Source organism: Stenotrophomonas maltophilia group sp. SKK55, assembly GCF_057179845.1.
Genome location: NZ_JBXUHP010000003.1, coordinates 1 through 55477, shown reverse-complemented (window position 1 = coordinate 55477; position 55477 = coordinate 1). Strand labels below are relative to the sequence as shown.

The 55477-nt window shown below is 64.9% G+C and carries 52 protein-coding genes and 2 pseudogenes (1 of these 54 cut by a window edge); 26 read left to right on the top strand and 28 right to left on the bottom strand.

Annotated features, from left to right (window positions below; translation table 11 throughout):
• Nucleotides 1-1358 carry the 5' portion of a D-serine/D-alanine/glycine transporter gene (cycA, locus tag AC2A1N_RS01740; protein WP_111177677.1) on the bottom strand. Its footprint begins 16 nt before the window's first position, so 1358 of the gene's 1374 nt are visible here — the first part of the coding sequence; the start codon lies at nucleotides 1356-1358; its stop codon lies off the left edge, out of view.
• A 228-nt stretch (nucleotides 1359-1586) separates the two neighbouring features.
• Between cycA and AC2A1N_RS01735 the strand changes: the two genes are divergently transcribed.
• Nucleotides 1587-3203 (top strand): EAL domain-containing protein, encoded by a 1617-nt coding sequence (locus AC2A1N_RS01735; RefSeq protein ID WP_242889695.1) that lies wholly within the window; start codon nucleotides 1587-1589, stop codon nucleotides 3201-3203.
• A 273-nt stretch (nucleotides 3204-3476) separates the two neighbouring features.
• On the opposite strand, the gene AC2A1N_RS01730 is transcribed toward AC2A1N_RS01735, so the two are convergent.
• Both AC2A1N_RS01730 and AC2A1N_RS01725 read right to left on the bottom strand, forming a co-directional pair.
• A complete protein-coding gene (locus AC2A1N_RS01730) occupies nucleotides 3477-4661 on the bottom strand; it encodes an MFS transporter (RefSeq protein WP_154350157.1) in 1185 nt (394 codons plus the stop codon).
• A complete protein-coding gene (locus AC2A1N_RS01725; protein WP_242889698.1) occupies nucleotides 4658-5836 on the bottom strand; it encodes a serine hydrolase domain-containing protein in 1179 nt (392 codons plus the stop codon). Before AC2A1N_RS01725 ends, AC2A1N_RS01730 begins: the two co-directional genes overlap by 4 nt.
• A 227-nt stretch (nucleotides 5837-6063) precedes the next feature.
• On the opposite strand from AC2A1N_RS01725, the gene AC2A1N_RS01720 reads away from it, so the two are divergent.
• Nucleotides 6064-6963 carry a LysR family transcriptional regulator gene (locus AC2A1N_RS01720; protein WP_242889700.1) on the top strand — a complete coding sequence of 300 codons (900 nt, stop codon included), beginning with the start codon at nucleotides 6064-6066 and terminating at the stop codon, nucleotides 6961-6963.
• Between the two features lie 263 nt (nucleotides 6964-7226).
• Entirely contained in the window at nucleotides 7227-8834 is a 1608-nt protein-coding gene (locus AC2A1N_RS01715) for an ATP-binding cassette domain-containing protein (RefSeq protein ID WP_154350154.1), read from the top strand.
• Nucleotides 8835-8977: 143 nt separating this feature from the next.
• Here AC2A1N_RS01715 and AC2A1N_RS01710 read toward each other — a convergent pair whose 3' ends face one another.
• A complete protein-coding gene (locus AC2A1N_RS01710; RefSeq protein ID WP_242889702.1) occupies nucleotides 8978-10303 on the bottom strand; it encodes a GTP-binding protein in 1326 nt (441 codons plus the stop codon).
• Nucleotides 10304-10372: 69 nt separating this feature from the next.
• On the opposite strand from AC2A1N_RS01710, the gene AC2A1N_RS01705 reads away from it, so the two are divergent.
• Complete coding sequence (locus tag AC2A1N_RS01705) at nucleotides 10373-10744, top strand: MerC domain-containing protein (RefSeq protein WP_242889704.1); 372 nt, start codon at nucleotides 10373-10375, stop codon at nucleotides 10742-10744.
• Between the two features lie 56 nt (nucleotides 10745-10800).
• Here AC2A1N_RS01705 and AC2A1N_RS01700 read toward each other — a convergent pair whose 3' ends face one another.
• Entirely contained in the window at nucleotides 10801-11085 is a 285-nt protein-coding gene (locus tag AC2A1N_RS01700) for a metal-sensing transcriptional repressor (RefSeq protein WP_061478603.1), read from the bottom strand.
• A gap of 50 nt (nucleotides 11086-11135) precedes the next feature.
• Here AC2A1N_RS01700 and dmeF point away from each other — a divergent pair, with 50 nt between their 5' ends.
• Nucleotides 11136-12098, top strand: a complete 963-nt coding sequence (gene dmeF, locus AC2A1N_RS01695; protein WP_484371344.1) for a CDF family Co(II)/Ni(II) efflux transporter DmeF — start codon at nucleotides 11136-11138, stop codon at nucleotides 12096-12098.
• An 86-nt stretch (nucleotides 12099-12184) separates the two neighbouring features.
• Here dmeF and AC2A1N_RS01690 read toward each other — a convergent pair whose 3' ends face one another.
• Nucleotides 12185-12469 carry a hypothetical protein gene (locus AC2A1N_RS01690; RefSeq protein ID WP_005415073.1) on the bottom strand — a complete coding sequence of 95 codons (285 nt, stop codon included), beginning with the start codon at nucleotides 12467-12469 and terminating at the stop codon, nucleotides 12185-12187.
• Between the two features lie 90 nt (nucleotides 12470-12559).
• Here AC2A1N_RS01690 and AC2A1N_RS01685 point away from each other — a divergent pair, with 90 nt between their 5' ends.
• The 3 genes from AC2A1N_RS01685 (at nucleotide 12560) to AC2A1N_RS01675 (ending at nucleotide 14333) form a co-directional block, all read left to right on the top strand.
• Nucleotides 12560-12976, top strand: a complete 417-nt coding sequence (locus AC2A1N_RS01685; RefSeq protein WP_242889715.1) for a hypothetical protein — start codon at nucleotides 12560-12562, stop codon at nucleotides 12974-12976.
• Nucleotides 12977-13045: 69 nt separating this feature from the next.
• Complete coding sequence (locus AC2A1N_RS01680) at nucleotides 13046-13426, top strand: hypothetical protein (protein ID WP_242889717.1); 381 nt, start codon at nucleotides 13046-13048, stop codon at nucleotides 13424-13426.
• Nucleotides 13407-14333, top strand: a complete 927-nt coding sequence (locus tag AC2A1N_RS01675) for a class I SAM-dependent methyltransferase (RefSeq protein ID WP_278252361.1) — start codon at nucleotides 13407-13409, stop codon at nucleotides 14331-14333. Before AC2A1N_RS01680 ends, AC2A1N_RS01675 begins: the two co-directional genes overlap by 20 nt.
• 3 nt (nucleotides 14334-14336) lie before the next feature.
• Here AC2A1N_RS01675 and AC2A1N_RS01670 read toward each other — a convergent pair whose 3' ends face one another.
• Nucleotides 14337-15305 (bottom strand): polysaccharide deacetylase family protein, encoded by a 969-nt coding sequence (locus AC2A1N_RS01670; RefSeq protein WP_242889722.1) that lies wholly within the window; start codon nucleotides 15303-15305, stop codon nucleotides 14337-14339.
• 64 nt (nucleotides 15306-15369) lie between these two features.
• Complete coding sequence (locus AC2A1N_RS01665) at nucleotides 15370-16014, bottom strand: hypothetical protein (RefSeq protein ID WP_242889724.1); 645 nt, start codon at nucleotides 16012-16014, stop codon at nucleotides 15370-15372.
• A gap of 134 nt (nucleotides 16015-16148) precedes the next feature.
• Here AC2A1N_RS01665 and AC2A1N_RS01660 point away from each other — a divergent pair, with 134 nt between their 5' ends.
• Nucleotides 16149-16829, top strand: a complete 681-nt coding sequence (locus AC2A1N_RS01660; protein WP_242889858.1) for a hypothetical protein — start codon at nucleotides 16149-16151, stop codon at nucleotides 16827-16829.
• A gap of 293 nt (nucleotides 16830-17122) precedes the next feature.
• Here the strand turns inward: AC2A1N_RS01660 and AC2A1N_RS01655 are convergent, their stop codons facing one another.
• Nucleotides 17123-17935, bottom strand: a complete 813-nt coding sequence (locus AC2A1N_RS01655; RefSeq protein ID WP_242889732.1) for an alpha/beta fold hydrolase — start codon at nucleotides 17933-17935, stop codon at nucleotides 17123-17125.
• 227 nt (nucleotides 17936-18162) lie between these two features.
• Between AC2A1N_RS01655 and AC2A1N_RS01650 the strand changes: the two genes are divergently transcribed.
• A complete protein-coding gene (locus AC2A1N_RS01650; protein WP_242889739.1) occupies nucleotides 18163-18642 on the top strand; it encodes a nuclear transport factor 2 family protein in 480 nt (159 codons plus the stop codon).
• 75 nt (nucleotides 18643-18717) lie between these two features.
• Nucleotides 18718-19134 carry an XVIPCD domain-containing protein gene (locus AC2A1N_RS01645; protein WP_154350147.1) on the top strand — a complete coding sequence of 139 codons (417 nt, stop codon included), beginning with the start codon at nucleotides 18718-18720 and terminating at the stop codon, nucleotides 19132-19134.
• Nucleotides 19135-19197: 63 nt separating this feature from the next.
• Here the strand turns inward: AC2A1N_RS01645 and AC2A1N_RS01640 are convergent, their stop codons facing one another.
• From AC2A1N_RS01640 to AC2A1N_RS01610, 7 genes are all read right to left on the bottom strand, one after another.
• Nucleotides 19198-20262, bottom strand: coding sequence for an XVIPCD domain-containing protein (locus AC2A1N_RS01640; RefSeq protein ID WP_242889741.1), 1065 nt, complete (start codon nucleotides 20260-20262; stop codon nucleotides 19198-19200).
• A 40-nt stretch (nucleotides 20263-20302) separates the two neighbouring features.
• The gene (locus AC2A1N_RS01635; RefSeq protein WP_134709790.1) at nucleotides 20303-20878 is read right to left on the bottom strand and encodes a hypothetical protein; all 576 of its coding nucleotides are present in this window, start codon (nucleotides 20876-20878) and stop codon (nucleotides 20303-20305) included.
• A gap of 76 nt (nucleotides 20879-20954) precedes the next feature.
• The gene (locus AC2A1N_RS01630) at nucleotides 20955-21530 is read right to left on the bottom strand and encodes a hypothetical protein (protein WP_484371338.1); all 576 of its coding nucleotides are present in this window, start codon (nucleotides 21528-21530) and stop codon (nucleotides 20955-20957) included.
• 144 nt (nucleotides 21531-21674) lie between these two features.
• The gene (locus tag AC2A1N_RS01625) at nucleotides 21675-22820 is read right to left on the bottom strand and encodes a YncE family protein (RefSeq protein ID WP_242889753.1); all 1146 of its coding nucleotides are present in this window, start codon (nucleotides 22818-22820) and stop codon (nucleotides 21675-21677) included.
• A gap of 185 nt (nucleotides 22821-23005) precedes the next feature.
• On the bottom strand, nucleotides 23006-23839 hold the full coding sequence (locus AC2A1N_RS01620) for an XVIPCD domain-containing protein (protein WP_242889755.1): 834 nt from the start codon (nucleotides 23837-23839) through the stop codon (nucleotides 23006-23008).
• A gap of 180 nt (nucleotides 23840-24019) precedes the next feature.
• Nucleotides 24020-24655, bottom strand: coding sequence for a hypothetical protein (locus tag AC2A1N_RS01615; protein WP_242889757.1), 636 nt, complete (start codon nucleotides 24653-24655; stop codon nucleotides 24020-24022).
• A complete protein-coding gene (locus AC2A1N_RS01610; protein ID WP_242889759.1) occupies nucleotides 24652-25578 on the bottom strand; it encodes an XVIPCD domain-containing protein in 927 nt (308 codons plus the stop codon). Before AC2A1N_RS01610 ends, AC2A1N_RS01615 begins: the two co-directional genes overlap by 4 nt.
• Nucleotides 25579-25823: 245 nt before the next feature.
• Between AC2A1N_RS01610 and AC2A1N_RS01605 the strand changes: the two genes are divergently transcribed.
• From AC2A1N_RS01605 to AC2A1N_RS01595, 3 genes are all read left to right on the top strand, one after another.
• Nucleotides 25824-26324, top strand: a complete 501-nt coding sequence (locus AC2A1N_RS01605; protein ID WP_134968234.1) for a hypothetical protein — start codon at nucleotides 25824-25826, stop codon at nucleotides 26322-26324.
• Nucleotides 26325-26334: 10 nt separating this feature from the next.
• Nucleotides 26335-30159: an XVIPCD domain-containing protein gene (locus tag AC2A1N_RS01600; protein WP_242889761.1), complete on the top strand. Its 3825-nt coding sequence runs from the start codon at nucleotides 26335-26337 to the stop codon at nucleotides 30157-30159.
• Nucleotides 30160-30331: 172 nt separating this feature from the next.
• Nucleotides 30332-31090 (top strand): hypothetical protein, encoded by a 759-nt coding sequence (locus AC2A1N_RS01595; protein WP_242889763.1) that lies wholly within the window; start codon nucleotides 30332-30334, stop codon nucleotides 31088-31090.
• Nucleotides 31091-31326: 236 nt separating this feature from the next.
• Here the strand turns inward: AC2A1N_RS01595 and AC2A1N_RS01590 are convergent, their stop codons facing one another.
• The 4 genes from AC2A1N_RS01590 to AC2A1N_RS01575 all read right to left on the bottom strand — a co-directional run bounded on the left by AC2A1N_RS01590 (nucleotide 31327) and on the right by AC2A1N_RS01575 (nucleotide 36601).
• Nucleotides 31327-31965 carry a hypothetical protein gene (locus AC2A1N_RS01590; RefSeq protein ID WP_242889765.1) on the bottom strand — a complete coding sequence of 213 codons (639 nt, stop codon included), beginning with the start codon at nucleotides 31963-31965 and terminating at the stop codon, nucleotides 31327-31329.
• 43 nt (nucleotides 31966-32008) lie between these two features.
• A complete protein-coding gene (locus AC2A1N_RS01585; RefSeq protein ID WP_242889767.1) occupies nucleotides 32009-35356 on the bottom strand; it encodes an XVIPCD domain-containing protein in 3348 nt (1115 codons plus the stop codon).
• A 34-nt stretch (nucleotides 35357-35390) separates the two neighbouring features.
• Complete coding sequence (locus tag AC2A1N_RS01580) at nucleotides 35391-36035, bottom strand: DUF1629 domain-containing protein (protein ID WP_242889866.1); 645 nt, start codon at nucleotides 36033-36035, stop codon at nucleotides 35391-35393.
• A gap of 188 nt (nucleotides 36036-36223) precedes the next feature.
• A complete protein-coding gene (locus tag AC2A1N_RS01575; protein WP_242889769.1) occupies nucleotides 36224-36601 on the bottom strand; it encodes a hypothetical protein in 378 nt (125 codons plus the stop codon).
• A 167-nt stretch (nucleotides 36602-36768) separates the two neighbouring features.
• Between AC2A1N_RS01575 and AC2A1N_RS01570 the strand changes: the two genes are divergently transcribed.
• The gene (locus AC2A1N_RS01570) at nucleotides 36769-36984 is read left to right on the top strand and encodes a hypothetical protein (RefSeq protein WP_242889771.1); all 216 of its coding nucleotides are present in this window, start codon (nucleotides 36769-36771) and stop codon (nucleotides 36982-36984) included.
• 486 nt (nucleotides 36985-37470) lie between these two features.
• Nucleotides 37471-37839 carry a hypothetical protein gene (locus tag AC2A1N_RS01565; protein ID WP_014645738.1) on the top strand — a complete coding sequence of 123 codons (369 nt, stop codon included), beginning with the start codon at nucleotides 37471-37473 and terminating at the stop codon, nucleotides 37837-37839.
• Nucleotides 37840-38456: 617 nt separating this feature from the next.
• Here AC2A1N_RS01565 and AC2A1N_RS01560 read toward each other — a convergent pair.
• Nucleotides 38457-39599, bottom strand: coding sequence for a 5-methylcytosine restriction system specificity protein McrC (locus AC2A1N_RS01560; protein WP_242889868.1), 1143 nt, complete (start codon nucleotides 39597-39599; stop codon nucleotides 38457-38459).
• 82 nt (nucleotides 39600-39681) lie between these two features.
• Nucleotides 39682-41712 (bottom strand): MrcB family domain-containing protein, encoded by a 2031-nt coding sequence (locus AC2A1N_RS01555; RefSeq protein ID WP_484371332.1) that lies wholly within the window; start codon nucleotides 41710-41712, stop codon nucleotides 39682-39684.
• A gap of 174 nt (nucleotides 41713-41886) precedes the next feature.
• Here AC2A1N_RS01555 and AC2A1N_RS01550 point away from each other — a divergent pair.
• A pseudogene (locus AC2A1N_RS01550) lies at nucleotides 41887-42036 on the top strand (transposase); the annotation flags it as partial.
• 487 nt (nucleotides 42037-42523) lie between these two features.
• Here the strand turns inward: AC2A1N_RS01550 and AC2A1N_RS01545 are convergent.
• The 3 genes from AC2A1N_RS01545 to aceE form a co-directional block, all read right to left on the bottom strand.
• Nucleotides 42524-43132 carry a 3'-5' exonuclease gene (locus AC2A1N_RS01545; RefSeq protein WP_242889775.1) on the bottom strand — a complete coding sequence of 203 codons (609 nt, stop codon included), beginning with the start codon at nucleotides 43130-43132 and terminating at the stop codon, nucleotides 42524-42526.
• Between the two features lies 1 nt (nucleotide 43133).
• Nucleotides 43134-43892, bottom strand: a complete 759-nt coding sequence (locus AC2A1N_RS01540) for a hypothetical protein (protein WP_242889777.1) — start codon at nucleotides 43890-43892, stop codon at nucleotides 43134-43136.
• A gap of 94 nt (nucleotides 43893-43986) precedes the next feature.
• Nucleotides 43987-46674 (bottom strand): pyruvate dehydrogenase (acetyl-transferring), homodimeric type, encoded by a 2688-nt coding sequence (gene aceE, locus AC2A1N_RS01535; protein WP_242889779.1) that lies wholly within the window; start codon nucleotides 46672-46674, stop codon nucleotides 43987-43989.
• A gap of 547 nt (nucleotides 46675-47221) precedes the next feature.
• Here aceE and AC2A1N_RS01530 point away from each other — a divergent pair.
• Nucleotides 47222-47782 carry a PadR family transcriptional regulator gene (locus AC2A1N_RS01530; RefSeq protein ID WP_032953866.1) on the top strand — a complete coding sequence of 187 codons (561 nt, stop codon included), beginning with the start codon at nucleotides 47222-47224 and terminating at the stop codon, nucleotides 47780-47782.
• A 61-nt stretch (nucleotides 47783-47843) separates the two neighbouring features.
• A complete protein-coding gene (locus tag AC2A1N_RS01525; RefSeq protein WP_242889781.1) occupies nucleotides 47844-48641 on the top strand; it encodes a siderophore-interacting protein in 798 nt (265 codons plus the stop codon).
• A gap of 159 nt (nucleotides 48642-48800) precedes the next feature.
• Here the strand turns inward: AC2A1N_RS01525 and AC2A1N_RS01520 are convergent.
• A pseudogene (locus tag AC2A1N_RS01520) lies at nucleotides 48801-49127 on the bottom strand (hypothetical protein); the annotation flags it as partial.
• Nucleotides 49128-49324: 197 nt separating this feature from the next.
• Here AC2A1N_RS01520 and AC2A1N_RS01515 point away from each other — a divergent pair.
• Nucleotides 49325-49726 carry a hypothetical protein gene (locus AC2A1N_RS01515; protein ID WP_242889783.1) on the top strand — a complete coding sequence of 134 codons (402 nt, stop codon included), beginning with the start codon at nucleotides 49325-49327 and terminating at the stop codon, nucleotides 49724-49726.
• A gap of 175 nt (nucleotides 49727-49901) precedes the next feature.
• Here AC2A1N_RS01515 and AC2A1N_RS01510 read toward each other — a convergent pair whose 3' ends face one another.
• A complete protein-coding gene (locus AC2A1N_RS01510; RefSeq protein WP_005415047.1) occupies nucleotides 49902-50609 on the bottom strand; it encodes a YceI family protein in 708 nt (235 codons plus the stop codon).
• An 86-nt stretch (nucleotides 50610-50695) separates the two neighbouring features.
• On the bottom strand, nucleotides 50696-51286 hold the full coding sequence (locus AC2A1N_RS01505) for a malonic semialdehyde reductase (RefSeq protein WP_005415046.1): 591 nt from the start codon (nucleotides 51284-51286) through the stop codon (nucleotides 50696-50698).
• A gap of 126 nt (nucleotides 51287-51412) precedes the next feature.
• On the opposite strand from AC2A1N_RS01505, the gene AC2A1N_RS01500 reads away from it, so the two are divergent.
• From AC2A1N_RS01500 to AC2A1N_RS01475, 6 genes are all read left to right on the top strand, one after another.
• The gene (locus AC2A1N_RS01500) at nucleotides 51413-52372 is read left to right on the top strand and encodes a mitochondrial fission ELM1 family protein (RefSeq protein ID WP_242889785.1); all 960 of its coding nucleotides are present in this window, start codon (nucleotides 51413-51415) and stop codon (nucleotides 52370-52372) included.
• Between the two features lie 154 nt (nucleotides 52373-52526).
• Nucleotides 52527-52757 carry a hypothetical protein gene (locus tag AC2A1N_RS01495; protein ID WP_005415044.1) on the top strand — a complete coding sequence of 77 codons (231 nt, stop codon included), beginning with the start codon at nucleotides 52527-52529 and terminating at the stop codon, nucleotides 52755-52757.
• Nucleotides 52758-52805: 48 nt separating this feature from the next.
• Nucleotides 52806-53657 carry a DUF2145 domain-containing protein gene (locus AC2A1N_RS01490; RefSeq protein WP_061478570.1) on the top strand — a complete coding sequence of 284 codons (852 nt, stop codon included), beginning with the start codon at nucleotides 52806-52808 and terminating at the stop codon, nucleotides 53655-53657.
• 19 nt (nucleotides 53658-53676) lie between these two features.
• On the top strand, nucleotides 53677-54180 hold the full coding sequence (locus tag AC2A1N_RS01485; protein WP_061478569.1) for a hypothetical protein: 504 nt from the start codon (nucleotides 53677-53679) through the stop codon (nucleotides 54178-54180).
• Between the two features lie 32 nt (nucleotides 54181-54212).
• The gene (locus AC2A1N_RS01480) at nucleotides 54213-54725 is read left to right on the top strand and encodes a hypothetical protein (protein ID WP_065186629.1); all 513 of its coding nucleotides are present in this window, start codon (nucleotides 54213-54215) and stop codon (nucleotides 54723-54725) included.
• Between the two features lie 76 nt (nucleotides 54726-54801).
• On the top strand, nucleotides 54802-55362 hold the full coding sequence (locus AC2A1N_RS01475; protein ID WP_005415040.1) for a queuosine precursor transporter: 561 nt from the start codon (nucleotides 54802-54804) through the stop codon (nucleotides 55360-55362).
• The last annotated feature ends 115 nt before the right edge of the window (nucleotides 55363-55477 follow it).

Sequence of the window (55477 nt, the reverse complement as noted above, 5' to 3'; positions counted from 1 at the left end):
CGGCGCACCCAATACCCCGCGCCCAGCAGCACGAACCACACCGGGCTGGCGATCAGCGCCTGGCGGGTGTCGCCCTGCAGGCTCAGCAGCACCAGCACGGCGGCGAAGAACACCAGGCAGGCCCAGCACATGGCAACGCCGCCGGGCATCTTGAAGATCGAGGCAGCGTGGCGCTCCGGGTAGCGACGGCGATAGGCCATGTAGGCCACCAGGATCAGCGACCAGACGAAGATGAACAGCACCGTAGCCAGCGTCGTCACCAGGGTGAAGGCGGTTACCAGGTTGGGAATCAGGTAGATCAGCAGCGTGCCGCCCAGCAGGCACAGGCACGAGAACAGCAGGCCACGGGCCGGCACCGCAGCGCGCGACAGTTTCGACAGCCCGCGCGGAGCGTGGCCCTCTTCGGCCAGGCCGTACAGCATGCGGCTGGTGGAGAAGATGCCACTGTTGGCCGAGGACGTGGCCGAGGTCAGCACCACGAAATTGATCAGGCTGGCGGCGGCGGGAATGCCGGCCAGCACGAACAGCTGCACGAACGGGCTCTTGTCCGGCACCACCTGGCGCCACGGGGTGACCGCCATGATCGCGATCAGCGCCAGCACATAGAAGATGATGATGCGCACCGGGATCGAGTTGATTGCCTTGGGCAGGTTGCGCTCGGGGTCGGCGGTTTCGGCGGCGGTGGTGCCGACCAGCTCGATGCCGACGAAGGCGAACACCGCAATCTGGAATCCAGCGAAAAAACCGACCAGGCCCATCGGGAACATGCCGCCGTCATTCCACAGGTTCGACAGCGACGCGGTGTGGCCGCTCGGCGAGGTGAAGCCCCACGCCACCAGACCGGCGCCGGTGATGATCAGCGCACAGATCGCCACGATCTTGATCAGCGCGAACCAGAATTCCATTTCACCGAACAGCTTCACCGTCACCAGGTTCAACGCCAGCAGCAGCATCACGCAGGCCAGCGCCGGTTTCCAGGCTTCAAGCCCCGGGAACCAGAACTGTGCGTAGGCGGCAATCGCGATCACGTCGGCAATGGCGGTGACGATCCAGCAGAACCAGTAGGTCCATCCACAGAAGAACCCGGCCCAGGGGCCGAGCAGGTCGGTGGAGAAGTCGATGAAGGATTTGTACTGCAGGTTGGACAGCAGCAGCTCGCCCATCGCGCGCATCACGAAGAACAGCATCGCGCCGATGATCAGGTAGACGAAGACGATGGACGGGCCAGCCAGGCTGATGGTCTTGCCCGAGCCCATGAACAGACCGGTGCCGATGGCACCGCCGATGGCGATCAGTTGCAGGTGGCGGTTGGACAGGCTGCGGCGCAGGTGCTCGGGGGGCGTGGCGGGCTCGGTCATGGGCGCGGGAAGGGGCGGGCGAAGCGTTCGACGGTAGTCCTCCGCGGCGCCGAGCGCCAGCGCCAGACGGCCCCATTGCGTCAAAGCAGGCCGCTTTCACCACAATGTGACCGAATACCGTATTGATCCCATTCCGCCCGGCCCGGTGCCATGCTGAGATAGCCGCATCTGCCCAAGGACCGGCCCGACCATGCGCCCTGCCCCGCCCGCCCCGCTGGAGCCCCGGCCATGAGCCGCCTGCGCGTCATCATCGGCGGTACCGCACTGGCCCTGCTGGCCGCTGCGGTGCCGATCGCGGTCATGGCCTACGCCACCTGGGACCGCGCGGTCAGCGTCGAACAGCAGCGCCTGCGCGACATCGCCGATCGCACCCTGCGCCGCTCCGACCTGTCCTACCAGGAGGCGCTGGCGGCGCTGAAATCCGCCGAAGCCGGTGCCTACGTGTCCTGCAGCCCCGAGCACATCCGGCGCATGCAGACCCTGGTGATGACCACCCCATCGATTGACCAGATGGGCTACTTCGAAGGAGGCAAGCTGCGCTGCACCTCCTGGGGGCCGTTCCTGTCGGATGTGGATCAGCCCAGGCCGGACCACGTCACCAGCGACGGCGCCGGCATCGCAGTGGACGTGCGCCCGGAAATCAGCGGGCGACGCCAGGTGCTGGCGATCCTGTATGGGTCCTACGACGCTCTGGTGGACCCACGCCGCTTCGTCGATGTCATCGCCGACCCGAATGTGCGGCTGGCACTGGCCAGCCCCGATGGACGCCTGCTGGCCAAACAGCCCGGCCTGGATCCGGACCTGCTGCAGGCACTGCTGCGCGACCCGGGCGAAGGCCTGGACCACACCACGCTGTTCGCTACCGCGCGCAATGAGGAATGGCTGGCCGTCGCCACTACACCGCGCACCGCGCTTGCCGCGGCCTTCCGCCAACAGGCCTGGCTGTACGTGCCGGTGGGCCTGCTGCTGGCCGCCGCCGGAGCCGGGCTGGTGATCTGGCTGTCGCGGCGCCGCCTTTCCCTGCGCGGCGAACTGGCTACCGCCATCCGCCGCCGCGAGCTGTACCTGCATTACCAGCCGATCATCGAACTGGACACCGGCATCTGCGTCGGCGCCGAGGCGCTGGTGCGCTGGCAACGCCCGGATGGCACCCAGGTGCGCCCTGACCTGTTCATTCCGCTGGCCGAAGAGGCCGGCATGATCGCCGACGTCACCGACCTGGTGATCGAGAACGTGGTGCGCGACATGCGCGAGCTGCTGGTCGCCGACCGCAGCGCGCACATCGCGATCAACCTCGCCGCCGAAGACATCAGCAGCGGTCGCGCCCTGAAGATGATCTCCCGGCACATGGCCGGCAGCGGCATCCTGCCGCAGCAGATCTGGATGGAGGCCACCGAACGTGGCTTCCTCGATCTGGACCGCGCGCGCACCATGCTCGCCGCCGCCCGCCGCACCGGCCACAGCGTGGCCATCGATGATTTCGGCGTCGGCTTCTCCAGCCTGCAATACCTGCAGCAGCTGCCACTGGATGCGCTGAAGATCGACAAATCATTCATCGATGCGATCGGCACCGAAAGCGCCACCAGCCCGGTCACGCCGCACATCATCGACATGGCCAAGGAGCTGGGCCTGTGGGTGGTGGCCGAGGGCGTGGAAACCGAAGCGCAGCTGGCCTACCTGCACAGCCGGCATGTGGAATTCGGACAGGGCTGGTTGTTCTCGCGGCCGCTGCCGCGCGATGAGTTCGTCGCCTTCCATCAGAAGCGGCAGCAGCAGTACGGCGCTGCACGCGAACACATGCAGAACCCGCGCAGCGTGCCGATCGAGCGTGAGGGAGTGGAGTAGGACGGCGAACGGCGGAGCCCCTCGTGGCGGATCGCGCCCGGTGGATCCATCAGGTGGGGCGGGTGGGCAAGACCGGGGTTGGGCGTCCCGCCCAACCCACCCACCCGGCCAGGGGCGCATTGCGGCGGCGTCCCGCCACGGAATCAACGGAAGAAAGCGAAAGCAAAGGCAAACGCGGGTCGCTGCGCTCGGTAGATCCACGCCATGCGTGGATGGCGCGGACCACGGTAGTGCCGGCCGCTCGCCGCCCCCTCCGTAACGTTTGGCCTGCGCCTACGCCCAGGTCTTCGGCCGTGCCAGCAGCCACGCGGCGGTCACCGCCAGCAGCAGCAACGGCAGCCATCCCAGCTGGCGTGGGCCGCTGGCCTGCAGCAGCACGCCGCCTGCCACGCCGCCGGCCGCAATGGCCAGGTTCCAGCCGGTCACCAGCATCGACTGCGCCAGGTCCGCAGCGGCCCCGGCGCGCCGTGCCAAGGCGGTCTGGAACAGGGTCGGCACGGCGCCGAACGCCACGCCCCACAGGATCGTCGCCAGCAGCAGTGCGCTCGCCACGCCAGGCCACACCAGCAAAGCCAGCACCGGCACGATGAAGCCGATCACCGCCGCCCACACCAGCGCATGCAGGTGACGATCCACGCCCCAGCCGGCAATCGCGATGCCGGCAATCGCCGCCATGCCGAACGCCAGCAGCAGCCGGTCCAGCCAAGCACCGGCACCCGCGTCGACCGCCAGCGGCTCGATATAGGTGTACAGCACGTTGTGCGCCAGCACGTACAGCGCCATCACCAGCAGCGCACTGCGTACACCGGGCAGGCGCCACACGGTCGCCAGCGAAGTGCGTTGCCCGGCCCCAGCGGCCGGCAGCGCAGGCAACGCCCAGCGCGCGTAGGCCAGCAGCAGCAGACCCAGCACGCTCATCAGCGCGAACGCCCAGCGCCAGCCGATCTGCTGGCCCAGCAGCGTCCCTGCCGGCACCCCCAGCGACAGCGCCAGCGGCGAACCGACCATCGCGACCGCGATGGCCCGTCCCTGCAGCGACGGCACCACCATGCGCGCGGCGTAGCCGGCCACCAGCGACCACAGCAGGCCACCGCTCACACCGGCCAGGAAGCGCGCAGCCAGGATCAGCGCGTAACTGCTGCTCAACGCGGTCAGCGTATTGACCACCACGAAGCCAGCGATGGCCGCCAGCAGCAGCGGACGCCGTGGCAGGCGCTGGGTCAGCGCGGTCATCGGCAGTGCAGCCATCACCGAACCCAGCGCATACACGCTCACCAGCTGGCCGACCGCCGCATCACTCACGCCCAGGCTTTCGCCCATCGGCCGCAGCACACCCGCCGGGAGGGTCTCGGTCAACAGGGTGATGAAGCCGCCACCGGCCAAGGCAAGCAGGCCCGCCCACGGCAGGCGCGTGGCCTCGCCGGCCGGACTGGCGGCATCGATGGCATGGCCGCTCATCGCGTTGCCCCCAGGTCGGCATAAATCGCATCGCGCAGGTCATCGACGAATACGCCATCCATCCCTTCGTACAGGGTGTTGGTCAGCGCCACCACGCTCAGCCCACGCGACGGGTCGACGAACCAGCTGTGCCCGTAGGCACCGCCCCAGCGCCAGGTGCCTTCGCGCTGTGGCGTGCCGCTGGCGGCGGCGTCGCGCAGTACCGCAAAGCCCAGCCCGAAGCCCCAGCCGGCCGGTTCCGGCGGCCCCTGTTCGCCCACCTGCCCGGTGGCCATCTCCTCCGCCAGCGCGGGTGGCAACAGGCCAGAGCGCTGTACGTCGCGCAAGGCCTCGAGCACCGCCATCACCTCATCGGCGGTACCGACCAGGCCGGCGCCGGCCGAAGCGAACCGGCTGGCGTCGGTGGCACGCGCAAGGCTGTACTCGATGCCGACCGTGCCCTCGAACGGCGCGACCGTCTCGCCTTCCTGCAGGCGATGCGGCTGCGGCGTGTCGCTCACATACGGCGTGGCCAGCCGCTCTGCATCGCGCGTGGCGAACGCGGTGTCGCGCAGGCGCAACGGGGCAGCCAGCAGACGCTGGAACAGCGCCTGCAGCGTTTCACCGGTCGCGGCTTCGGCCACCGCACCGGCCACGTCCACGCCCAACGAGTAAAGCCACTGGCTGCCCGGCTCGAACAGCAGCGGCGCCTGCGCGATCCGGCGTACGTTCTCGGCCAGGGAAAGCGGGTTGGCGTCCATGCCATCGCTGACCCCAGCGCGCGCGTAGGGCCCCACCGCATCCGCCTCCAGGAAGCGATAGCCCAGCCCGCTGCTGTGGCTGAGCAGCTGGCGCAGGCTGATCGGCGGCGTGCGGCCATCGGCCAGCGCCGGGCGGAAGTCCGGCAGCCAGCGCTGTACCGGTGTGTCGAGGTCGAGCACGCCTTCGGCCACCAGGCGCAGGATCACCGTGGCCAGCAACGGCTTGCTGACCGATGCCAGCCGGAACAGCTGATCGCGCTGCATCGGCCTGGCCGACTCGCGATCGGCCAGCCCGGTCGCGCTGGCATGGCGCAGCACGCCGTGCTCGCGCACCAGCACCACCGCACCGACCAGGCGCAGCGGGTGGACCTGCTGCAGCAGCCGCTGCACCGAAGGCAGCGTCGGTGCAGGTTCAAGGGAAAGAGCGGCATTCATCGCGGTGATCCGTGGGGATAGGCCCGCCACGTTAGGCAGCACGACGCGGCGCAAAAAGCCGGTTGCCGCTCCGGGCATCATGGACCGTGCAGTCCGCAATCGGCATGATGCCCGGAACTGGAACGCCGCAAGGGCTGCCCGAGGCCCCGCACCACAGTGTTGCGACGGCCGCGCCGCGTGCCGCGATCACCCGCCCCTACCCTGCCGTTTTCATTGCCGGTACGCCCATGTCAGTCCTGGACAACCTCGCCAACCTGCAGACCTTCGTCCACGCCGCCGACACCCGCAGCTTCGTCGAGACCGGGCGCCTGCAGGGCATCTCGGCATCGGCCGCAGGCAAATGCGTTGCGCGGCTGGAGCACGCACTGGGCGTGCGCCTGTTCCACCGCAGCACGCGCAGCATCACCCTCACCGCCGAGGGCCAGCTGTTCCTGGTGCGCTGCCGGCGCATCCTCGACGAACGCGATGCCGCGCGCACCGAACTGGCGCAACCGCACGCTGCACCGAGCGGCACGCTGCGGATCAGCCTGCCACTGGTAGGCGACCTCACCCTGCCGTTGATGGCCGAATTCATGGCCGCGTATCCGGACATCCGCCTCGACCTGGATTTCAGCGACCGGCTGGTCGATGTCATCGAGGAAGGTTTCGATGCGGTGCTGCGCGTTGGCGAACCCAGCGACTCGCGGATGAACGCGCGCCGGCTGGGGGTGTTCCCGCGGCGTGTCGTCGCCTCGCCGGGCTACCTGCAGCGTCGCGGCGTTCCACGCACGCCGGCCGACCTGCTGCAGCACACGTTGCTGCACTATCGCTTCCCCAGCACCGGCAAGCTGGAGCCGTGGCCGATCCACTGGCCCGACCACGAAACACCGCAGGAGCTGCCGGTGCACATGGTGGCCAACACCATCGAGGCGCGGGTGGCGCTGGCGCTGCGCGATGTCGGCCTGGCCTTCGTGCCGGTGCACTCGGTGCGCGATGCGCTGGCCGGCGGCCGCCTGGTCACTGTGCTGGAGGATCATGTGCACTCCTGCGGCACCTTCCACCTGCTGTGGCCGTCGGGCCGACACGTATTGCCGAAGCTGCGGGTGTTCATCGACTTCGTCGGCGCCCGCCTGGACACCGTGCCGTAGATCCACGCCATGCGTGGATGCGTCTCGCGGCGAGAGGAAGCCGAGCATCGGCTCGGCTCTACAGAACCGCCCGACCATCGGTAGCGCCGGGCCATGCCCGGCGGCCGCACACCTGACCATTCAGCCACTGCCGCTATACTGCCCGCTCATTCCTCCCAGAGGCTCGCGACCAATGCGCCATTGATGCCGCCGTCTTCCCAACAGACGGCCTGACTCTTCCCGCCCCTGCGCGCAGGGGAGAACCCGGCATCCATGGAGGTCGCATGACCACACATTCCCTCACGCTCGATCGCGTGTCGTATCGGCTGGCCGACGGCCGCCCGCTGTTTTCCGATCTGTCGTTTTCCTTCGATCCGGTCGCCACCGGCCTGGTCGGTGCCAATGGCACCGGCAAGAGCGTGCTCGCACGCCTGCTGGCCGGTCGGGTGCGACCAGAGAACGGGCAGGTGCGCAGCAGCGGCCGCGTGTTCCTGTTGCCGACGCCCGGCTATCCACCCGCCGGCACGGTCGGTGAACTGGCCGGCGTCGGCGCGGAACTGGCCGCACTGCAACGCATCGAAGCCGGCAGCGTGGATGAGGCCGACTTCGCCTGCGTCGGCGACCATTGGGATCTGCGCGAGCGCCTGCAGCAGCAATGGCAGGCGCTCCGCCTGCCCGACGATCTCGATCCCGCCCAACCCGCCGCGCGTCTCAGTGGCGGCCAGGCCATGCAGGTGGCGCTGTCCGGCGCCTGGGCCAGCGGCGCCGATTGGCTGATCCTGGACGAACCCAGCAACCACCTCGATGGCCGCCATCGCCAACAGTTGTACGAACGGTTGCAGCAGTGGCGCGGCGGCCTGCTGGTGATCAGCCATGATCGCGAGCTGCTGGCGCAGATGCAGCAGATCGTCGAGCTCGACGCGCGCGGGCTGCATCGCTATGGCGGCCCGTGGCAGCACTACGCCGACGCGCGGGCCGCCGAACGCGAAGCGGCCGCCGCACAGCTCGACCACGCCCGCGCCCAGCACCGGCAGCAACAGCGCAGCGCGCGCGAGCAGCACGAACGCCAGCTGCAGCGCCAGGCACGTGGCAATCGCGATGCGAAGCAGGCCAACCAGGCACCGATCCTGCTTGGCCGGCAGAAACAGCGTGCAGAGGCCAGCCGCGGGCGCGCGCAACAGGTACAGGCCGATCGTCTGCAGGCCAGCGCCGACCAGCTGCGCGCAGCGGCTTCGGCAGTTCACGCCGCGCCGGAGCTGGCGCTGTTCGCCGGTGACGGTGAACGCGGCAACGCACGTCTGCTGCAGGCGGAGTCGCTGGTGCTGCCGCAGGGTTGCAGTGCACCGTTGCAATTGGAGATCCGCCGCGGCCAGCGCATCGCCGTGGTCGGGGACAACGGCAGTGGCAAGTCCACGCTCCTGCGCGTGCTGGCCGGCCAGCTGCCTGCACGCAGCGGCATCGTGCAGCGCCATGCACCTCTGGCGCTGCTCGACCAGCAGCTGCTGGGGTTGTCCGGCCAGTGCAGCATCCTTGACACCGTGCAGGCCGCCAACCCGCGTGCCGACCCCAGCGAACTGCGAACACGACTGGCCCTGCTCGGGCTGGACGCACAGCGCATCCAGCGCGCAGCCCACAGCCTCAGCGATGGTGAACGGGTGAAAGGCGCGCTGGCCAGCGTGCTGTATGCCGATCCCGCACCGCAGCTGTTGCTGCTGGACGAGCCGGGCAACGCGCTGGATCTGAGCGCGTTGCAGGCACTGGAAGAACTGCTGGCGGCATGGCCGGGCGCGCTGCTGATGGTCAGCCACGACCGGCACCTGCTGCAGGCATTGCGGCCGACCCACGTGCTGCAGGTGGGCACCGGGGGGTGGCAGTGGCGTGACGCCTTGTAGATCCACGCCATGCGTGGACCTGCTGCAGCAGCCGAGCATGGGCTCGGCTCTACAGGATAGGCCATGCGTGGATGCATGCATGGCCTATCGACCAGGGGTAGTGCCGGCCGCTGGCCGGCAACCCATGGATCCTCAGTGCACCGTCACCGCTTCCACACCGGGAACGCCTGCGGCAGCTGTTGCCACAGCAGCGGCCCCGCACGCAGTTCCTGGTCGTTGAGCAGGCACGCGTCCAGCTCCGCACGCACCGCGCGCTCATCCATGTGCACGCCAATCACCACCAGCTCCTGGCGGCGGTCGCCCCACAGCGGGTGCCACAGCCGCTGCATCGCCGAATGCGCGGCCGCATCCGGGAAGTCTTCCAGACCCGGCAACGGTGCGCTCCAGCAGTCGGCCTGCTGCCGCGCCCAGCCCAGGTCGCTGTACGGCAGCGGCGTGGGCGGCAGCAGTGGCGCGGTGTCCTCCAGCCCAGCCCGCACGCGATCACGCGCGGCGTACCAGAACCCCGCCGCCTGCGTCCGCGTCGCGGCACCCACGGTGTTCAGCTCACCCACCCAGTCCATCCGGTTGGCCAGCCAGAACCAGCCCTTGCTGCGGATCACGCCGGGCATCCCCGACTGCAGCGCGCGGGCGAAGCGCGCGGGATGGAACGGTCGCCGCGAGCGGTAGACGAAACTGGCGATGCCGTACTCTTCGGTCTCCGGCGTATGCTCGCCACGCAGTTCCTTCACCCAGCCCGGCGCACGTTGCGCACGCTCGTAGTCGAAGCGGCCGGTGTCCAGCAGCTCGGCCAGTGGCACGTCACCGAAGCGGGACAGCAGCAGCTTCGCGTCGCGGTTCAGGCCGCGCAGCACGGCCAGCGTGTCCTGCAGCACTTCGTCATCCACCTGGTCGACCTTGCTGACCACGATCACGTCGGCGAACTCGACCTGCTCGCGCAGCAGGTCGACCACGCCGCGGTCGTCATCCGGCCCGGCCTGCTGGCCGCGCTCGGCCAGGCGCAACGTCGAGCCGAAGTCGGCGAGAAACGCGCTGCCATCCACCACCGTCACCATCGTGTCCAGGCGCGCGATGTCACTCAGGCTGAAGCCCTGCTCGTCGCGCACCGCGAACGTGGCCGCCACCGGCATCGGCTCACCGATGCCGGTCGACTCGATCAACAGGTAGTCATAGCGACCGGCGTCGGCCAGGCGCCGCACTTCCTGCAGCAGGTCATCGCGCAGCGTGCAGCAGATGCAGCCATTGCTGAACTCCACCAGCGTCTCTTCGGTGCGGCGCAGTTCGGCGCCGCCGGCGCGCACCAGCTGCGCGTCGATGTTGACCTCGCTCATGTCGTTGACGATGACCGCCACACGCAGGCCGGCGCGGTTGCGCAGGATCTGGTTGAGCAGGGTGGTCTTGCCGGCCCCGAGGAAGCCGGACAGCACGGTGACCGGGAGGCGACGGTCGGCACGGGAAACAGTGTTCATGTCGGAGCGGGTTGGCTGCGGAACGGAAATGTTACTGTATAACAATATCTGCGCAAGGAGCGTCCCCCGATGAAGTCGCCGTCTGCCGCCCTGCTCGATGTCGGCGCGGTCGCCCTGTCCAGCCTGTGCCTGCTGCACTGCCTGGCGCTGCCCCTGCTTGCCGCCGCGCTGCCGCTGTTCGGCAGCTGGGCCGAAACGGAATGGGTCCACCTGCTGTTCGTGGCCATCGCCCTGCCGTTGACCGGCTACGCGCTGTGGCGTGCCGAGCGCCGCCATCCATTGCCGGTGCTGGCCTGGGCCACCGCCGGCGCGGGGCTCGGCCTGCTGCTGGCCGGCGCGTTGGCGCTGCCCTCGCACGACTGGGAGACACCGATGACGGTCATCGGCAGCCTGCTGCTGGCCGCCACGCATATCTGGAACGCGCGGCACCGGCACGGGTAGTGCCGGCCGCTGGCCGGCAACCCCATGAACACCGCGGACGGCCGGCACTACCCTTGCTATTTGCCGTAGCGGCGCAGCAGTTCGACCAGCACTTCGGCCTCGGCCGCCCGCTGCTGCGGGTCGTCGGCGCCGACCACATGTTCCTGCAGGTGCTCGTGCAGCAACTCCATCAGCAGGCTGTGGGCGGCGCCGCGCACCGCAGCAACCTGCACCAGCACGTCCGCACAGTCGCCGACCTCACCTTCCGGCCTGTCCAGCGCCTGCTCCAACGCCGCCACCTGGCCGCCGATCCGGCGTACCCGGGTCAGCAGCTGCTTTCGATTCGTGTGTACATGGGCCATGGGCGCATCGTATACCCTATGGGGGTATCCTTCCACCCTCTGGTCTTCCCATGCACCTGGATGCCCTCGCCGCCGCCCGTCGCCACGAACACCGCTTCGACGACGGCAACCCACTAGCCGAACGCAATACCCGCCGCGCCCTGTGGCTCACCGTCAGCATGATGCTGGTGGAAATTGTCGGCGGCTGGTGGTTCAACTCCATGGCCGTGCTCGCCGACGGCTGGCACATGAGTTCGCACGCACTCGCGCTGGGCCTGGCAGTGTTCGCCTACCGCTGCGCGCGCCGCTACGCGCACGACCCGCGCTTCGCCTTCGGCACCTGGAAGATCGAGATCCTGGCCGGCTATACCAGCGCCATCGCCCTGCTTGGCGTCGCCGCGCTGATGGCGGTGCAATCGCTGGAGCGGCTGTGGGTACCGGCGCCGATCCACTACAACGAAGCCATCGCCATCGCTGCGGTCGGGCTGGGCGTGAACCTGCTGTGCGCCTGGTGGCTGCACGACAGCCCGGGCCACGCGCATCACCACCACGGCCACGACCACGACCACGACCACGACCACGACCACGATCACACCCATGCGCACGGTCACGACCTCAACATGCGCTCGGCCTACGTCCACGTGCTGGCCGACGCCGCCACCTCGGTGCTGGCCATCATCGCCCTGCTCGGCGGCAAGCTGCTGGGCCTGACCTGGCTGGACCCGGTGATGGGCCTGGTCGGCGCCGTGCTGGTCACGGTGTGGGCGATCGGCCTGCTGCGCGACAGCGGCCGCATCCTGCTCGACGCGCAGATGGACGCGCCGGTGGTGGCCGAAGTACGCGAAGTGATCGAACAGGGCCCGTGGCCGGCGCGCCTGGCCGACCTGCACGTCTGGCAGGTGGGTCGCGGCAAGTACGCGGTCAGCGCCAGCGTGGTCACCAGTGACGCCACGCTGGATGCCGATACCGTGCGCAACGCGCTGGCGATCCATGAAGAGCTGGTGCACGTAACGGTGGAGATCCACCGTAGCTGATCCTGCGCGACTGCGGTCGAATCTGTAGAGCCGAGCCATGCTCGGCTGTCGCAGGCCATCAGCCGAGCACGGGCTCGGCTCTACAGTCAGAGCTTCAGCATCATCCGCAGCAGGTACATCAGCAGCGGCAGCGCACTCAGCACTGCACCGCCGATGCCGATCCATGGCCAGCGCTCACCGCGCACGCGCGAGGCTACGGCCAGGCCGCCACCCACCAGCGCCGCACCCAGCACGCCCACGCCCAGCCCTGCGGCCATGCCATTGCCACCCGCAGCGACCGCCGCCTGTGCCGCCACGGTGCCTGCCCCCCACCCCACTGCAATGCCCAGCCAACTGGCCACGCCGCACCACGGTGCCTTGCCCTGCGCCATCCGAAAACCCCTGTGTCCTTGCCGAATTTCTGTACGGGCCACGCCCGCATGCCGCCTACACTAGCCGCACCTGCCCTGTAGGGACATCCCATGCGCACGCTCCGCCTGCTGCTGCCCGGTGCCCTCCTCCTGCTCACCGCCTGCAGTGGTGACGCCGGGCTTCCTTTCAGCGCCGACCCGTTGCAGGGCTGCTTCGCCACCGGCGCGCGCAAGCCGGCCGCCTTCCGCATCGACAAGGAAGGCGGCCAGTACTTCGTCTCCTTCAGCCGCGGCGACCAGTGGCAGCGCGAGCCCAATGCGCTGCACAAGGCCACCCGCAGCGAGATCAGCCGCTACTTCCGCGATGACGCCGAGCAGATCGACAGCGCGTTGATCCGCATGGCCGGTGGCTTCGGCATCTTCCACTTCAACAAGGGCGCGACGCTGAAGGGCAAGGCCAGCGACAGCGACTACATGGCGTTGATGCTGATCGGGGCCGGGCCGGTGTATGCGGTGAAGTGCCCGTAATCCGCAACGATTCTGATAGCTGCCTGGAGCGGAGTGGGAACATCCTGTCTTCTTTGAGGATCGATGCGGATGCTGCTGTTCCTGCTGCTTGCGGTGAGCGCCCTGAAGACCCAGGGTGCCTATGACGAAGTCCGGGAACTGCCCGATGGCCAGATCCTGATAATGCGCACTCTGGATTGGGACCTCGGCGATGGCACGAAAGAGCGCGTCACCGTGCACTGGCTGCTGCAGGAGGACGGCCGCATGCGCTACGACTTCGATCGGCAGCCACCGCAAACCCAGGAGGTCCATCGTCGATCGTGCGCGCGGCAGGGCATGCAACCTTCACGCGGGATCGGCATGATTGCCGGAGAAGGGGCCACGCACGGCTATAGCTGTACCAGCGGTAGCGTCGGGCCCACGCTCGACGCCTCGCCACCTGCATCCACGCATGGCGTGGATCTACTTTGACATCGGCTTGGCTCTACAACAGCTGCGGTACCATGCCCTCCCCCGAACCGCCCCGGTACCCACCGTGCCCCATTACACCGGCCCCCTGCTGACCCGCGACAGCGCCGACACCCTGCGCCGTGCCCATGACAAGGGCGCCGCCGACTGGCAGGGCTCGCTCGACCTCGGCCGCAGCCAGGACAGCGTGGCGCTGGATGCGGACAGCTTCCACTTCCGGGGCCAGCCCTACCCGTGGCCGGGCAAGCTGAAGGACCGCACGCTGTACTACTGGGATGGCGAGGAATTCGCGCCGATCTCGCGCTACAGCGGCTCGCTGATCAAGCTGGTGCCGACCGAATGGGGCGCACCGACCTTCGAGATCGACGGCATCAAGATGCTGCCGACCTCCAAGCTGTCGCCGTTCGAGGATGCGCGCCGCAAGGTGGAGCTGGTCGCCCCGGCCGGCAAGGTCATCCTCGATACCTGCGGTGGCCTCGGTTACTTCGCCGCCTGCGCGCTGGAGGCCGGTGTCGGCCAGATCCGTTCGTTCGAGAAGAACGCCGATGTGATGTGGCTGCGCACGCTCAACCCGTGGTCGCCGGATCCAGACTCTGCTGCCGCCGGTGGCCGCCTGCAGTTCAGCCACGGTGACGTCTCGCAGCAGATCGAACAGGTGGCCAGCAACAGTGTCGACGCGATCCTGCACGACCCGCCGCGCTTTGGCATCGCCGGCGAGCTGTACTCCCAGGTGTTCTATGACCACCTCGCCCGCGTCATCCGCAAGGGCGGTCGCCTGTTCCATTACACCGGCGCGCCGAACAAGCTGACCAGCGGCCGCGACGTGCCGCGTGAAGTGGCCAAGCGCCTGGAAAAGGCCGGTTTCAAGGCCGAACTGGCGCTGGACGGCGTGCTGGCCGTCAAGCGCTGAGCCTCACTCCGAGTCGACCTTGGCCAGCTTCATCACCCACGCCGGCACCTCGGGTTCGCCGGCGTAGAAGTCCTTCGGCTTGTTCTCCGCCATCGCCCAGCGATGCAGCCAGCTCGGGCCATAGCGGCCGTTGTAGCCTTCGGCACCCCGCGCATACGCCGGGTCACGCATCGCTTCGTCCAGTGAAATGAAGCGATAGCCGCGGCGCTTCGTGGCCGCCACCAGTTCGGCAAAGGTCGCCGCGTTGAGCTCATTGGCGTGCATCAGCCACACCTGCGGCAGCGCGTACCCCAGCAGCGCCTGCGACTGCTTCTCGTAGTAGTCCAGCTTGTTCAGCATGTACGGCACGTAGCCCTTGCGCAGCTGCGCCAGCGTCGCTTCGCGTGCAGGCGAATCCGCCTGCTCGTTCATCACGTTGGCATAGGCGAACGCCCACACCCATTCCCCGTTGTCCACCGTCACCGGCGCCACGCGGTAGCCATGCTGCTGGAAGAACGCATCCATCTGCATGCGCTCATCCGTAGTGCGCCCGGCGCGCAGGTAGGGGTGGCGCATCCACTGTGGCGCCTGTCCCTTCTCGGCCAGCAGCGGTCGCAGCACCGTCTCGCCGCGCAGGAAATCCTGTTGGAACGCCGCCACGCCCTTCGCATTCAGATCCATGTGCGAGTACGTGTGGTTGCCCAGCACATAGCCCGCATCGCGCCAGTCGCGCAGCATCTGCACCCGCGCCGGCTGCACCTGTCCATTCACCTCAAGCTTGTTCTCGTTGACGAAGCCCACCACCGGCACGCCGGCCTCGCGCAGCTGGGCCATCAATGCTTCGTGCCGGGCCTGCAGATCCGGCGGCACGATCTGGTCCAGCCGTGCCCATGGCAGATCATCGATGGTCACCGCGATACGACGGTCCACCTCGGCGGCGTGTACGGCCAGCGAACACAGCAACAACGGCAACGCACGCAGCAACAAGCGCATCGGGTCTTCCCTGGAGTGGCGAGGCGTCGACTGTAGCGCGATTGCCGCGCGCCGCCGAGCGTGCTCAGCCCTCCCGGGCCCACGCGATCGCGCGCCACAGGGCAACGCCGCCGGCCATCGCGGCCAACAACAGCACCGTCAACACCAGCGCCAGATCATCCGGATTGCGCAGCAGTGGCGCGTTCACGCGCGTCAGGATGTGGAACACCACGCGCTGCGCCTGCTCCAGCGGTACATCACCCTCCGACACCAGCTCCACCAGGCACGCCGTGGGTGACAGCCGCGCCACATTGCTCCACGCATTCTCGTACAGGTGCAGGACCCATCCGGCCAAAGCCAGTGCACCACCGTGCAGCACCATAAGCGCCACGTTCGCCGTGCGCAGCCGATCGCGCAGCCACAGCGCACGGCTTGCGCACACCGCCATGGCCCCCAGCAACGCCAGCACCACGCCTGCCCATGGAATCCAGCCCAGGGGTTGCCAGTCATCCAGTGCGCCCGCACGCGCCATCACCTGTTCGGCAACCTTCAATCGCGCGTGCGCGTCCGGGCCGCCACAGGCCACCGTCACCGGCTCCAGCAACAGCTCCACACGGTAATGGAAGAAGCCGGCAGCCAGTACCACAGACAGCAGCGCGACCCACTGCAGCATCAACAGGATCGGCCCCTGCCCACAGATGCGGCGGATTTGGGAGGTGGCGGCGCTCATCGGTTCATCCATGACAGCAAAGAGCCATCCTAACCAAGCGCTTCGCACGTGTCGGCTGGCGGATGCGACACACACCATGCAGCGCCGTTACGATGGCACGGCTGTTTGAATGCGAATTTTCCTTGGTGTTCCCGATGGTGATGCTGTACCTGATCGTACGAACGCTGCTGCCCCTGCTGGCATTCGTGCTCGCGTGGTGGCTGCTCGCGCGCCTGATCGACGCGCGCGTCGCCCGGCTGCCACGCGTCCCGTTGCACCTGCCAGCGAACAGCAGCAGCCCGCGCAGGAAGGATCGGCGCATCTACGCGCGCAAGCTGCGGCGCAAGCCGCGGCTGCGCACGGCGACCCGCGCCGCCGCCGCGCCGCGCAGTTGGCGCCTCGCCGCAGCTGTCCTGTCGCTAGGCGTGCTGGCCGCCACTGTGGTCGCCACCCCCGATGGCGCACGCTTCCAGGTGATGGTGGGCAATGTCATGGGCTACCCGGGAACGATCATCGAGGTGCGGGTTCCCGCAGCAGCACAGCCTGTCGTGCTGCAGGCATGGCGCCCCGTACTGGCACACCTGGGAAGGCCCGTAGCGATGCGCTATCCGATCGCTCGCACCGGCGGCGAGCATGAAGCCCATGCGGTCGTACCCGTGCAGGTACGGCTGCAGGGTGATCGCCTGCAGGTGGCCATCGCGCGACCGGTAGATGCTGAAATGCTGCGCGCAGAATTGGCACGGCTGGCCGGGTTGCCAATCGAGGCCATTGACGTACAGCAACGCGACGTTGCGCCGTGGAGGGAGTCGGGCTGGCGGCCACTGCCCGGCCCTTAGAGGAGAGCCCATGCTCCGCTGCCCTTTGCCCCTTCCCCGGATGGCACGCGCTGCGCGCGCCAGCCGAGCATCGGCTCGGCTCTACATCAAGCCCACACCCAGGTTGTGAATCACGACCCACGCGGCAGCTTCGCCGCCCACATGTTGTCCACCAGGTTCGGATACCGCCGCCCGTTCTCCTCGGCACGTTGCCGTGCCGCCGCCTTCTGCGCATCCGACAGCGGTTGCGACGTCTGCCCTTTGGGCCTGGGCTTTTTCCACGGGGGTGTCTTTGGCTCGCGCATCGCCGCAGCTTACCGCTTCAGGAAGTTCAGCAGCGCCAGATTGAAGCGGTCGGCGTGGCTGGTGTTGCAGCCGTGCGGCGCCCCCTCCAGGATCACCACTTCGCTGCCCTTGATGGCCTTGTGGGTACGCTGGCCAGAGCCCTCGAACGGCACGATGGCGTCACTGTCGCCGTGCAGGATCAAGGTCGGCACCGTGATCTTCTTCAGGTCATCCCGGAAATCGGTCGTGGCGAACGCCTTCATGCAGCCCAGCGCCGCCGCCTGGTCGGATTGATGGCACAGCGCGATCGCCGCCTGGCGCGTCTCCTCGGTGACCATCAGCTGGCCGTTGGCGCTGAAGAAGTCGCGGGTGAAGCCATCGAAGAACGCTTCGCGGTCCTTCTCCAATCCGCTGCGCATTTCATCGGCCTTGGCCTGGGTCAGTGGACCTTCCGGATTGTCGTCACTGCGCAGCAGGAACGGCGGCACGGCCGCAGCGAACACCACACTGTGCAGTCGATTCTGGCCATGGTTGGCCACGTAGCGCGCCACCTCGCCGCCGCCCATCGAGAAACCGACCAGGGTGACGTCGCGCAGGTCATGCTCCTCGATCAGCCCCGCCAGGTCCGCCGCCAGCGTGTCGTAGTCATAACCTTCGGCCGGCTTGTCAGAGCGGCCAAAGCCACGCCGGTCGTAGCTGATCACCCGATACTGGGCGTCGCGCAGGATCGCCACCTGCGTCTTCCAGGCATCGGCGGACAGCGGCCAGCCGTGGATCAGGATGACCGGGCGGCCATCGCCACCCGTGTCTTCAACGTGCAGGCGGATGCGGGAAGCAGGCATGGGCGCTCCTGTGGAAGGGAAGGATTTCAGGCTAGTGGTCGTCACCTGTGGCGGCTGTGAGGGAATCCCGGTCGCTCATGACATCCCCTGCACAGGCAACGGCCTCTAGGCTGGAACCGGGCCGCCAATATGGGCATTCATTCCGTGGCAGGGCCGTTTCGTCGGAAGCCGGCTGCAGTGGCCCAAACGCCATGCGAGCCTGCGTGAACCCTCCCTGGAGCCTCGCCATGCTGCTGCCCACCCTGCCCCTGCTGGCCGCCGGCCTCGTTGTCGCGCCAGCGCCCGCCGACACCCTGCGCGTGCAGATCCGCCAGGCCGATACCCAGCTGTTCGCTGCGGCCTTCGAGGCCTGCGATGCCGACAAGGCCGCGGCGATGACGACCGACGACATGGAGTTCTTCCATGACAAGGATGGCAAGTCGGCCAGCAGCCGCGAGGATTTCCGCCACAGCGTGGCCAACCTGTGCAGCAGCGCGCGCGAGGGTGGCTGGCAGCTGCGCCGCGAGCTCGTGGAATCTTCGCTGCAGGTGTTTCCGCTGCACGATGAGCGGGCGCTCGAAATCGGCGACCACCGCTTTTACGAGCGCGGCAAGGACGGCGTGGAACGCTGGACCGGCCAGGCCCGCTTCATCCAGGTCTGGCGCCGCGTGGACGGGCACTGGCTGGCCGAACGGGTGATCAGCTATGACCATCGGCCGGCGGACTGACCTTTCCGGCGCCCTTCACCGGCCGGATCTATACTGGCGGGGTTCACCCCGACCCACCGCTACCGTTCGATCGCCATGGCAGAGATCACCCCCAACCACCCCGACTACGGCCTCAACCAGCAGGTCCGCCAGGGCGTGGCCGCACTGGACGCCCAGCATGGACGTCCGTTCGACCAGACCAGCGAACGCCTGACCGCCAGCCTGACCGTGCTCGCCCGCGAACAGGGCCTGCAGCAGGTCGACCACGTGCTGGTCAGCAACGCCACGGCCCAGCACCCGGCCGGACACAACATCTTCGTGGTGCAGGGCGACCCGGCCAATCCGGCGCACCTGCGCGCGATGATGCCGACCGCAGTGGCGGCGCAGACGCCGGTGGAGCAGTCGATGCAGAAGTTGGGGTTGGGTGTGCAGCAGCAGGCCGTTGGAGTGGTGCCCGAACAGCAGGCCCGTGAGCAGGAGCAGCAGCAGAACCCGGCACACCGTCTGGGCTGAGCCGCCGCCACTGTTGTTGGCGGCCCAGCGCGTGGACGCCGGCTCGCCGTGGTACTTGCCACCTTAGACCATGCGCGGCCCGGACTGCTCCTGCACCTGGCGCTGCTGCAACGCGTCCTGCGTGCGCACCTGCGCAGACTGGGACAACTGCTCGGCGCGCTCGAACGATGTTTCCGACGGTGTCTGCGCGGCCACCGCCGTAGGCATGCCGGCGCGCAGCTGTGCCGGGTCGTTGCGCTCGCCCTGCACGATGAAGATGTTCTGCGCAGCGTCGGCCTGCGCAGTACGATCGCTCAACAGCACGTGGTCGACCCGGGTCAGTCCGTTTGACTTGGCCAGGGCGTACAGGCTGGCGCTGATGTTCTCGCTGGTGGCATCGAAGCTGCGGCCCCGCTCTGCATCAAGCCGGGCCACGCCCCGGTGGATCTGCGAGAGCAGCGGATCGTTACCGTGCCGGGCCAGACGATCACCGCTTCGTTCGCCCATGCCTTCAGCGTCACTCAGCATGTGTTGCTTGAAACTGCGCTCCGGCATGGGGTTGGTTTGCCGCTGATTGAGCTCGCTGTCCGGGTACGGCGGATCAATGCTGTCCACGCCATGGATGTTGCGCAGTGGCCTGAACGCATCCTTGCCTGCACCCTTGATATCAAGAGGAATGCGAACATCCGGAAGAAGCTGCCCGGCGGGACCTCCCAACGCGTTCACGTCGATGCTGCTTTTCCGCTGGATGCCTGCGTGGTTCAAGGCTTCCCAGGTGAAGTCCACGCAGTTGTTGCGCACGTCCTTGTATTGAAGATCGAAGCCGTACTTATCCGGGTGCGCACCGAACGCCTCAAGCTTTCTGTACTGTTGATCGCTGATCTCGAGCGTGCGGCTGTAATGCGGGTTCCTGTACTCGGCCGCATCGGTCTTCATGACCTCGCCCGGCCCGTTCATGCTTCCATGCTCGGTAGGCGCGAAGCCGAAACTCCGCGTGGTCTTGTCCGGCCCATGGAGCACGTAGAACATGTGCCCGGGCCCGGATGTCTGCGGAACCCCGTCCACAACTTTCTGTACACCTCTCTCGTCCACCAACGGCGTACCAGGTGCGGCAATGACGATTTCTACGGTGTAGCGCGGCTTATCCATAAGAAAAATCCTTCAGTTCCTTCCAGCAGTGGGATGACGTCTATTTTCCAGAGAGTGGGTCGGCATGAACCCGCAGCTGCGCCGGGTGATGCTGGAGCGCAGCGGTGGGCTGCACCGTGCGCACATCCAGGCGGTAGCGGGCACCCGTTTCCATCGGCAGCGTGACGATGCTCAACCTGTATCGACTGGCGTCCATCGATACCTGCTGCGCGTAGCGCCAGTCTGCCGACTCATGCCATTCGGGGAGCGGCTCACCCAGATTGCGCGCCCTTGCCTGATAGACATCAGACGTTGCAACGTCCTGCCAGGCACCTGCGACCCAGCGCTGCAGGGACAGCTGGAAGGGAACATGAACATTGTCCATGTCTGGCTCACTGTCGGGCCCGGGTCCATGTCGCTGCACCTCAAGATCCAGCACATAGGGACGACCCGGATAGAAGTTGCGGGCATTCGTCTCGAACTCGAACCGCACCGCTTGGCCGGACCCGGCCACGTCGATCGGCTTGACCAGATCCAGCGGCTCCGGCGCATCCGGTACGCGGCTGCTACAGGCGCCGAGTGCGCCCGCCAGCGTGAAGACCAGGCCGGCGCGCAGCCAGCGGTGGATACCCAGCATGATTCAGATCCTTTGGCTCCCTGCCATAGGCTTCAACCCTAGCGGGTGACCAACGGCGTCGCAACCAGGCGATTGATTACTTTCCAGCGGGTCGGGCGGCATGGATCCGAAAACGGGCCGAGTAGCCCTGCAGTGCCTCTGTCCTCTGCACCGTACGCACGTCCACACGGTAGCGGGAGTCAATCTCCACTGGCAGAGCAATCAGGCTCAGCGTGTACTGGCCGTCACTGCCCATGTGCGGCGACGTATACCGCCATTCGCTGGACGCATGCCATTCCGGAAGCGGCTCTCCCGCGTTGAGTGCCCCCGCCTGGTAGCTGTCGTAGGTGGGAACATCTTTCCAGGCATCAGCGCCCCATTGCTGCAGGGTTACCTCGAACGGGATCCTCATTGTGCCCACGTCAGGCTCGTCGGGCTTGCGCGCCTCTTGGCGCTGCAATTCCAGCTCCACGGCGTAGGTGCGATGTAGGATGTAATTTCGCGCGTTCATCTCGAACTCGAAACTCACCCCTTGACCTGGCTGATCCACGGCGATCGGCTTGGCCAGGTCCAGTGGCTCGGGTGGGACAGGATCACGGCCGGAGCAGGCGCCCAGCACAGCGCTCAACATGATCAACAGGCCGGCCCGCAACCGGCGGTGATTACCCAGCATGATTCAGATCCTTTGGCTCCCTGCCATGGGCTTCAACCCTAGCGGGTTGGCGCTGGGCACTGCAACCAGGCAAAGAAAAAGGCAGGGCCTGCACCCCGCCTTCTTCACGCGGAAAACCACCGGGCGTAGCCCGGCGTCTTCGCCTTACAGCTGGATGCGCGCCACGCTCTCGTCAGCGCCCTTGTCATCCTTATCGCCGTTCTTGATGCTCACGAACAGCACGTTGTTCTTCGCATCCAGCGCCAGGCTGTTCGGGTGGGTCGGCACGGTGTAGGTGGCCACCTTCTGGTAGCTGTCACTGTTGTAGGCGGTCACGGTACCGGCTTCGCGGTTGGTCACGTACAGGCGCTTGCGCGGTGCATCCAGCAGGATGCCCAGCGGGCCGGCATCGGTCGGGATGCTGGCCAGTTCCTTGCCGGTGCCGCGGTCGAGCACCAGCACGCGCTGGCCCGGGTGCTTGCTGACCAGGCCGCTGCTCTTGGCCTGATAGCCACGCAGGAATTCCGAGCCCTGATCGGTCACGAACAGGCGCTTGCCGGCCGGGTCCAGTGCGATGTTCATCGGCTGCTCGGCCGCGATCCTGTGCTGCGCCACCACCTTGTTCGAATCGGTGTCCACCACCACCAGCCCGGCCAGCAGGTTGCTGGTGTAGACGCGCTTGTTGGCCGCATCCAGCGCCAGGCCCGGTGCCTTGGCATTGCCCAGGCCATCAATGGTGTTGATCACCTTCAGCGTGGTGGTATCGATCACGAACAGCACGCTGCTCACGTCCGGCTGGCTGCTGTGGCCGGTCACGTACAGGCGGTTGGCCGCGCTGTCGACCACCAGCTCGCGCAGATCGTGGGTGTAGGCGGCCTTGCCGTCCTTGCCGGTCTTCTTCTCCATCAGCTGGATGGTGCCGACGGCCCTGTTCTGCGCGGTGTCGACCACGGTCACCGACAGGTCCACGGTGTTGCCCACGTACAGGCGGTCGTGGGCGTCATCCAGCACCACGCCGAACGCCTTGCGCTCCAGCGGGATGCGGTTTTCCACGGCCAGCGTGGCCGGGTTCAGGCGCAGCACCTGGGCCGGGCCGGCGTCATCGCCGAAACCGCCGGACGAGGCCACGAACACGGCGTTCTGCTTCGGGCTGTAGGCCAGCTCGTACAGGCCCTTGGCCACGGCCTGGCGCTGCACGGCGGTGGTGGCACTGGCGGCGGGCGCGTTGTCGGCGAACGCGGAGGGCACGCCGAGGCTGAGCGAAACGGCAACGGCCAGGGCGGCCGAGCGGAAGAGAGGAGTACGGAACATGCGAGCGTCCTTGAATGGGCACGGGAAGGTGTCCTGGCTCGCTGGGCCGTACTTCGACGGCCCGCCCCGCATCTGTCTGCGCGGGGTGGGCTGGCTGGGGTTGCGGGGGAATGGTAGCAGGTGGGGGGCGTGGCGTGCGCCGGCGCGCGTATGGCCAACGCTCGACCTCGATGCTGCGCCTGCCGCTATGCCATCCGTGGACCGTGGCTCTGCTGAAGCTGCTGCTCCTCCTGCAGGCGCTGCGCGTCTCGCTGCGGCTCGTTCTGCTGCAACTGCGCGACGCGATCGAACGAGGCCTCCACAGGTGCCTGCGCAGCCACCTCCGCCGGCATGCTGGCGCGCTGGTGTGCCGGGTCACTGCGGTCCCCCTGCACGATGAACAGCTGCGGTGCGGTATCACCGCGCTGCTCGCCCAGCACCACCTCGTCCACGCGCGAGAACTGCTGCTCCTTCGACAACGCGAGCAGGCTGGCACTGACATTGCCGTTGCGCGCCCCGAAAGCGCCGAGGTCGGCCACCTGCTGGTGGATCTGGTTGAGGCGGGCATGATCGTCGTGCGCCGGGTCTGCGGGCGTGCCGCTTGCCGCGAGGGTGCTGTTGCCGCGCCACTGCTCGCCGTTCTCGGTGAACATCCACTCGCGGAAGGTCTGCTTCGGCATCGGGTTCCACTGCACCTTGTCCAGTTCGCTGCCCTTCACCTGCTGCGGAATGGCGTTGACCGCGCGGATGTTGTCCAGGACCCTGGTAGCGCCCTCGTAGTTGGTGATCTCCCCGGCCAGCCCGACCGGGCGCAGCCCAGCGTGGTTCAGGGCACCCCATGCGAAATCGGTGCACGCGTTGGAGAAGAAGTCGTAGTTCATGTCGAAGCCGTGCTTCTTCGGGTCCGCGGAGAACTCGAGGATGCGGTCGTACTGCGCCTTGCTGATCTCGATCGTGCGCTCGAAGCGGGGCTTGTCGTAGACCCGCAGATCCGTGTCATCGACTTTGCCCAGCGAGGGATTCGCACGGTCGCTCCCCATCGTGAATCCCCTGCTCACGGGTACCGGGTCATTTGATCGCGCCAGCGAAAGAAACATGTGCCCGGCAAATGACGGATCCAACAATCTCTTCTGGCCCGCGTCGCCCACATCGACTCTCGGCGTGCCCGGTGCGGCGAGATGAATCGTGACCGTATAGCGCTCTGCTTCCTTGCTCATGTCTTACTTCCCTAGCGATTGATATCCAACAATAAGTTCGGCTTGGAGTCCTTCCAGCTGCGGGCGGTCCTCCATCAGGTCGACTGTCAACCGATACCGGCCCGGCTCCAGCCAACCGACCTGCGCGAACTGAAGCACCTGATACAGCATCTCATCCGAGTGCAAACCGGCCTCAATCAGTGCGTTGTCATCCAAGCTTGTATCAGCCAGATATCGCACAACCTCATCTTCTGGAATTCTCTGTGAGTCGCGCCCGTCAGGAGTGCTCTGCCATAGCTGTACAGGACCAAGTGCGCCGCCATCAATCCGCTCCAGGCGCAATCGCGTGGGTGGCTTTCCCAGCCTGATCTTCTCCCACGCGTCCAGCAACGAGCGCCCATCGGTATCCTGCAGCCGCAACCCGATGTTCAGGATCGGAATGGCCGGCTTCTGGGGCGCCGGCAAATCAAACGTGACCTCGGCAATCCGGCCGGCCTTCTGCAACTGCACGGCCCGCGTGAGCGGCACAACCGTGCGCGCCTCGGCCTGAGCGCGCGTCAGCAGGGGCGGCGCAACCTCTGGCGCTGGTGACGCACGGCATGCCGCCAGCGCGGCCAGCACCGCCAGTACCACCAGCCCCCGCCGAACTGGACGCGTCATTGCTCCTTCAACCGCAGCGAATCGGCCACATCGGTCTTGGCCGCCACCTCGGTGGCGATGCTGGCGCGGCGGTGCCCCGGATCGTTGCGGTCGCCCTGCACGATGAAGATGCTCTCGGCGGCATGGCTGTTCTGGGTCGGCTGGCTGAGCAGCACATGGTCCACGCGCGAGAGATTGTTCTGCTTGGCCAGCACCAGCAGGCTGGCGCTGATGCGCTGGCTGGCCGCATCGAACGGGCGGCCGTGCGCCGCGTCCAGCTCGGCCACTTTCTGGATCAGCTGCGAGAACAGGCGATGGTCCGGATGCGAAGGGTCCAACAGCGTGCCGGCCACTTCAATCGGCGTCGGCGGCGGCTCATCGCTGGCGCGGTCGCCCTGGCGATGATGCTCGGCCTCGCGCTCGGGCATCGCGTGGTGGGTTTCGGCATTCAGGTCGCTGCCCGGGAACGGCGCCGCAATGCACTGGATCTCCGGCAGGTTGAACAGCACCGCGAACTCGCCCAGGTTGCTGCTGCCATCCAGCGGCGCCGGCAGCGGATGCAGCCCGGCGTAGTGCAGGGCCGCCCAAACGAAGTCGCTGCAGCGGTTGATGGTGGCCGGGCGATCCACATCGAATTCGAACTCGGCGGGTTCCTCGGCGAAATCACGCAGGCAGCCGTAGTGCTCCTCGGTGATTTCCAGGGTGCGGCTGTAGTACGGGTCCAGATGCTCGTCGGCATCGTCGTGGCGCACCTGTGCGTACTGCACGCCGGTGCGGGTTTCGCCTGGTGCCAGGTGCGGTGGTGCGAAGCCATAGCTGTGCGTCTCGTCGCCCGCAGCGACCTGCAGGTACATATGGCCCCGCGGCGAGATGCCCCCACTTTTCAGCGGGGTGCCGGGCGCGGCCAGATAAAGGGTTACGGTGTAGCGTGTTGCCTGCTCCATGCCTGTTCAGCCTTGATAGGTACTGCGGTCCTGGCTGGATGATGGCATAGGTGGGATGGGCGGCAGGTGGAGGTGGCCTAAGTGACGGGATCAGCTTGCTGAATGTGTGAACGACGCAACAATACGGAAGAATTGGGATTGGGTCGCATAGAGCAGCTACATCGAGGGTCGTATAGTCCACTCAGGGATGCAATGGAATCTCCGGAGCCCATCGCTCGAGACCAGTAATCATTGAAGGATCAATCATGCCGCTAGCATTCGAGCGTCAACCTGGCTCTGCAGTCGATCGTCAACGTGGCGTTACCATCACCGCGCCACGGGTCCTGCCTGCGAGCCCCCCAGAAGATCCGAGCCATACGGAGTATCAGTATCTGCTCTATCTCAATGGCCAGAGGGTCGATGGACTCGGGCTATTTGGGACCGAGCAGTTGATTGAAACTCAGAATGGCCCCGAACGCGTTTTCACTCTCGACCTTGGCCGCGACTGGGTCCTGAAGTCCATCCTTGGCTTCAAGCGGAAGTTGAACAACTCAGATGACGACCTCGCCTTCCTGCACTCCCTCTCGCGGGGTTTGGTGCTGGCGAACATGGATCACAGCAGCACGAGATATGCCGTGCGATACGTGGCCGTCACAACAAATGAGGCACTTGCCCGCAACGGTATCGTCACGAAGGACTTGCCCCCCCCCCATGGCGATGTGCGCGTTGTTCTAGCCGACGCGTTCAATCCAGTTCGTGCGGAATGAGGAAGTCGTCATGTCCAAATTTGTATTTGACGACTTCGCCCTCGCTACCTTAGGCGGTGCCAAGAACACTTCCGATGGCAGCCCACTATCGGCACAGCAGAAGCAGGAGATCATTGCGTATCTGAAATCCTCCGAATCCGGGCCGGACGGAGTTACGAGCTACGCTGAGTACATCAGATCAAGGATGCAGACGTTTCCTCCTGAGCTGAATCCTGGGGTGGACTATCTTGGCTTTTCCGCAACTGATCGCAACGGCGTGTCCAACTTCGAGAACGCCGTCAATTATGCGAAGGACATCAATTCGGGGGCCGGTATCATTGGCGATACGCCGTGGGGAACCTTCATCGAGGAGGTCAGAACGGCACCCCTGAAACACCCTGATTTCCAGATCATGGAGCGAGGGCTGGAACGCTTCATGAACGCTCAAGGCACAGAGCCTTGGAGTGGAAATTACAGGGCTGCTCTGCAGGACATGATGTGGAATGCGGGCAGTCCCAAGTTCTTCGAGAACGCCATCGCCACAGGCAAGCCCTTGGTGGCATTTGTCGAGAATGCCCAGCCCGGGCGTGGTTTTGACAAATTTGAACTAGGCACCGCCCTCGACCACCCCACCGTCCGCATCAACGGCTACCCCATAAGCGCCTTCGGCCCAGAACCGCTGGCCTTCGCAAGCCAGTCCGCCGCCGAGTACCAGGCGCTTGAGCGCAGCCTCGCGCAGCATGCCACCACCAACAGCGCGCATCCCGTCGACGTCGCGCAGGTGCGCCTGCATCTCAAGCCCATCGACGGCTATGACGCCGTCAGCAAGACGCTCTTCGAACGACCGCTGCACGATTACAGCACGTTGAACCTGAGCGAGATGTCGACCACGCGCGCGAACTGGGTCGCCGCGCATGCAAGCCTGGGCACAGGACCGCGCCTGTTCGCTGACCTTCCCGAACCACCATCGCACGCGCCCCTGCAGCCAGGAGCTCCACGCGGCCCTCCCCATGCGGCGACGGTTTCCGAAGCAGTGGCCGACGTTGCACCGCATGGCATGCACGCCGGAATCAACCCCGCCATCAAGGTTGCCGGCGTTGCGGGCGTCGCACTGCTTGCGCACGACTTCGCCACCTCCGGGCACAAGTGGATTGAGCTCAACTCGCAAGGCAATGCCGCAGGCGCAGATTCCACCGCTGCACACTTCGTCGGCCGCAACGTCGGTGGCGCACTGGGCGGCTTTCTTGGCGGCGCCGGTGTCGGCCTCGCTTCGGGCTCGTGGACGGGACCCGGCGCCATTGCGACGGGTATCGGTGGCGGCGTCCTGGGTGCGTACCTCGGCGAACGCTGGGCCGAGCAGAAAGACATCGAACGCGTCTACTCCCAGGTTGACCCGATGGGGCGCACCTGGACACGCGACCCGGCCGACCCCAATGGGCGATGGCTGCGAGCCGGTGAACAGCAGCAGGTCCAGAGCAGCGACCTGGGCACCGGCGTCGAAGTCCGCCCGGTGCAGACGGCACAGGGTGACGACGTCACCTTCCGCACCAGCTACGTTGCCACCGGCACATTGGAGCGCCAGTTGAACTGGCAGGCGGCTCGGGCCTCTTATGAGTTGGGTCTGTCGAATCCGCCACCACCACAGAATCCCTACCGGCTGAACGCCAATGGCTTGGCCGAGCCGGCACGAGGCGCCTTCGAGACCGATCGCGCCTTTGTACGCGATGCCAGCTCAGGGCAATGGGAGCTGGAAATCAAGGAAATGGTGGATGGGCGGGTGCCCAACAGCCGCCACCTGCCGGTTTCTGCAGAGCAGGCACAGGCGCTGGATGAACAGTCACGCACGGTCATCGCCCAGAACGCATCAAACACCAAAGCCGCGATGGCTGCGCGCTACATGGTTGCCCACGAGCAGGGGCGATGGAGCGACTTCGGCGACGCGAACAATCCATCCGTTCCCCATGCCGTTCAGGACGCGCAGGCCAGTGCCGACACGTTGAAGGCGAGTGATGGCAATGCCTATACACGGCAGGCGGACGGCCAATGGGTCAGCAAGGGCGTGATCTTTGACAACACCGCCAACCGGAACCTGAGCGACGAGCTGGAGATCACCTGGCAAAGCCAGAATGACGGTATCGCCGGGCTGCACGACATCGCCAGGCAGCTCAAGGACACCGCGCAGATTGCACCCGAAGGTATTCGCGGCCAGGTGGATGCGCTCTACGCGCGCCATGGCATCGAGCGCACCGAGCAGCAGCTTGCAGCTACGGCCGTCGCGGTGGAGAAGACGCTGAACTTGCAAGGCAGAACAGGCGACGTGGTTCTGGAACTGATGCCAGACCCCCGTACCCACGCGCCCAGCGCAGAAAGTGCCATCGCCACGTTCGGTGACGCGGGCGGAAACCGGATGGTGCTCACCGGCACCACCACCATTGAAGACATTGAGCGTGCTCAATCGCAGCTTCAGCCCAAAACATCACTGGCTGCACAAGACGCTGCCCCTGCAGATCAGGCAACAACGCCCGACATACCCGAGCTGCGTATTACTGCGTTGACCGCCAACGAGCAGGACGCACACCGACAGGCGCTGCAGGAGGCCAACCGCCAAGGCAGCGCGGCGGTGGATGCGCAGCATGCAACGTTTGCGGCCGTGCTGGAGGCGCGAGGGTTGCAGGTCGACCCGGTTGAGACACTGAAGGTCGACAATGACCTGCAGCGAGGTACAGCACCCAGCACTGCCGTTGCACCCGCTCGCGAGCCCGCTCCGGCGCCCACTCCTGTCATCGCGGCGCCCTCCGTTAAGATTGTTGAGCCAGAGCAGACGCGTCCCTCGCGTGAGAGTGGGCAGCGAGTCGAGAGTCGCTCTGAACGGCAAGCCGATTCGGCGCAGCGCGCAGAGGATGCCGCCCAGCAAGACACTCGGAAGGACGAATCAGTATCGACCTCGCCGACGGTGAATCCTCACAGTGCTTCGCAGCAAGGACCGAATGTAGAGCACGCGCGACCGACCCAGAATGCCTCGCGGGCAGATGCTGCGACCATTGCGGCCTCAACCCAGCCAGTTCAGATGCAAGAGCCCAAGATTGAGCCCCCCGTGCATCTCGGCAGTGTTGAGCCACAGCAACTTACCGGCCCATTGCCTGCGCAGCCCACCGCCGCTGCGAATCAAGGCGAAGCGGAGAAGCCGCTGCCGCGTTCCAATGAGAGCGAGCACGCACCAAGTGGTGCGCAGGAAGTCCTGTTGGATCTCCCAGCCTCACCACCACTGCCCCGGGACAGTTCGGAGCAGGAAGCCGCAGGCCCCAGAGCCGCTGAGGTTGGCGGAGACGCTCCCCATCAGGCAGCGCCCCATTCTTCGCGCTCAAGCGAGGATCGCGACCTCGTCGAACATGTAAAGCCCGAGCTCGCCACTCTGGCAGAACGCAATCCAATGCAGCCCAGCCATCCCGATCACGCGCTCTATCTGCAGATCCGCGAGGGCGTGGAGGAGCTGGACGCCAAGCATGGCCGCAGTTTCGATGAGGCAAGCGAGAGAATGACCGCAAGCCTGCTGGTACTGGCAAAGGACAATGATCTATCCCGCGTTGATCATGTGCTCGTAAGCAACGCCACCGCAACCCATCCCGCCGGCCATACCCTTTTCGTGGTGCAGGGCGAAGCGAGCGACCCCGCCCATCTGCGCGCCTCCATGCCCACTGCGGAGGCCGCGCAGACGCCGGTGGAGGAATCACTGCTGCAGTTCGATTCGGTCAGCAGGGAGGCGCAGCAGCGCGCATTGGCCAATCAGCAGGAGCAGCTATTGCAGGATGAGCGAGCGCAGCAGGATATCCAGATACGTGCGGCAAGCATGGGATGAGAGCGACGTTCGGATTGCACTGCGACTCCTTAGTCGTTCCGATCATTCAAGGGAATCGCCCATGAGCAGAGCACCGGCTTGCCGGCTTGCCTACTTCGCCCTGGTGACCGTGCTCAGCACCAGCGCCTGCGCGAAAGCCCCATCCACGGAAACGGGCCCGAACGGAACCCCCATGTCCGAAGCCGCAACCGGCCCACGCACGGTGGGCGGACAGACCTACACGACGCAGCCGGTAGAGGCTCGGCTTGGCCCGCGCCGCTTCATGTTCCCGGCCAACCTCTACTACAACCAGACGGGCCCCCTGGCCGACGGGGGCGTCATGCTCACGGTGTTCTGGCCGGATTTCGATGCAGCGCCCCCCGGTGATCGCCCGGTGCGCAGCACGCAGGACAGCCGGCGGCAGGTGCTGGTCGAGCTTAGATACATCGATCGCGTTCCCATCCAGAACTATCTGGCACGTCGGTCCAGCAGTGAGGCCACCAGCGCGCCGGGATCGCTGGAGCGAAGGGACCCGGTAGAGAATCTTACGCTGCGCGTTGCACAACCCGAGCGCTGGGGTCTGACGCCGTATGCGATTGACCCATCTTTGATGTCAGCTTATGCAAAGGAGTCAGAGGCTGCGCTGGGCAGGCCTTACGTGCACAACCCAGGAATGGAACCAGACTGGTATGTGGCCCGCTCGACGGCGGGCCAACCGACAACGTTCATCAGCTGCGACCCGGCAGACCGCATTCCTGACGGACTTGTAGTTCAGGGAAAGACACTTGAACGCGCCGGCGAAGGCCAGATCGCAATGTGCCGCCATTCCATCGTGGACGCGGGCGACAGCATCGCCATCGAGATGAACTATGCACGCGTCATGCTGAGCGACTGGCAGCGCCTGGAAACCAGCGTTCGTGATCTTCTGGAACGATATCGCGTTCAGCCGTGAACGATGGAGGTCCGGGCGCTCTTCATTCGGGTCGTACAGTGGCTTCAACCCGGACAGGGACCCACCGAGGGTCATCACAGCCAAAGACGCTTCTGCGCAGCTCTCCTCCATCATGAGCCTGCGTCTACGCAGTCCAGTTCGGAGAGGGAGACCGATGAATACGATCCCCGTCTATCGGCAGAATGGCGAGCTGACTTACCCGTGACACTCAGCGTACCGGCGGTGGCGAGGCTGCCTTATTTAGGCCTGCGCAAGTAAGCAACCAGCAGTTCCGGCTGGTACGGCTCAAGCTGTGGCAGAGGGGAGTGCAGTTGCACTTCAACCCGGTATCGGCCCGGCGACGGATTGCGTGCCCATGCGAAGGCCAGCTGTGCATAGTTATCATCGGGTCGTTCCAGCCCAGCATTCTGCAGCGCCAGCACGTCAACATCGTCCAGCCACGCATTTGTCACTCGACCATCGGCGGGGATGGGAATCGCCCTGGCAGGCTCCCCAATGATCGATTCCAACCGGAGCAACGGCACGTCCTTCCATCCACTCGATTCCAGGCGCTGCATGGAAACCTTCGCCTGGAACCCGGACGCCCGAACATCGGCCAGTGCCCAAAACGCCGCGGTGTTATCCGTGCGGTCAACGCGAATGCCGATCATGAGCGTTGGAGAGGAATTTTTGCTGGGAGCAGCCACATCGAACTCGACCGTCAATGGTGCATCCATTGACGAGGTGGGCATGGCTCGCACAAGCGGCACCAGATCCGGACGATGGGCCTCTGCTATCGAGCCTTCGTCGCGAGCCGCATCGGGCCGGCACGCGGTAGCCAGAAGAACGAGTAGTGCTGCGAGCATGCATATCCGGCGCATTCCATGTTGCGTCATCTTCAGTCATCCGTCCAGATCGCCAGTGCAGTGCATGCCCTACTCATCCCCCGCTCGCCGCACGAATCTGTATGTCGTGCTGCACCCGCTGGTCTTCCAGCTGCTGGTCCATCTGATTCACAAGCGCACGCTGATGCGCTTCACGGCTGACCGCATCGAACTGCTGCAGTGATTCCTCCACCGATGTCTGCGCCGCCAGCTCAGTCGGCATCGCAGCGCGCTGATGCGCCGGATTGCTGGGCTCGCCCTGCACCACGAACAGCGTGTGCCCAGCCGGGTGTTCACGCGTGGCGTTGCTCACTAGAACATGGTCCACCCGGTCCAGGTCGTTGTCCTTGGCCAGTACCAGAAGGCTGGCGGTCATGCGTTCGCTGACTTCGTCGAAGCTGCGGCCGTGCTTGGCGTCCAGCGCTTCCACGCCCTCGCGGATCTGCTGATACAGCGCATGATCGGGATGGCCGGGCTGGGTGGGGTCCTGCACCACCCGGCTCGGGGCCGATGCCTCATCCGGTGCAGGTTCGGCTGGCTCAGGGCTTGGCGCAATCGTGGGCGCGGCAGGAACAGTGACAGCCGCAGTGACGGGCTGGAGGTCATCCAATGGAGTCGGTTCGGGCTCTGGCACGGTTTGTGCCGCTTCCTGCTCCAAAGGCCATGAATCGCGCGCAGGCTCAGCAGGCAGCGGCTCCTTGAAGGGCACCGGTTCCACCTCCTGCACTGCCATGTCCTGCTTTGGAGTGGGAGCAACCGCAGGCACCGGGGCGATCCGCTCCGGCTCCGATGCCTGCTCTGTGCGTTGCGCGGGCATCATCTGCGTTGCCGCATCCAGTGGCGCGGCGACATGTGGCGTCGCGCGCTCAGGTGCGGCCGGGTGCGCCTGCATCGGCCCAGCGGGCTCTGGCGTCTGTGAGGCGGTACGGTTTTCGGTGGGCGCCTCGCTGTTTGGATGGGGCTGAGGTTGGGGCTCCGCCTCACGCCGCGGCGGATCGCGCTGCTCGGCGTGCCGTTGAGGCGCGGGCTTGTCCTGTGGGGCGGGCGTAGGCGGTGGCGTGACCCCTATCGCGGGCGGCGCTGCCGCAACCGCCGCAGGCGCGATGGGTTGCGCAGTCGCCGGCTCTTCAGGCCGCACTTCCACGCTCCCATCCTGCTCGGATGGCTTGTCGCCATGTGCCACCTGCGCGGCTACTCGTGCAGCCTGCCCTGCATCCACCTGCGCAGCACCCAGCCGATTGGCTTCCTGCAGTGCCTGCCGGTACGCCTCCTGCTCACCCGCCGACAGCGCAGCAATGCGCAGCTCGGGCGAGTCGGGCAACGGCGCCTGCTCATTGGCACGCGCGCGCACCTCATTCCATGCGGCCTGCAGCTCCTGCGTGCTGGTGGTCGCGACGGCACGCGCCACGCCATCCTGACCCACCTGGTAATGGGTGATGGGCCGGGGCGCGCCCGCGTTGCCCTCGGCTACAGGCCTCAGTTCCTGCAGCGTGGGACCCGTAATGCCGTGCTGCTCGCGCGTGCGTGCCGTGGCCAGGGCAATGGCCTGCTCCCACGCCGGGGTCAGCGCAACGCCCGCAACGTAGTAGCTGTGGCGCAGCTCGTTCTGGTTCACTTCCGCCGCAGATGGCAACGGTCGCGCGTCCAATGCGGCAATCGTCTGATTGAACTGATCGAGCGACGGCTGCTGGATGGTGCGGGTCAGCTCCAATTCCAGCGCCATGTTCCCCTGCGCGATCTGGCCAGCGTGGTGCCATTGCCCTGCTTCATCGCGCTGGTAGAGCTGGTTGTCCGAGCCCTGGATGGCGTCGGGCCTGGCACGGGCCTGCTCCACCGCTTCCGGCACCAGCGGCACGAAATCACTGGCTCGTGTGGCAGCACGGGTCTCTAAATAGCTGGCGGCAATGGCGGCCTTGCCGTTGGCGATGTTGTTCTCGATGCGCTGCACCGCCTCGCGATTCAACTCGTTGGCGCGTTCGGGGCTGGCGATCTGCGTCTCGTACACACCCCGGTCGTTGGCACCGGACACGCCAATCTTGACCTGCCGCGTCCACTGTTCGGTCTGCGCATCGCGGTGCCAGTTGGGATTGTCCAGACGGCCCTCGCCGTCCTTCGCCGGAATACTGAAAGGATCCTGCGGCGGCGGTGCCTTGCCCAGCGCCAGCTCTACCGCTTTTACATGGGCGTATGCGCCCAGCTCGCGGGCCTTCTCGTAACTGGCGCCCACACTGCGCTCAGTCGGATTGCCCAGGCCATCGCCCGCGCTGTCCATGACCGCCTGGCGCTGCCAGTTGCGGCCATCGAACTGCCATGTGACATCGGCTTTGTCGGTCTGCCGGTAGATGGCGCGATTGTCGAGCAGATCGGCACCCTTGTCGAACGCCTTGCTCATCAGCAGCGCATCGCCCGCGACGATGGCCGCAGGGACGAAACTGGAGGTGCCAATCACCGACGCCGTGGCCATGCCACCGATCCAGCCACCGCCGTTGCGTGCCAGAGCGTGGGTGAGCTCGGACTGAGCGGCGGTGCCGTTGCCCTCTTCCAGCAGCTGCGAGGTGCGACGGGCGGTAATGACAGCGTCGGCGCCGGATGCGAGCAGGCCGCCGGAGCGAATAAGTTGGCTGGTGGAGGCTTCACCGAGGAGGAGGTCCATGGTGATGCCGCCTTGCTGCAAGCGAGGCGCACGAATGCGATAGGCAGCCTCCTCACCTAGCACTCGCTCCACTTTCAGGATGCCCGGCTCCGACATGACAATCCGACCAGATTGTTGCGCATCGGAGATTGCCGCCGACAAGCTGTTCCTCTGAAGCTCAAGATCACTTCCTTTAGTCAGCTTGGTGCCGAACTGATCATGGACATCCAGCAAGGCCACAATGCGCGATTCAGTTCTGGTCACTAGAAGATGCATTCGCTCGTCTGGACGCATGCCAGTCAACGCGCCGTACTGCGAAGAGTGGACCTGCGCGTAGCGATCGACATTTCCGAAGAATGCCTGCGTCCGCGGCCTGATGGCATCTGAATCCATGCCAAGAGGAGCGTTCGTGTAAAGATCACCGTTGACTAGGCCAATCGTCATCGTGTCGCGAAGGCCGTTGACCTGAGCTGCCACGCGCTGCATCGCAGCCACGTCACCGCGAAGCGCAGCTTGGCCGTCTGGTGATGCCTCGATCATCTCCAGAGAAAAGGTGATTCCGTTCTGATAGTCCTTGATCGGCCCCCCACCATGAGGGGAAACACCCATGGCAGCAGCGAGGCTCTTGTCTGCCGGCATGTAGAGCAGGTTCTCGAACACGTCCTTCTCAACGAGCTCTGCGTCCACCAATGCCTGCAGAAAATCGTTGTTATTGAAGGTTTGTTGCTCAAGCACATGGTGCTTCTGAAGAATCGGACTGTTGCGCGGCATAGAGCGACCTCTTCCTTGAGTTCAATCAGCGGACTCAGATATCAGCTGCGTCCGTAAACGATAGTCCTCGCGACTCGCCCCTACCGCCGATGCCGGCGGCCAGAACCGCATCGCGCAAAGCGCTGTCACAGAAAACCAGGTTCCCTGAGTAAGGCGTTCTGAATATGTGCGCCTGGCTGATGACATCCTTTCGGAACGCCAAGGAACTCCCACCCCTGAGGTCGTAAAACTTGCCTCCGGGATAGCCCTCGTCGCGAACAACGCGGAGCTTTGACGCAGCTTCATCGACCGCATCGATCACTCGGGTCACATCGCAGAGGAAGTAGCGCGGCCCTTCAGATCCATTGGCGAGGCGGTATTCGCTCTCCGCAAACTCGAATCCGTTCGGATCGACTGAGACGAACGCGTTGCGCAGGCGCTCCGAGACGAGCCAGTAACCGCTCATCCCTCCTTCAAGATCTTCAGGAAGCCCCCCCTTCTTGGGTGAGTGAACCAACAGTGGTTTCTCTGCCAAAGGTGGAAATCCCCCCCCTTCAGGACGTAGGATCAGCCGTGGAGGCGTGCGAAGTTTCTTCACATTCTCGAACACTACCCCGTGACCCTTTCCCCCTCGAGTGGTGTCCGGCATCAAGAGGAAGAATTCTCCGCGTCTGGGCTGAGTTGACTCCATTTGCTCCATGATATTCATCCCTTATAAAGTCCTAATTGCTAGCCTAGGGCCAGCCTGAAAGAGAGGGAGGCGACCTCCTTTCATTTACGTGAAAGCTGGCGCCACGCCTACCGCACTTTACCCCGGCGTGACTTGGCGGTCGTACATTCCCAACGCACCGAAGCTCCAAGCGCTGGCACTCCCCAACTTCAGCTCCGCTAGGCCAACACCAGATCCCCATTGATCAGCGCCACCTTCACCGTGTCCTGCAGCATCCTCACGGCCTCCAGTGCCCGAACGGTAGAGCCTAGGTCGCCTTCAAGCGCCCCCTGCCCGTCTGGCGATGCCTCGATGGCAGCCAACTGCTGCAACATGCCCCGTGTGTAGGCATCAATCGGCTCCTGCACATAGCGCGCGCATCCCAGCTCATCTGCGAACGCTTGCCCAATGGGCAGGTACAGCCAATTGGGTGCAGAGTTGATGTCGAACTCGCCCGCCACCTGCAGATGGCGAAGTAGGTTGCTTCCCGCAACGATCGTGGGACCGATGATCAACTGAGAATCGAACAGCGCGTCATTGTCTTCGATGGCAGCCATGGGTCTCCTTTCCTATGGATGTTGCGATGGGTAACTACGGTACTCTTTTACTCTGGCATGCATTGGTACGCAATCGGACCACAATGAAATTGTGGGGACGGCCGACGGCGCGTCCTGCCGTGTGAGACTCATCGCAGCCACGCTCCTCTTCTCACTGGAGGATACCCATGATCAGAATCGACCCCACCTGGCTTGAAGCCTTCGACAAGGAGCTCCTCCACCTGTTCGCCATCGACCATCGCGACGCTGGCATGGATGAGTACCTGCTGGGTTGCTACGCAGACCTTCCGCCACGCGAGGCGGCGCTGGCGTTCGGCAGCGACTACGACCTGGAGCGCGACGATGCGCTGTGGGCTCGGCCGGGTATGGCGCTGCAAAGTTAAGTTGTGTCGCAATCGGCACGCTGCGCGAATGGGCGCTGTGGGCTACGTGTCGCTTTTGGGATCCCGAACAGCAGCAAACCGTGCTTTTCAATGCGCATTCGGGCGGTAACTTAACACCGACCGAAACCACTGCACCGCAAGGGTTCTACAGCGCGCGCCCCATGCAACAATGCCGTAAGCGTCAGCATTTACGGCCTCTGCGGCCTACGGTTTCTTGGCATCTCGCAACCATGCGAGTACACCTTGGCATGCCACCTCACACAGGGTGGCACGGGCGTCGAAAACCCGGTCAACAACCATGTGTTTGCGCTTGCCAGCCGGCGTCACGTTCGTGTGACGCCGGCTGGCAATCCGTTCGCGGTCCATGGCGGGCGGTGCGTGGGGGTCTTCGGACCCGCCGGATTGGTTGTTGACCGGTTTTCGAGCCTCGCATCGTCCGCCACTTTTATCGGTGGCGCTGCTGTCTGTCCTGTACAGAGCATTGCCATGAACACATCGGACTTCCGTTCCCTGCACGCGCAGTACGATCCGGACAACGCCGAACCCGAGCGCGAACCGTCCGTCGATCCCAACGCCTTCGTCGCCACGCTGCACCGCATCGGAACCGGTGCGGCTGCGGATGGCCAACCCTGGCCGGAGCGGCATCAACTACCTGGGCGGTGCCTTCAGTTGGCGGATGCGGATTGCGCGCTGGCCGGACTGCGCGTGGTGGCGGAGCTGATGCTGGCTGCGGAGCGGACTCGGCAGAACGGTGCGCCCGAGGAATACCTCGGGGATCGAGTTATGGAAGGGTTGAAGATGGCGTGTGTGGCGTTGACTGCGCAGGCTATTGAGCGGTTGCAGGTTCGGGAGTAGAGCCGAGGGCTTGAGCCCCATGTACTAGTCCGCGGGCTGCCGTCGCGGCCCATTCTCTGTTCGCCTTCGATCTGCAGGACTTCCGATGAAGTCTCTGACGTACGCCGTTGTCTACGTGGCAGTGCTTTTGGGTACTGCGCTGACCCACCGCTATCTGCCCAAAGGCGAGCTGGAGCTGAGGACCTACCCAAGGTCTCTGCCACTGAGTTCGCAGTGATGCGCGAGGACGTTTTGCGTCTAGCCGCAGGAAGTGCGGAGTTGGATGTGGGACTTTCTGGGAACAGCTACTTCGAGCTCAACTGTCGTAGGGAGCCCACTCTATTGGTGGATAACTCCTCGTCGCAGTTGCTCATTATTGGCCTCAGAAGTCGGGCCCACGAGACACTTTGCGCTCAGACCCTTCTCCTCCGCTGGAGCGGCCGCCTCGTGCCAGACCAGTGCGTCGGTGCAAGCGGAAGAAAGTGCTGACCGGCGCAGCGTCAACCGCTACTTCGGCCGGAATCAACCAATTAGCTCTGGTCCTGGTTTCTGATTAGGACTACGACTTGAATCGGATGGCCCCATTCCGGTCCCTGTGGCGCCAGACATAAAAACTTGGCGCGGTTCAACTCATAGGCTTACATGCCGATCCAAGTTCGGATCTCTTCAGCGATCGCGCTTTCGCTCAGCAAAGGATCTATCCCAGGTGACGCCACCCACGCAAACTTCCTGACCCGAATTTTTCCGATTGCAGCCGGCAAGGGTACCAAGCCATCCTCCCTGTGCCTGAAGCCCACGATGAATCCTCTCTCTGCTTCAAAGCCAGATGCGAATGCCACGATCTGATTGAAGCTTGCACGGTCCCAGTCACCCCCGAAGTATTTGTACTTGACGTCTCCCACGATGCGACCTCCATCCACGACGAGGTCGGGATTGAGCGTGATTCCACCCTCCGTTAGGCGGAGCCCACGCTTCCTCACGTCAATTGGCGAAAGCGCATTTGCGAGGATATTGCGTAAAGCGCTCTCCACTATGCCTGGCGTTGGGACCAGAAAGCAGGTCCCCACGACATTGCCCGCTTCCATGGAGGCTCCTCGCGACGCCAGAACCAGCTTGGCAAGCGGCAGTACCCTTGAATAGCGCGCATGTAGACGTGTGGCTTGGAATCGCCAATCGGATTCACGCAGTACACCCACAGGTCCCATCGCCCAAACGAGACGGCGTGCGCGCCGCCTCTGGTTCGCGTCGATAGTCGAGTCCGAAGCAAGCGCAGTACAGCTCGCCTTCATTAGCCGATTGATCGCCGCATCTTCGTCCAGCTCTGAATAGCTGCAATGAACCGCGACTCGACCAGAGAGGTTCGCCAGAACCGTGGGGACTGGCTGTACGGAGCCTCTCACCTCAGATAGCTCCTCCTCGTACTCGCTGTAGTCCCTATGCAGCCCAAGCCGCACCACTCGCTCAGCTTCCGCCAGCAGCCATCCACAGACCAGTTCACGCAAATCTCGCGAGCTGCCAACGCAGGTTGGGGAATCATCCACTCTCGGCGCCACCTCTGACCTCCCCATGAGGTGGCAGAAGTGACTCAGCGGGATCTTCGGAACAACCTGGAGCTGTAGGTCGCCCAGGCGAACCACACCCACCACGTTTCTAAATTTCAGTAGGTGCGTGCCGTTCGGCCGATACCCGACGCTAACCACTGATGCTTGTTCATCCGGGCTACCGCTACCGTTGGTATTCGTTTTTGACTTTGAGCCCCACCAGTTTAGGCGCCCTGCCATCCGACGACCAATTCCCTCTAACGCCTGAACTTGCTGATCTGATAAGCGAACGGACGATTCTCTATTTTCTTCGAGAATAACTTCAGTCAGCATAATCAGGCCATAGCTGGTTAACGCTCAGGGCACCCATGCCGTCCGGCTGATCGTAGTAATACTCCTCAATGAGGGGCAACAACTTTCGCGTCCAGACTTCCCGAAGAACTTTTGGGGACATGTCATTGCGCATGAAGAAGGAATGGCCGATGGTGTGGTGTCGGTCCAGGTCCCTAGTGAGATGTTCATTGAGCCTGGACAGACCTTCAATGACGACTTCTGACGGAAGAGCTATGGAACTGAAGTAGCGCTCCAACACATCAGTATCGGGTGCAAGCTCGAAAATTTCGAAGCGGCGCCGCATCGCCGCGTCTATGGAACGAATGCTGCGATCGGCGGTGTTCATCGTGGCGATGAACATCAGGTTGGAAGGCAGCTTGAACTCCTTGGAGAGCTGCAGACTGATTGCCTGGTCCCGATACTCAAGAAGATACAAAAGCTCCCCCATAACCCTTGGGAGATTCGCCCGATTTGCCTCATCCATGATGATGACGTAGGGGTGGTCTGGATCGTTGAGATGCCCGGCCTTGCGCATATCACGCACTACTTGCAGCACTACGCCGGCCGTCACATCAAACGAAACGCCTGAAGGACCTGCCACTGGGCGCAAACCTTCGATGAAGGCTTCATACGTGTAGCTAGGATGGAACTGGACCAGTCGCACCGCCCCCTTACGACCGCTGGTTAGGTAGGTTGCTAGCTTCTGGGCTACCCAGGTTTTACTGGTGCCGGGTGGACCGGCCAGAATCAGCTGCGGCTGGCTCCCGCGCAGACAATCGATCATGCTGCCAAGCGCTTCTTCGGCGAGGAGCGTCTCAGCCACCAACCAAGACATGTCTAGATCTAGATCTAGATCGAGCTCGGTTGAGCTACTTGCCCCGTCCACGCCAGCAGCATCCTGGCTTTCACTGTCTCTGAGCCATGAGTCTCTGAGGCGCTCGTACACGTAACCAAATGCGTTCTGATTCACCACGCTGTTAGAGGTGGAGAGCCCGTCTACCAATTCCAACTCTGCTACCGGGAATGGGTCAATAAACTCGATGGCCTCGAGCTTGAACCACGTTTTATAGGCGCCATTGGCGCTATCGTTGAGTCGGTTTCCTTCATCGTAGGTCCCTGATAGCGAGGGCCATGGATTGACCATCCCGTCCGCAGACGGCGCGCAGCGGAGCGCCCCCACGCGAGCCTTCGCGACGATCTGCCGCCTGCCGCCATTTATGTAGAGCGTGAAGCCGCTTGACAGCTCGTCACGGACACCTTCTCGGAGCCTGAATGTCCAGCCGCTAGCCCATCCTCCATTGCTATCTATGCCTTCTCGCACAGAGCCATAGTCCCGAGAGATTGTCTGCCATGTCCCCACGAGGGCAATGCGGCGATCAAATCGTGGCGCCACCCGATCTTTGTGAGCATCGACGACTGCGCCGTAAGCCTGCAGGGCTGTTTCGAGATCGGCGATCAGCGATTCGTCGGACGGGAGTTCGTCCACACCGTAGTACTTGGACGCGATCGTGGATGCTTCATACATGCGCGCCTTGCTGCCTTTGGAGCGGAGATCTATGCCTGCGGAAAAGTCGAAGCCCGCTTCGGCGAGGCTGGGGATGAGAGCCCTTACCCCTTCTGCACGGTCATTGAGCTTTCGAACGGCCTCCTTCCGGTGAAGTGACTCGAGCTCAGTGATCCCTTGGGCGAGAGTGAGGTAGACCCCGTCTCCTGCCTCGCTGAAGAGATAGACCACGTAGACCCCACGCTGAGTGGTGGTGGTTTCCCGTCGATCAAGAATTGATAGCCAGGGGATTGTTGCCCAGTTGCCCTTGCCGTAGCTCGCGACCACTTTTAGATGCTCGTTGCCGGCAACGGTCGGAAGGCGCTCGACTGCCTCCTTTAGCTCCCGAAAGACTTCTGCGACTTCATTCTCTCCGCCAAAGCTGACTTCAGACCGCGCCTGCTGGTATGTACGGAGGATCCTGCCAAGCATACCCCGTAGGTCCTGGGCTTCTTGGCCGGGCAATTGATCTGTCATATGAAGTTCCTAGCCGCTGTCTGGTGGCCATTTGGAGAACGGGCCAATTGCGACAACAGTATCGGAACGACATAGTATTCATCAATGATATCTTGGGTCCTGGCGACGTCCCCCGATATTGAGTAGGGGTGGGGTTTGGAGTCCAATTCTCAAGGACTAGGAGATCGGACGTGAAGAAGCTTTTTCGAAGAACAGATCATCGGCTTTGGGCGCGAAGCTGAGGCCGGTATGCCGATCAATGACCGCTGTCGCCGGCATGGCTTCAGCACGGCCTCGAACTATCTGTGGCGCAGCCAGTTCGGTGGCATGGGCCTACCCGAAGCCAGCGGCTGAAGAACTTTTAACGCGGTGGTGACCGCACGGGCGCGCAAGCTGCTGGTGCGAAGCATGGTCGAGAAAGGGCTACGCGAGCGGCGTGCACTCGCTGCTGCTCGCTTGGACGTCAGTGCGTTTCGCTACGAGCACAAGCGCCACCACAGTTCGTGCCGGCCCAGGGACAAATCCGCTTGGAGGCACTAACGGCTCCCTAACAACCACAATTTCTCGAAATGCACCGCAACAGATGGTCGCGGGACGCGGGCGGGTCATCAACCCAGCATTGCGCATGATCTGCCCACACCATTCCCAACTGGCTGGGCTAGCTTGGTACTGCTTCGCATAGCATCTTCGCCAGGCGGCCCAATATTAAACGCTTCCGCCAAATTTATTAATAGAGACCCGTGATTTTTCGCAAACTCCAAGAATGCATAGCGACCCAACTGAAAAAATCACTAACTATCAAAAATCGCCAAAGACTGTAAGCGCAGTAGAATCAGCCAAGTTTGGGACCATTCATTGAAGGCACCACTGAAGAGCAATCAAAATTCTCAATAATCAAGCTAAAGAGACGCCTAGTCGCTATTGCATCGCCAATTGCCGTATGCCTTTTGGAACTTGGCGGACTTATCCCAAAGTACTTAAAAGCTCCCGAAGAACTAGTCGCTGACTCGGGTATGAGCCCCATGATACTCAAACTCATCAACAGAGAATGGGTGTCGATAGACCGATGAGACAATCCGGCTATTCGCGAACGCCCTGCCTCAAAGGCCATTCTCTCCAGGAAGTATCGATCGAACGCGACGTTGTGACCGACCAGCATCATGTCTTCACCAGGCGATAATTCGCTAAGATAAGCCTCGATTGCGTTCAGCGCAGCGGATGCTGATCTTTTTTTTACCGACCACTCATCTTTCGTTTCCCGAAAATATGATTCCGCAAATTCAGACCAAGGCTGGCCAGAGAAGTCGTCGACATACCCTTCCAATATATCGTCACACGTCATTGGTACAAAAGCATAGCTGAGTATGCTATTGGTAAAAACATTAGCACCAGTCGTCTCAGTATCTACGACTATGAGCTTTTTGAGCAGGCTCGCCTTCACGCTAGCGCATCCTTTTATATGTGTATACTTCTGTGATCAATGAATTTCCGAATAGCTTCCAGTTGTACTGATAGCTATCTGAGAATCCGTAAACTATTAAGACAGCAAAAGCAGGTGAAAGCGTCAGCGGAAACCACTTCGGCCCTAAATCCGGCATGTAGTGTACGCGAATAGCCGAAGCGATTAGAAACAAGACACTCATCCAGAACCAGACGACGGCTGCGGCGGTCAATGAGCGATGTAGCGTGTATTTATTCTGGTAGGTTGCCACTAGCGAAGACTGCAAGTTGGCAGCAAGGAACGCCTTCGCCACCGGGTAGTATTGCTGCCAAGTCGAATCTCTAGGCATTTTCAGAAAGTCTTTGCATTCCATAATCTGATCTTCAAGGAACGGATCATAGGAAACTGTAGACTTCGGAATGGAAAATTTCAGGCACTGCCAGATCCTTGCACTCGTACTATATTTGACGGCTTCACCTTTGGGTGAACGGCCGACCCAATGCAGAAGATGGCCTGAAAAGTATGCCGCGACGGTCAAGCCAGCCAACACGCCAAACTTAACTTCTTCATTAAGCAAACCAATAAAACCCGTCACACTCTTCACTTCTGCCGGCGCCAAAAAGCCAAAAGTTACGGCGCCAGCAATTGGACCAGCGCACCACCATGTAAATAAAGAAAATAGTAAGAATACTGATCCTGGAATGAAGATTCCCCAGATCTCATAACCCAGGTTAGTGAGCTTTGCTAGCAATTGGTCCATACTGAAATCCCTATCAGTGCACAATGTCGTTTGCGAAATCATTAAAAAACTAGAGCGCCATCAGGCGCCCTAGCTTTTAGCATGGAATTACCAATCAAACCCCAACAGGATTAGCCTTCTCCGGATCAATCTTGTACTGCTTGATCGCCCGGGCCACATCCTTCGCGGTCATCTTCCCGTCCTTCGCCAGCGCCGCAATCGCGGCATGCGCGATGTAGTACCGGTCAACCTCAAAGAACCGGCGCAGGTTCGCACGCGTATCCGAACGGCCAAACCCATCCGTACCCAGCACCGTGTAGCTCATCGGCACGAACGCACGGATCTGGTCCGCATACGCACGCACGTAGTCGGTGGCGGCAATCGCCGGGCCCTGGCGGCCTTCCAGCAGCTCGGTCACGTAGGCCTTGCGCTGCTCGCCTTCCGGATGCAGGCGGTTGGCACGTTCCACGTCGAAACCATCGCGACGCAGTTCGTTGAAGCTCGGGCAGCTCCAGATGTCGGCGGTCACGCCGAAGTCCTTGTCCAGCAGCTCGGCGGCGGCAATGGCTTCGCGCAGGATGGTGCCCGAACCCAGCAGCTGCACGCGCAGCTCGCCCTTCTTCGGCTTGCCGGCGTCGGTCAGCAGGTACATGCCCTTGACGATGCCTTCGGCCGCGCCTTCCGGCATTTCTGGGTGGGTGTAGTTCTCGTTCATCAGGGTGACGTAGTAGTACTCGTCCACCTGGTCTTCCATCATGCGCTTGGTGCCGTGCTGCAGGATCACCGTCACTTCGTAGCCGAAGGTCGGGTCGTAGCTGCGCACGTTCGGGATGCCACCGGCCACCAGGTGGCTGAAGCCATCTTCGTGCTGCAGACCCTCGCCGTTCAGCGTCGTGCGGCCGGCGGTGCCGCCCAGCAGGAAGCCGCGGGTACGCATGTCCGCCGCCTGCCAGGCCAGGTCGCCCACGCGCTGGAAGCCGAACATCGAGTAGTAGATGTAGAACGGCAGCATCGGCACGTTGCTGACCGAGTAGCTGGTACCGGCGGCCATCCACGAGGCGATGGCGCCCGGCTCGCTGATCCCCTGCTGCAGCACCTGGCCGCTCTGGTCTTCGCGGTAGAACATCAGCTGGTCGGCGTCGACCGGCTTGTACTTCTGGCCGAACGGCGCGTAGATGCCGATCTGGCGGAACAGGCCTTCCATGCCGAAGGTGCGGGCTTCGTCAGCCACGATCGGCACGATGTGCGGGCCCAGTTCCTTGTCACGCAGGGTGATGTTCAGGCTCTGCACGAACGCCATGGTGGTGGAGTAGCTGCGCTCGCCGCTGCTCTTCAGCAGGCGCTCGTAGGCTTCCAGCTTCGGCGCCACGAAGGTCTTGTCGGCCTTGCGGCGGCGCTGCGGCAGGTAACCGCCCAGCGCGGCACGGCGTTCCTGCAGGTACTGCACTTCCGGCGAATCCGGGCCCGGGTGGTAGAACGGCACCTGGCCGTCGGCCAGCTGCGCGTCGGTCACCGGAATGTTGAAGCGGTCGCGGAAGTGGCGCACCGCTTCGTCGTCCAGCTTCTTGGTCTGGTGGGTCGGGTTCAGCGCTTCACCGGCGCTGCCCATGCCGTAACCCTTCACGGTCTTGGCCAGGATGACGGTCGGCATGCCCTTGGTGTTCACGGCCTGGTGGTAGGCGGCGTACACCTTGTGCGGGTCGTGGCCACCACGGTTCAGGCGCCAGATGTCGTCGTCGCTCAGGCCGGCGACCATCGCGGCGGTTTCCGGGTACTTGCCGAAGAAATGCTCGCGGGTATACGCGCCGCCGAAGGCCTTGCAGTTCTGGTATTCGCCGTCGACGGTTTCCATCATCAGCTTCTTCAGGACGCCGTTGGTGTCCTTGGCCAGCAGGGCATCCCAGTAACCGCCCCACAGCAGCTTGATCACGTTCCAGCCGCCGCCACGGAACACACCTTCCAGTTCCTGGATGATCTTGCCGTTGCCGCGCACCGGGCCGTCCAGGCGCTGCAGGTTGCAGTTCACCACGAAGATCAGGTTGTCCAGGCCTTCACGGCCGGCCAGGGCGATGGCACCCAGGGTTTCCGGTTCATCGCTCTCGCCGTCGCCGATGAAGCACCACACCTTGCGGTCGGACTTCTCGATTAGGCCACGGTTTTCCAGGTAGCGCATGAACTGCGCCTGGTAGATGGCGGCCAGCGGGCCCAGGCCCATCGACACGGTCGGGGTCTGCCAGTAGTCCGGCATCAGCCACGGGTGCGGGTACGAGGACAGGCCACCGCCGTCCACTTCCATGCGGAACTTGTCCAGCTGCTCTTCGCTGATGCGGCCTTCCAGGAAGGAGCGCGCGTAGATGCCCGGGGCGCTGTGGCCCTGGATGAACAGCAGGTCGCCCGGGTGATTCTCGCTCGGGGCGCGCCAGAAGTGGTTGAAGCCCACGTCGTACAGGGTGGCACCGGAGGCGAACGAGGCGATGTGGCCGCCCAGGTCACCCGGCTTGCGGTTGGCGCGCACCACGGTGGCCATCGCGTTCCAGCGGATGATCGAACGGATGCGCCATTCCAGCTCGGCGTTGCCCGGGCTCTTGGCCTCGAACTGCGGTTCGATGGTATTGACGTATTCGGTGGTGGGAGAGAACGGCAGGTAGGCGCCCGAACGACGGGTCAGTTCCACCATGCCTTCCAGCAGCTGATGCGCGCGCTCGGAGCCCTCGACATCAATAACGGCCTTCAACGACTCGATCCACTCCTGGGTTTCCACAGGATTCGGGTCGTTGTTCAGCACCTCGTTCAACCAGTTCATTAGCGCTCCCATAACCGCACGCACGCGCGCGACTGTTGTATAGATTTCTAGACCGCAAAGTGTAGCGCACCAAGGGCTTTCGTCACTTGGCTACGCAGGCGTATGGATGCAACCGGCCAGTGTCCGCAAGGGGCTTGCCGGGCCCGCTGATGGCCCTGCGGCGGGCCTTGGCAGCGGCGCGGGCTGTCGCTTGCGGGCCGCTGCGCCCATGTGCAGGACGCAGTGTTACTGCTGCCGATGACGGTTGTAGGGCAACTCCGGCACCGCCGTAGGTGGGCGCCGGGCAGCGGTTCTGAACCGGCGACAACATGTCGCACCTGCCTCTGGATCGCTGCCAGCCACGGGCCCAGGGTGGGTCGCGAGTGATGGGCCCGATGGCCCTGCTCCCTTCCACAGCATCGCCGGGGCGCCTCACAGGGGGCGCCCCTTTTGCTGTGCGCACGCGGCCGGCCGTGGCCCAAATCGCACCTGCTTGTGGCCGGATCGGATGTTGTCGCTTTCGACGTATCGATATATCGTTTGCGCACTCGTTTACCGATATATCGAAATGAGCCGTGCCTCCTCTCCCAGAACCCGTTCCACCGATTCGGCGGTGCCCCGCCGCAACGGCCAGCCACGGGTGCTCAGCCGCGGCGACCTGCGCCTGCTGGTGCTGGCCCTGATCGGCGAGCAGCCACGCCATGGCTACGAGCTGATGCAGCTGATCAGCAACCAGTTCATGCAGGCCTACACACCCAGCGCCGGCACCATGTACCCGCTACTGGCCAGCTTCGAGCAGGCCGGCTGGATCGAGGCCGAGGAAGTGGATGGCAAGCGGATCTTCCGCATCACCGCCGCTGGCGAGTTCGAGCTGAAGGTGCAGCGCACCCAGGTGCGCCTGGCGCAGCGGCGTGCCTTCGACCGTGCCCGCGAGATCACCAAGGCCTCGCTGCCGCCGCCGCTGGCCGCGGCCCTGCGCGAGTTCAAGCGGGCGCTGGTGCATCACCACGGCCGCTGGGCCGAGGGTGAGGCGGACGAAGTGGCGGCGCTGCTGACGCGGGCCTCGGCCCTGCTCAACGGCACGGCCGGTAGCGAGCAACCACCGATTTCAACGACCCAGCCAGACTGAATCCAGCCAGGTCGCCCCTACGCCGCGCGCCCCCGCGCGACACCTTTACAGGTAAACCCCCATGACCGAACACAACAACACGCGCCTGCGCCTGGATGTGCGCTTCCGTGAACTGACCGTGCTGCGCACTGAAGAGGTCACCCCGCACATGCGCCGCATCGTGCTGGGTGGCGACGACCTGGCCGGCTTCGATTCGCCCGGCGCCGACGACCACATCAAGCTGTTCTTCCCCAACGCTGCGGGCGAGATGGTGCTGCCGGTGCTGACCGCCGAAGGCCGCAGCTACCCGGCCGGCAAGCAGCCCTCGCCGGCCCGTGACTACACCCCGCGCTGGTGGGACCACGAGCGCGGCGAGCTGGCCATCGACTTCGTGCTGCACGACCAAGGCGTGGCCGGGCCGTGGGCCGAGCGCGCACAGCCCGGCGACACGCTGGTGATCGGCGGTCCGCGCGGCTCGTTCGTGGTGGCCGACACCTACGAGGCCTACGTGCTGATCGGCGATGAGACCGCGCTGCCGGCCATCGCCCGCTGGCTGGACGTGCTGCCCGACGGTGCCGAAGTGCAGGCCTTCATTGAAGTGCGCGACGAGGCCGAGCGCCAGGACCTGCCGCAGTACGAGAACGTGCGCATCCACTGGCTGGAGCGCAACGGCTTCCCGGCGGCCAGCAGTACGCTGCTGGAAGACATGCTGACCGATTTCGAGGCCCCGGACGGCGATGTCTTCTACTGGATCGCCACCGAATCGCGCCGCGCGCGGATGATGCGCAAGTTCATCGAAGGCCACCTGGGCGTGCCGCGCGATTGGATTCGTTCGACCGGCTACTGGAAGGCCCACCCGGACGAAACCGACGGCGATTGACCGGGCAACCGGTGGGTGCGGACCCTGCTTGGTGGGTGCGGACCGTTGGTCCGCACGCCTTTGACGCACCTTCCTGGGTGGGTGCGGACCGTTGGTCCGCACGCCCTTGACCATGTAGAGCCGAGCCCAAGCTCGGCTGCTTTTCGATCCACCCTCGCGCTACGCGCGATGAGCCGAGCGTGGGCTCGGCTCTACAGGAGCACTGGGCGCCCCCTGCCGCGTCCACCCGAACCGCTTCGCGGCCCATATCTCCAGCGCCACCAGCAGGGCGATGATCAGCACCGGCAGCAGCAGCCCGACGTACACGCCGGGCATCATGCCGTTGATCTGCGCCTTCACCAGCCGCAGCACGCCACGGGTATGCAGCAGCTCATCCACGTGCATGGTCAGCGCCTCGCGCACCACCTTGGGCTCCAGGCCGAGGGTGCCCGCCTTGTCCACCAGCGTGTCTTCCACCATGCCGCGGAGCAGGCCTTCGCGCACTTCCGTGGGTGATACAGCGGGCCATTGTAGAGCCGAGCCCACGCTCGGCTGCTCTTCGTTCCGCCATCGGAAAACCCTCGCGCTACGCGCGATGAGCCGAGCGTGGGCTCGGCTCTACAGGTATTCCGCCGCCCGGTTCAACGCATCCGCCGGCAAGCAATGCGACAATCGCGCTCCTTTCCTGCAGCAACGAGGCCCACATGGCCAAACTGACCCTGGCCAGCGTGGACGCGCTGCGTACCCGCTTCGCTGATGACGCTGCCTGCGACGCGGCCTTGGCCGCCTTCGCCGATACCGCTGCACTGCGCGCGCCGCTGCGTGAGCTGGTGGAGGCACAGCACCGCTACCTGCAGGCCGAATTCGAAGTGGCGCAGGTGGTCGACGTGCTGCGCCGCGACCAGAAGTACGCGCCGGTGGGCCAGCCTTCGGTGCATATCGTGCAGCTACGCAAGCAGCAGGCTGCCACCAAGCAGGCGGCGTTGATCGCCCGCCAGGTGGTGGCGCAGGCCGCGCAGACGTTCGTGCGGGTGAGCGGGCTGGCGGTGAAGGCCAAGCAGAGCCCGAGCGAAGCGTGCGTGGCATGGTTGGGTACGTTGCGCTGAGGGATCGTGCGGACCAACGGTCCGCACCCACCAGATGCCGGTTGGCACCTACCGGGTAGTGCCGGCCGCTGGCCGGCAACCCCATCGGCATCGGGTGCCTCGCATGCAGAACCCAAAAAGAAGGCCCGCTTTTCAGCGGGCCTTCTGCCTTCTCACGACGAGTGAGTGGGGTGCATCAAGCCGCCGGCTTTTCGCCGGTGGCTTCGGTGGTGATGCGGATCTTCACTTCATCGCTGACGTTCGGGGCATAGGCGCCGACGCCGAAATCGCTGCGCTTCAGGGTGGTGGTGGCATCGAAGCCGGCGGCCGGAACCTTGGCCATCGGGTGCTCGCCGCCGCCGTTGACGGTGACGTCCAGGGTGACCGGCTTGGTGATGCCCTTGATGGTCAGGTCGCCGGTGACGGTCAGCTTGTTGGTGCCGGCCGCTTCCACCTTGGTGCTCTTGAAGGTGGCATCGGCGAACTTGGCGGCGTCGAAGAAGTCGGCGCTCTTCAGGTGCTCGTCGAACTTGGCGGTGAAGCTGTTCAGGCCGCTCAGCGGCAGCTTCACTTCCACGGTGGACTTGGTCACGTCTTCGGCGTTGTACACCAGGGTGCCTTCGACGTTGCCGAAGTGCGCGCTGGGGTTGGAGAAGCCGAAGTGGCTCCACTGGGCCAGCACGTCGGTGTGGCTCGGGTCCAGCTTGTAGGTGCCCGAGGCGATCTTGATCGCTTCGGCGGCCGGCGCGGCAGCAGCGGCATCAGCGGCTGGGGTGGCGGCCTGCTCGGTGGTGGCCGGGGCGGCGGCATCGGCCGCCGGGGCAGCGGTATCGGCCGGCTTGGAGCAGGCGGCGATGGCCAGGGTCAGGGCCAGCGGCAGCAGCAGTTTACGGGTGGCGCTCATCTGAGGAACTCTCCGGATCGTAGGGTGGGTACACGGTGCAGCAATGGCCCGCCGCGGAACAGCGGGCCCGAAACCGATACAGCGACTTACGCGATGCGCGCCGCTTCGTCGAACGACAGGCGCGGCAGGCGCGGGAACAGGCCCGCCGGATCACCGTAACCCAGGTTGACCAGGAAATTCGACTTGATGGAGGTGCCGGCGAAGAAGGCTTCGTCGACCTTGGCCGGGTCGAAGCCGGACATCGGGCCGGCATCCAGGCCCAGCGCGCGCGCAGCCAGGATCAGGTAGGCGCCCTGCAGGCTGCCGTTGCGGATGGCGGCTTCGTGGCGGCCTTCCTGCGGGCCATCGAACCAGGCCTTGGCATCGGTGTGCGGGAACAGGTACGGCAGCTTCTCGTGGAAGTCCAGGTCGAAACCGATGATGACGGTGACCGGCGCAGCCATGGTCTTGGCCAGGTTGCCTTCGGACAGCGCCGGGGCCAGCTTGTCCTTGGCCTCCTTCGAGGTGACGAAGACGAAGCGCGCCGGCGTGGTGTTGGCCGCAGTGGGGCCCCACTTCACCAGATCGTACAGTTCCTTCAGCAGGCTCTCGGGGACCGGCTTGTCGAGGAAGGCGTTCTGGGTGCGGGCCGTACGGAACAGCTGATCAAGGGCGGCGGCGTCGAGCGCGTGGGACATCGGTGGATCTCCAGGGCGGCGAAAGGAAGTCAGTGCCCGCGGGCGGCGCGGGGCGAAACGACGAGCCGCAGTGTAGAGTGTCGCGACTGTTGCAACACCCAGCAGGGCTGAAACGAATTAATGCCAATGGTGAAACGATCGAGCGCGCCATGGACGGTCACTGACGGCCGTGCGGGCAATGTCCGCCAGGCGGTCGCGCTGGCCTCGGCACTGCGCCAGGGCACCCACCGACCGCTGCTCCTGCAACCGCGCGCACCCTGGCGCTGGCTGTCACCGCGGCGCCTGCCCGGCGATGTGAATGGCTACGGCGAGGCCTTGGCGACGCTGGCGGCCGAGGCGCCGGCAATGGCGATCGGCTGTGGTCGCCAGGCGGCCGGTGCCCTGCGCGTGCTGCGTGCACGCGGCAGCCAGGTGGTGCAGATCCTCGACCCGCGCATCAGCGCCCGCCATTGGGACGTGGTGGTGGTGCCGGAACACGATGCCCTGCGCGGCAGCAATGTGCTGACCCTGCTCGGCAGCCTCAACCCGGTGGACGACGACTGGCTGGCCTGGGGCCGCGCCGCGTTCGCCGGCTTCAGCACCCTGCCCGGCCCGCGCACCGCACTGCTGGTCGGCGGGCCGACGCCGCTGGCGCCGTGGGACGAGACGGCGATGGTCGGCGTATTCCAGGCGCTGGCCGAGCAGATCCGCAGCGAAGGCGGCAGCCTGCTGGCGACCACCTCGCGACGCACGCCGCCGGCATTGGCCGAGATCCTGCGCGCGAAGTTCGCCGACCTGCCGCACGTGATCTGGGGCGATGGTGGCGACGGTACCAATCCCTATGGTGGCCTGCTCGGCTGGGCCAACCGCGTGGTGGTCTCGCCCGATTCGGTGAACCTGCTCTCTGAGGCCTGCGCCACGCGCATGCCGGTGATGGTGGCGCTGGCCGAGACCGCGCAGGGCCGGCTGGCGCGCTTCCAGCAGCAGCTGCGCGAACGCGGGCGCTTGCAGCCGCACTGGCTGGACTGGCAATACGACCGCATCGAGCCACTGCGCGAGACCGCGCGTGTGGCGGCGGAAGTGAAGCAGCGCCTGGCCTTGGGGTAGTGCCGGCCGCTGGCCGGCAACGCTGCACGCATTACCGAACACCCTGCCGATGCCGGCCAGCGGCCGGCACTACCGGGGTGCGCAGCGATTTCTGAACATTTCAATCCACCCATATCGTTAGAGTCCGGTGTCCCCCACCGGACCGAATGCCTTCATGCGTACCCTGCTCCTGCTGCCCCTGGCCCTGCTCGCCGCGTGTTCGACCGCGCCCACCGAGCTGGACCCGATCTCCTATCAATGCCAGCAGCAGCTGGACGCGTACCGCGAACAGCCGGCGCTGCGCGATCCGAAGACGGGCGAGCGCCCGCCGCTGCCGATCGCGCCGATCAGCGATGCCTGCGACAGGGAACTCCAGCGCAAGGGCGTCGATCGCCCGCTGCGCTGAGCAGCGTATGATCGGCGCGCGGGCCTGCCCGCCGTTGAAGGTACCGACATGGATCGTTTTTCCCGCCTGCGCCGCGCCGCGCTGCTGATCGCCAGCCTGCTGGCGACCGCACCGGCCTGGGCCGACAGCACCGCCTGCCGCGAGCGCTACCCGAGCGTGGCGTCGCAGGCGGCGATGCTGGATGTGGCCTGGACCACCGCCGAACGCCTGGACGCGCTGCCCGAGGTGGACGTGGCGGTGGCCGCGCGCGGTGGCCAGGACCTGAGCCGCTACGGCCTGCGCCACAGCCACCTGGCGTTCCTGCTGCGCGAGGACGACGGCCGCTGGCGCGCGATGCACCTGCTCAACCGCTGCAAGACCGACCGCTCGCAGCTGTACCACGAGGGCCTGGGCAACTTCGTCGGCGAGAGCGGCGGCCATACCGACCTGCGCATCGGCGTGCCGTCGGCGCCGTTGCGTGCGGCGCTGCGCGCGATGCTGGTGCCGCCCTCGATCCAGCCCAAGGCGCTGCACGAAGCGAAGTACAACGTGGTCGCCTACCCGTTCGCCACCGACTACCAGAACTCCAACCAGTGGGTGCTGGAAGTGCTGGCGGCGGCGATGGCGCAGGCCGAAGGCGCGCCGGCCATCGTCAAGCGCGAACAGGCACAGCAGTGGCTGCGCCAGCAGAAGTACCAGCCCAGCGTGCTGCATATCGGCCTCGGCAAGCGCGTGGGTGCGCGCCTGTTCGTGGCCAACGCCACCACCACCGACCATCCGGCCGGCGAACGCATCTCCGGCAACTATTCGGTGGTGACGGTGGAATCGGTGTTCGACTTCCTGCACCAGCGCAGCCAGCTCCAGCAGGAACTGGTGATCCCCCACGTGCCGGTGGCCGGTGCCACTGCCGCCGCCCCCTGAATTCCGCTAGGAGAACGACATGCGTCCGCTGCTTGCCTCTGTGTTGTCGATGGTGATCGTCACCGGCCTGGCCTGGTCGACGGCCGCCCACGCCGAACGCCGCATCGTGATCATCCATGACCCGGGCCCGCAGGGACCGAGCCTGGAAATGTCCACGCAGATGGTGGCCTCGGCCCGCGCCGCAGCAGCGAAGGAAGCCCAGGATGCGGCCGACGCCGGCCGGCCGCTGACCCGCCCGCAGCAGATCAAGCTGCCGCAGATGGAGGTGAGTGCCATCGCCACCACCGTCGATGGCCGCCGCGAAGTGCTGCTGCGTGATGCCAACGATCCGCAGAACACCGCATCGATGCAGTATCCGCGCGGCATCGGCGACCCGGCCGTGCAGTTCACCGTAGGCCAGACCGTGAATTTCGAGCCGACCGGCAACGACCAGGGCTGGCAGCTGAAGGACAACCAGGGCCGCCCGCTGGAATACCTGCCCGAGGCCACCGGCCCGCGCGATATCTTCGATACCCGGCGCTGAGCCGCCGTCCCCACGCTGACCAGGAGGTCTCCATGTTCCGTTGCCTGCGCGTTCCCGCTTCTGCCCTGCTGCTCTCCGCGCTGCTGGTGCCCACCGTCCATGCCGGTGCCGCGCCGCAGTTGAACAGCAGCGAAGCCAGCGTGCTGATCACCTCGCTGATCGTGGTCTCGGTGCCGCTCGCTGCGTCGGCGGGCCTGTCCGAACTGTCCAAGGCGCCGTTCAAGGCCAGCGAACGCAATGGCAGGGTTGCCCGCACCAAGGCGGTGCCGCTGCCACCGATGGAAGTGAAAAAGGTGGAGACCACGGCGGCGGGCGAGCGCCAGGTGCAGCTGCAGGTGCCCGACAAGGCCGATCAAACCGCCACCCTGCGCTGGCCGGCGCGCGTGCATGAAGACCAGACGGCGGCCTTCGTGGTCGGCCAGCAGGTGCATTTCGACCCCACCGAGGCCGGTGCCGGCTGGACCGTGAAGAGCGCACAGGGCCAGGCCCTGGCTTACGTCCCCACCGCCTATGCCGCGGGCGATGTGATGAGCGAAGCGCTGTAAAGCTGAACAAGCGGTTTTGGCTTTGCCGCGGGCCGGGCGGATAATGGGCGATCCCCTTTGTCCCCCCTGGCTCGCGATGTCCGTGCGTCCTGCCCCTGTGTTTGCCCCGCTGACCGCCCGCGCCCTGGTGCTGGCGGTATTGGCGATGGGCGCGGTGGTGCTGCTGTCCAACGTGCTGGTGCAGTACCCGATCAACGACTGGCTGACCTGGGGGGCCTTCAGTTATCCGGTCGCGTTCCTGGTCAGCAACCTGATCAACCGCCGCTTCGGCCCGGGCCCGGCGCGCCGCGTAGCGTGGATCGGCTTCGCGGTGGCGGTGCTGTTGTCGATCTGGGTGGCCACGCCGCGCATCGCCGTTGCCTCGTGCTCGGCCTTCATCGTGGCGCAGTTGCTGGACATCACCGTGTTCGACCGCCTGCGCCGTGGCAGCTGGTGGCGCGCGCCGATGGTGGCCACGACCTGCAGCGCGACGGTGGATACCACGATTTTCTGGTCGATCGCATTTGCCGGTTCCACCCTGCCGTGGGTGAGCTGGGCGGCCGGGGACCTGGCTGTGAAGCTGGCGATCGGCGTGTGCCTGCTGGCCCCATTCCGCGCGCTGCTGTGGAAGATGGCGCCGCTGCGCGCGACCAGCTGACCGCGCATGCTCTGGTAGGTGCCGACCGTTGGTCGGCACGCCCTGCAGAACTCATCGCTGCCGACAGATTGTGCCGACCAACGGTCGGCACCTACCAGGAGCGGGCCATCGCAGG

Excerpts from the sequence above, each read along its gene's own strand:
- AC2A1N_RS01735 (WP_242889695.1), top strand. The coding sequence starts at position 1,587 with ATGAGCCGCCTGCGCGTCATCATCGGCGGTACCGCACTGGCCCTGCTG.
- AC2A1N_RS01620 (WP_242889755.1), bottom strand. The coding sequence starts at position 23,839 with ATGGGGAGCGACCGTGCGAATCCCTCGCTGGGCAAAGTCGATGACACG.
- AC2A1N_RS01485 (WP_061478569.1), top strand. The coding sequence starts at position 53,677 with ATGCGTCCGCTGCTTGCCTCTGTGTTGTCGATGGTGATCGTCACCGGC.
- AC2A1N_RS01595 (WP_242889763.1), top strand. The coding sequence starts at position 30,332 with ATGTCCGAAGCCGCAACCGGCCCACGCACGGTGGGCGGACAGACCTAC.
- AC2A1N_RS01590 (WP_242889765.1), bottom strand. The coding sequence starts at position 31,965 with ATGACGCAACATGGAATGCGCCGGATATGCATGCTCGCAGCACTACTC.
- AC2A1N_RS01690 (WP_005415073.1), bottom strand. The coding sequence starts at position 12,469 with ATGGCGCAGGGCAAGGCACCGTGGTGCGGCGTGGCCAGTTGGCTGGGC.
- AC2A1N_RS01610 (WP_242889759.1), bottom strand. The coding sequence starts at position 25,578 with ATGGAGCAGGCAACACGCTACACCGTAACCCTTTATCTGGCCGCGCCC.
- AC2A1N_RS01510 (WP_005415047.1), bottom strand. The coding sequence starts at position 50,609 with ATGAGCGCCACCCGTAAACTGCTGCTGCCGCTGGCCCTGACCCTGGCC.
- AC2A1N_RS01700 (WP_061478603.1), bottom strand. The coding sequence starts at position 11,085 with ATGGCCCATGTACACACGAATCGAAAGCAGCTGCTGACCCGGGTACGC.
- AC2A1N_RS01540 (WP_242889777.1), bottom strand. The coding sequence starts at position 43,892 with ATGGACCAATTGCTAGCAAAGCTCACTAACCTGGGTTATGAGATCTGG.
- AC2A1N_RS01565 (WP_014645738.1), top strand. The coding sequence starts at position 37,471 with ATGAACACATCGGACTTCCGTTCCCTGCACGCGCAGTACGATCCGGAC.
- AC2A1N_RS01730 (WP_154350157.1), bottom strand. The coding sequence starts at position 4,661 with ATGAGCGGCCATGCCATCGATGCCGCCAGTCCGGCCGGCGAGGCCACG.
- AC2A1N_RS01555 (WP_484371332.1), bottom strand. The coding sequence starts at position 41,712 with ATGACAGATCAATTGCCCGGCCAAGAAGCCCAGGACCTACGGGGTATG.
- AC2A1N_RS01480 (WP_065186629.1), top strand. The coding sequence starts at position 54,213 with ATGTTCCGTTGCCTGCGCGTTCCCGCTTCTGCCCTGCTGCTCTCCGCG.
- AC2A1N_RS01495 (WP_005415044.1), top strand. The coding sequence starts at position 52,527 with ATGCGTACCCTGCTCCTGCTGCCCCTGGCCCTGCTCGCCGCGTGTTCG.
- AC2A1N_RS01600 (WP_242889761.1), top strand. The coding sequence starts at position 26,335 with ATGTCCAAATTTGTATTTGACGACTTCGCCCTCGCTACCTTAGGCGGT.
- AC2A1N_RS01615 (WP_242889757.1), bottom strand. The coding sequence starts at position 24,655 with ATGACGCGTCCAGTTCGGCGGGGGCTGGTGGTACTGGCGGTGCTGGCC.
- AC2A1N_RS01505 (WP_005415046.1), bottom strand. The coding sequence starts at position 51,286 with ATGTCCCACGCGCTCGACGCCGCCGCCCTTGATCAGCTGTTCCGTACG.
- AC2A1N_RS01490 (WP_061478570.1), top strand. The coding sequence starts at position 52,806 with ATGGATCGTTTTTCCCGCCTGCGCCGCGCCGCGCTGCTGATCGCCAGC.
- AC2A1N_RS01660 (WP_242889858.1), top strand. The coding sequence starts at position 16,149 with ATGGTGATGCTGTACCTGATCGTACGAACGCTGCTGCCCCTGCTGGCA.
- AC2A1N_RS01675 (WP_278252361.1), top strand. The coding sequence starts at position 13,407 with ATGGCGTGGATCTACTTTGACATCGGCTTGGCTCTACAACAGCTGCGG.
- AC2A1N_RS01525 (WP_242889781.1), top strand. The coding sequence starts at position 47,844 with ATGACCGAACACAACAACACGCGCCTGCGCCTGGATGTGCGCTTCCGT.
- AC2A1N_RS01585 (WP_242889767.1), bottom strand. The coding sequence starts at position 35,356 with ATGCCGCGCAACAGTCCGATTCTTCAGAAGCACCATGTGCTTGAGCAA.
- AC2A1N_RS01500 (WP_242889785.1), top strand. The coding sequence starts at position 51,413 with ATGGTGAAACGATCGAGCGCGCCATGGACGGTCACTGACGGCCGTGCG.
- AC2A1N_RS01630 (WP_484371338.1), bottom strand. The coding sequence starts at position 21,530 with ATGCTGGGTAATCACCGCCGGTTGCGGGCCGGCCTGTTGATCATGTTG.
- AC2A1N_RS01640 (WP_242889741.1), bottom strand. The coding sequence starts at position 20,262 with ATGGATAAGCCGCGCTACACCGTAGAAATCGTCATTGCCGCACCTGGT.
- AC2A1N_RS01685 (WP_242889715.1), top strand. The coding sequence starts at position 12,560 with ATGCGCACGCTCCGCCTGCTGCTGCCCGGTGCCCTCCTCCTGCTCACC.
- AC2A1N_RS01710 (WP_242889702.1), bottom strand. The coding sequence starts at position 10,303 with ATGAACACTGTTTCCCGTGCCGACCGTCGCCTCCCGGTCACCGTGCTG.
- AC2A1N_RS01570 (WP_242889771.1), top strand. The coding sequence starts at position 36,769 with ATGATCAGAATCGACCCCACCTGGCTTGAAGCCTTCGACAAGGAGCTC.
- AC2A1N_RS01580 (WP_242889866.1), bottom strand. The coding sequence starts at position 36,035 with ATGGAGCAAATGGAGTCAACTCAGCCCAGACGCGGAGAATTCTTCCTC.
- AC2A1N_RS01650 (WP_242889739.1), top strand. The coding sequence starts at position 18,163 with ATGCTGCTGCCCACCCTGCCCCTGCTGGCCGCCGGCCTCGTTGTCGCG.
- AC2A1N_RS01705 (WP_242889704.1), top strand. The coding sequence starts at position 10,373 with ATGAAGTCGCCGTCTGCCGCCCTGCTCGATGTCGGCGCGGTCGCCCTG.
- AC2A1N_RS01645 (WP_154350147.1), top strand. The coding sequence starts at position 18,718 with ATGGCAGAGATCACCCCCAACCACCCCGACTACGGCCTCAACCAGCAG.
- AC2A1N_RS01475 (WP_005415040.1), top strand. The coding sequence starts at position 54,802 with ATGTCCGTGCGTCCTGCCCCTGTGTTTGCCCCGCTGACCGCCCGCGCC.
- AC2A1N_RS01625 (WP_242889753.1), bottom strand. The coding sequence starts at position 22,820 with ATGTTCCGTACTCCTCTCTTCCGCTCGGCCGCCCTGGCCGTTGCCGTT.
- AC2A1N_RS01725 (WP_242889698.1), bottom strand. The coding sequence starts at position 5,836 with ATGAATGCCGCTCTTTCCCTTGAACCTGCACCGACGCTGCCTTCGGTG.
- AC2A1N_RS01670 (WP_242889722.1), bottom strand. The coding sequence starts at position 15,305 with ATGCGCTTGTTGCTGCGTGCGTTGCCGTTGTTGCTGTGTTCGCTGGCC.
- AC2A1N_RS01560 (WP_242889868.1), bottom strand. The coding sequence starts at position 39,599 with ATGGCAGGGCGCCTAAACTGGTGGGGCTCAAAGTCAAAAACGAATACC.
- AC2A1N_RS01575 (WP_242889769.1), bottom strand. The coding sequence starts at position 36,601 with ATGGCTGCCATCGAAGACAATGACGCGCTGTTCGATTCTCAGTTGATC.
- AC2A1N_RS01655 (WP_242889732.1), bottom strand. The coding sequence starts at position 17,935 with ATGCCTGCTTCCCGCATCCGCCTGCACGTTGAAGACACGGGTGGCGAT.
- AC2A1N_RS01605 (WP_134968234.1), top strand. The coding sequence starts at position 25,824 with ATGCCGCTAGCATTCGAGCGTCAACCTGGCTCTGCAGTCGATCGTCAA.
- AC2A1N_RS01515 (WP_242889783.1), top strand. The coding sequence starts at position 49,325 with ATGGCCAAACTGACCCTGGCCAGCGTGGACGCGCTGCGTACCCGCTTC.
- AC2A1N_RS01530 (WP_032953866.1), top strand. The coding sequence starts at position 47,222 with ATGAGCCGTGCCTCCTCTCCCAGAACCCGTTCCACCGATTCGGCGGTG.
- dmeF (WP_484371344.1), top strand. The coding sequence starts at position 11,136 with ATGCACCTGGATGCCCTCGCCGCCGCCCGTCGCCACGAACACCGCTTC.
- AC2A1N_RS01715 (WP_154350154.1), top strand. The coding sequence starts at position 7,227 with ATGACCACACATTCCCTCACGCTCGATCGCGTGTCGTATCGGCTGGCC.
- aceE (WP_242889779.1), bottom strand. The coding sequence starts at position 46,674 with ATGAACTGGTTGAACGAGGTGCTGAACAACGACCCGAATCCTGTGGAA.
- AC2A1N_RS01720 (WP_242889700.1), top strand. The coding sequence starts at position 6,064 with ATGTCAGTCCTGGACAACCTCGCCAACCTGCAGACCTTCGTCCACGCC.
- AC2A1N_RS01680 (WP_242889717.1), top strand. The coding sequence starts at position 13,046 with ATGCTGCTGTTCCTGCTGCTTGCGGTGAGCGCCCTGAAGACCCAGGGT.
- AC2A1N_RS01635 (WP_134709790.1), bottom strand. The coding sequence starts at position 20,878 with ATGCTGGGTATCCACCGCTGGCTGCGCGCCGGCCTGGTCTTCACGCTG.
- AC2A1N_RS01665 (WP_242889724.1), bottom strand. The coding sequence starts at position 16,014 with ATGAGCGCCGCCACCTCCCAAATCCGCCGCATCTGTGGGCAGGGGCCG.